Source organism: Rhizobium sp. KNZ14-9A, assembly GCF_056755015.1.
In genome coordinates this window covers 453773-508850 of the sequence record NZ_JBPGXB010000002.1, presented here as the reverse complement: position 1 = coordinate 508850, position 55078 = coordinate 453773, and the positions used below count along the sequence as shown (strand labels likewise).

Below are 55078 nucleotides of genomic sequence, written 5' to 3'. Positions count from 1 at the left end.
CTTCATCTCGATCTTCATTTTCGCGGTGCTGGCCGTTTTCGCCACCGCACTCATCGGCAACCGCATCTTCGTCATCCAGCCTCTGATGCGCCTGACGGCTGCAATCGAGGCGACACGCCAGCTCGGCTCCCGCCACCATGTCGACTGGCAATCGAACGACGAAATGGGCCGGCTCGCCCAAAGCTTCAACGAAATGCAGACAAAGCTTGAAAACGAAGAAACCGAGCTGAAGCTCGCGCATCGCCGCGCCACCGACATCTACAACCTGACGCCCGCCATGCTCTTCTCCCTCGACGAGGAAGACCGCATTACCGCCGTCAGCGACTACTGGCTGCTTGCGACGGGTTATCACCGCGCCGCCGTCATCGGCCGGAGCTTCTCCGATCTCGTTACCTCCTTCACCCGTGACAAGTTCATCAAGCGCAAGAGCCAGCGTGAGAACGGCACCGGCGACGTCACCGTCAAGTTCATCTGCATGGACGGCCGCATCATGGACGTCCTGATCATGGAATCGGCGCTCACGACTCACGGAGAGGAAGGTCAGTCGCTCTCCGTCATGACCGATGTGACGGAGCTGAAGGCCTCCGAAGACCGCAACCATCGTCAGGCAATCACTGACCATCTGACCGGCCTCCTGAACCGCCAGGGCTTCGAAGCCGTGCTCGACAGCAAGATCGCAGCCGCCGATGCCGCCGATCAGGAACTCGCCTGCCTCTTCGTCGACCTCGACCGCTTCAAGTGGATCAACGACAATATGGGCCACGCCGCCGGTGATGCGGCCCTCATCGAACTCGTGGAGCGGCTGAAGACGCTGCTTGCCCCCTCCGATGAAGCTGCCCGTCTAGGCGGCGATGAATTCGCCATCCTGCTGCCGGCCAAGAATGCCGAAAAGCGCGCCCGCGCCATGTGCGACCAGATCGCTTCGATCTTCGAGACACCCTTCGGCCCGGACATGCATCTCAGCGCCTCTGTTGGTATCGCCATCTATCCTCGCCACGCTGCGACCGCCGCCGAACTGCTGCAGAAATCCGACATGGCCATGTATGCCAAGAAGCGCGACGGCAAGAACGGCGCACAGATCTTCGATAGCGGCATGCTCGATCATGCCCGCCGCCGCGCCGAGATCGAAGCCCATATCGAAGCCGGTCTCGCTGACGACTGGTTCGAGGCCTATCTCCAGCCGATCGTCAACCTGAACGGCCGCGGTATCGCCGGCTTCGAGGCGCTGATGCGCCTCAACCATCCGCAGAAGGGTCTCATGCCACCGGCCGAGATCATCAGCGTGGCCGAAGAGACTGCCAAGATCGTCCGCGTCGGCAATGTCATCATGGAAAAGGCAATCGCCAATCTGGCGACGATTTCACGCCTGCCGGGCATGCAGGACAGCTACCTCGCGATCAATTTCTCGCCGTTGCAGTTCGAGCCGGCGCTCGCTGCCCGCCTTGCCGCCATCCTCGGCCGCCACGGCATCCTGCCGGATCGTATCGTCGTCGAGATCACGGAGGCTGTGCTGATGCACGACAACCCGCAGATCCGCATGATCGTGACGGAACTGCGCCGTTTCGGCTGCCGCATCGCGCTTGACGATTTCGGCACCGGTTATTCGTCGCTGAGCTATCTCAACCGCTTCCCGGTCGACATCATCAAGATCGACCAGTCCTTCACCCGCGCCATCAATGATGCTGACGATGACGTGCGCCAGAAGAGCCGCATGCTGATCGAAGGCATCACCACGCTGTCGCACAAGATGAACTGCACCGTCATCGCCGAAGGCATCGAGACGGAGGAGGAATGCAGTACGCTGCACCAGATGGGTCTTGATTATGGTCAGGGCTATCTATTCCACCGTCCGCAGAATGCCGCCAAGCTGATCGAGGAACTAAGCAGCTCGCTGCCGAACGTGGCACGCGCTTCATGAACTGACGAAATGGGAGGTATCGCGATGAAAAAGCTGCTGCTTCTTGCACTTTTGACCCTACCCTGCTTTGCCACGTCTGCCTCAGCCCAGACGGTAGCCTTCGTGACCGAGGAATACGCGCCCTTCAACTACCGCGACGGCAAGGTCATCAAGGGCGCGACCGTCGAACAGGTCGAGAAGGTCATGGTCGATATAGGCGTCGACTATACGCTCGACGTGATGCCCTGGGCCCGTGCTTTCAGCCTCGCCCGCACTACGCCGATGACCTGCGTATTCGCAACCGCCCATAACGCCGCGCGTGACGGCCTGTTCAAATGGGTCGAGCCGCTTCTCATCGACCGCAACATCCTGATCACCCGCAAGGGATCGGGCGTCTCTGCCACCAATCTCGAAGAGGCGAAGAAATATGTGATCGGCACCCAGCGCGATGATTACACGGAAGTGACGCTGAAGGAGAAGGGCTTCACCAAGCTCGACGTCGCCAGCGATTTCAACGCGACGTTGCGCAAGCTGCTTGGCGGGCGCATCGACATGATGCCGATCTCCGAACTCTATTTCGACAAGCTGAAGGCCGACCAGCCGCTGGAAATGGTGACGGTGCTGTCCTCGCAGCCGATGGGTATTGCCTGCGAGAAGAATTTCCCGGACGATCTCCTGGCCCGCATGCAGGCCTCGCTGGACAAGCTGATCGCCAGCGGCGAACAGAAGCAGATCTTCCTGAAATATGGTCTGCATCTGCTGAAATGATCGGCCGCCTGCCGTTCACACCGGCCTTTGCCACTTGACTTTGCCGCCATTTCGCGGTGGTGAACGCCAACAGCTCTTGCAAGGAAGACAGGCCATGCTGATCATTGCGGGTCTCGGCAATCCCGGCGCGAAATATGCCGGCAACCGGCACAATATCGGCTTCATGGCGGTGGATGCCATCTACCGCCGCCACAGCTTTTCGCCCTGGTCGAAGAAGTTCAAGGCAGAGATTTCCGAAGGCGAACTGGCGGGTGAGAAGGTGCTGCTGATCAAGCCGCAGACCTTCATGAATTTGTCGGGTGAAGCAGTCGGCGAAGCCATGCGCTTCTACAAGCTGCAGCCTTCCGATCTCGTGGCGATCTATGACGAGCTCGATCTGCCGGCCGGCAAGGCGCGGCTGAAGACCGGCGGCGGCCATGGCGGCCACAACGGCATCAAGTCGCTCGACGCCCATTGCGGTAAGGAATATCGCCGGCTGCGCCTTGGCATCGGCCATCCCGGCGTCAAGGAACTGGTGCATAACCATGTGCTCGGCGATTTCGCCAAAGTCGACAGCGACTGGCTGGAGCCACTGCTCGACACGCTTGCCGACAATGCCGAGATGCTGGTCCGCAAAGAGGATTCCCAGCTCATGAACAAGATCGCGCTGGCGCTGGGCGGTAAAGCGGAAGAGGAAAAGCCGAAACCGGAGAAGAAGCCGGCGGGAAAGTCCCATATCCATCAGGCCCGCAATCAGAGCCAGCAGAAGCTTCCTGCAACCGGTCCCATGGCCGAGATGCTGAAGAAGATGTTCGGCAACAAGGGCGACTGAACGCTATGGCTGGCGGGGATTTCATCATCCGACCTGCGGTCGTCGGCGATCTGCAGAACCTGATCACCCTTTACCAGCACCTCAGCCCGACCGATCCGGTCCTCGCGCCTGATGTGGCAATGGAACGTTTCTCCGCCATTCTCGCGCAGCCCGGCATGACGGTCCTCATTGGCGTTGCCGGCGAGATTGCTGCTGCGACCGTCACGCTGATCATCGTGCCCAACCTGACGCGCAATGGCGCCCCTTACGCACTGATCGAAAACGTCGTCACCCACGCCGATCACCGCAAGCAAGGTTATGCCGGCAGGGTCATCCGGCATGCGATTGCGCAAGCCTGGAATGCCGGCTGCTACAAGGTCATGCTGCTGACCGGATCGAAAAATCCGGCGACACTGCGTTTCTATGAAAATTGCGGTTTCATGCAGGACAAGACCGGCTACCATATCCGCCGGCCGTCTTGAGACGCCTGTCCTATTTCTCAGGCCCTTATTCCTCAGGCTCCGTGGTGAACATCAGCGGAAAGTCCATCTCCTTGGCAAGGTCGATGGCTTCTTTGGCCTTTGTTTCCGCTATGTCCTTAGTGCAGACAACCACTACGCACGAGCCGAGCTTGTGCGCCGTCATCATCACGCGGTAGCCGGTATCCTCGCTCATGCGGAAGACGATCTTCAGCACCATGATGACGAACTCGCGCGGCGTATAATCGTCATTGACGAGAATGACTTTGTAAAGCTTCGGCTTGTCCAGCTTGAGCTTCGTTCTGGTTTTGGGTTTCAAGGCAATATCGTTGTCAACCATCGGAAATCCGCCCTTGATGACATGGGAAGGGGGTTCGATCTAACTAAACTATTTCGATTGCAGAATTTCGACACTCGGTGTCGGCAAAAATCCCGCCGCAATAAGAATAAGGCCACTAGACCCTGTCGGCAAGGGAGCCGCGAGAAAAGCTCTCTAAGACTTGACCGCTCCCCTCCTTTATCCCATAGGCACGGCCAAGGAATTCTAGAGAACAGCAGGTTTCAGCCATGGGCTTCAAATGCGGTATCGTCGGCCTGCCGAATGTCGGCAAATCGACCCTCTTCAATGCGCTCACCAAGACGGCGGCAGCACAGGCGGCGAACTATCCTTTCTGCACGATCGAACCGAACACCGGCGAAGTGGCCGTTCCCGACGCGCGCATGCAGAAGCTTGCCAATATCGCCAAGTCGAAGGAAATCATTCCGACCCGGATCAACTTCGTCGATATTGCCGGCCTCGTGCGCGGCGCCTCGAAGGGTGAAGGTCTCGGCAACCAGTTCCTTGCCAATATCCGCGAAGTCGATGCCATTGTGCATGTGCTGCGCTGCTTCGAAGACGGCGACATCACCCACGTGGAAGGCCGCATCGACCCGGTTGCCGACGCCGATACGATCGAGACCGAACTGATGCTCGCCGACCTCGACAGCCTCGAGCGCCGTACCGAGCAGACGCGCAAGCGCGCCACTGGCAAGGACAAGGATTCCATGGCAATGCTGCCGATCATGGAAGCCTCGCTGGCGCTGCTGCAGGACGGCAAGCCAGTCCGCACGCTGCTTTCGAAGCTCGATGCCGAAGAGACCAACATACTGAAGGGCCTCAACCTTCTGACATCGCACCCGGTTCTCTACGTCTGCAACGTCGCCGAAGGCGATGCCTCGACCGGCAACAAATATACCGAGGCCGTCGCTGCGATGGCCAAGGCTCAGGGTGCCGAAACCGTCACCATCTCGGCGGCGATCGAATCCGAAGTCGCCCAGCTTCCGGACGAGGAGGCCAAGGAATTCCTCTCGGCCCTCGGTCTTGACGAAGCGGGCCTCGACCGCCTGATCCGCGCCGGTTACAAGCTGCTCCATCTCATCACCTATTTCACGGTCGGCCCGAAGGAAACGCGGGCCTGGACGATCGAGCGTGGCACCAAGGCGCCGCAGGCGGCCGGCGTCATCCACTCGGATTTCGAACGCGGCTTCATCCGCGCCAACACCATCGCCTATGACGACTACATCCAGTTCGGCGGCGAAGTCGGCGCCAAGGAAGCCGGCAAGGCGCGCGACGAAGGCAAGGAATATGTTGTCCAGGACGGCGACGTCATCCACTTCCGCTTCAACACCTGATTGACCAAAGCATGTCGCGCAAAAGTGTGCAGCGGTTTTGCGACAACGACATGTGCAGGACAAAGACTTAAAGCATGTGGTGATCTTTCAGGTCGCCATATGCTTTAAATGCTGCTCAGCCCGGCGGCAGCCTTTCCACGACGCCTGAGGGCAAAGCGCGCAGCACGATGCGCCGAAGCGGCATCCAGCCCGTACCGATGACGAGCACGATCACGCCGACGACAACAAGCGTTCCGAAGATGTAAGTATCGACGGTCGCACTCCCCTGCTGGAATATCCCATAGATCGCCAGTCCCAGTGTCAACAGGCCGGACGTCACGAAAGCGCGCCGGTCGATGATCAGGCCAATCAGCATCAGCAGCGCGACGATCACGACGACAACAGGCGTCTTGAAGGAGCTGGCGTCCATGATATCCAGCCAGCCGCCGTCTAGTGAGAGCAATATCCGGATGCTGTAAAGCAGAGCCGGCGCGGCGACGAGATGAAGCCAGAAGGCGACATCCGATCGCGTCGTGCGGCGGAACCTGTCGCTGAGATCGAAGCCGAGTGCGGCGACGAACAGGCCAACGGCGCTGGCAAACAGGATGATCGACACGAGCGTCGGATGGTTGAGAATGAAGGCATCGTCGCCGCTCCCCCATTGCAGCAGGCGGAAGACAAGCGCGAGGACGAGGGCCAGCCCCGAGAAGATGCTAAGCGCAAGCGCAAGCGGCACACGGTAGCGCAGATAGAAAAGCCCCATGATGACAGGGAATGCGACGATGAACCTATCGATGCCATCACCGGTCAGCCACAGATCGGCATTGGAGGGATAGACCGACAGCATCATCCGGAAGGTCCAGGCAAAAACCGCCAGCGTCAGCACGACAGCCGGCAGCGCGAGGCGCTGGCGCTTCACGAGGATTTCCGCCAGCACCAGGATCGCAGGCAGCACCGCATAGAGCGAGGCAAGCCCCCAGAGGCCCGCAAGTGCGATGAGAATGCCGATGGTGATCAGTACATCGTGGAAGCCGCGCACGAAGCGCGGTGTCTCGGTATCAGACCAGGCAGGCTCTTCAGGCCCGGCCGCCTGCGCCTCGACGGTCACGCCACGCGCCGCAAGGAACGGCGCCAGCCTCTCGCCGGCCTCGGCGGTAATCAGCCCCTCCCGCGCCGCCTCATCGAGTATCGACCTTAGTTCTGCCATTCTGGTTCGCCCCCAGGGAATCATTGAGCCCGCGCGGATGCTATTGTAAGCAATGAGGCCTGCCTATGATGAGAGACCCTGATGCCTGCAGAAAAGCTCGCCTATGAGGATTTCCAGCCCGGCCGGCGCTTCCCGCTCGGCCCGAAGCCGCTAACGGCACCCGAAATCATCGAATTCGCCGCGGAGTTCGACCCGCAGCCGATGCATCTGGACGAAGCGGCAGGCCGCGCCAGCATCCTCGGCGGCCTTGCCGCCTCCGGCTGGCACACTTCGGCGATGTTCATGCGCATGATGGCCGACAGTTTCGTGCTGAACTCGCTTTGCGAAGGTGCACCAGGCGTCGATTTCATGGAATGGCGCAAACCGGTGCTGGCAGGCGACACTCTCTCCGGCCATTCGACGGTGCTGGAGGCGCGTCCGATGCGCTCGCGTCCAGGCCTCGGCATCGTCAAATTCCGCCACGAGGTGGAAAACCAGCGCGGCGAACTGGTCTGTCTGTCGGAAAATTCCGTCATCTTCGGCATGCGTGGTAGCCCGGAGGCTGGCTTATGAGAATGACCGAACTTTACGCTGCCCGCGACAAGGTTGAGATCGGCACCTACGTCTTTACAGAGGAAAATATCCTCCGCTTCGCACGTAAATACGATCCGCAGCGTTTCCATACCGATAGCCAGGCCGCGAAAGACACCATGTTCGGCGCGCTCTGCGCCTCTGGCTGGCACACGACGGCCGCCTGGATGCAATGCTTCCTCAGATACTGGATGGCGGAGATTGACCGCCTGAAGAAGGAGGGCCTGGAACCGCCGAACCTTGGCCCCTCACCCGGCTTCCAGAAGCTGCAATGGCTGAAGCCGGTTTTTGTCGATGAGACGGTCAGCTACTCCGTGACCTTTCTCTCGGGCCGGCCGCTTGCGTCGCGGCCGGGCTGGCATCTCAACACCATTCTTTGTGAAGGCGTCAATCAGGACGGTATTCCCGTCATCCGTTTCGAAAGCAGCGTGCTGGAATTCGAATGATCCGGCTGGAGCAATTTCAGCAGAGCTTGCAACGGCTCTACTGAAATTGAGATGCTCAATGACCGGCGAATTCTACGAGCGTGTGCACGTCGACACCGAGATCTTCGAGCTTCTTGCGGCCGCCGAGATCCGGCAAGTCGATGACGAAGCAGGCACCGACCACTTCCGCGCCGATCTGGCGAAGAAGCTGTGTCGCGCCCACAGCAGTGCCGCCCGTGGCAATCAGATCGTCAACGAGGATTACCTTCTCGCCCGGCTGGACGGCATCGCGGTGCATCTCCATCTCGTCCACGCCATATTCCAGGCTATAGGCGATGCGCACCGTGTCATGCGGCAGCTTGCCCTTCTTGCGGATCGGCACGAAGCCCGAGGAAAGCTGATGCGCAACCGCGCCGCCGAGGATGAAGCCCCGCGCTTCCATGCCGGCGATCTTGTCGATCTTCAGACCGGCATAGGGCTGCACGAGCTCATCGACCGCCCGGCGAAAGGCACGCGGATTGCCGAGCAGCGTGGTGATGTCGCGAAAGATGATGCCGGGCTTGGGGTAATCCGGAATGGAGCGGATGCTGGCCGCAAGCTCCGAAAGCGTATTGTTCATCGATAATCCGTATCTGCGAGGGGCACAAAGCGCCCGCACACTATCAACTGCGTCGGATCAAACCAAATAAAAAAGGCGGCTAAAAAGCCGCCTTTTCCTCGGGACTAAGGGGCCGCTTAGTGATCGGTCCGGGAATAGATCGACCGCTTGGTCAGGTAGATCAGCACGGTGAAGATCAGCAGGAAGATCATGACCATGAAGCCGGTGCGCTTGCGTTCTTCGAGGTGCGGCTCGGACGCCCACATCAGGAACGACGAGACATCCTTGGAATACTGATCGACCGTCTGCGGCGAACCATCGTCATAGGTGACCTGGTCGTCGGAGAGCGGCTTCGGCATGGCGAGCACGTCAGCGGCATGGAAATACGGATTGTAATGCGAGCCCTGCGCCACCTTGACGCCCGCCGGCGGCTCTTCGTAGCCGGTCAGCAGCGCGTGAATGTAGTCGGGGCCGCTTTCCTGATACTGCGTGAAGATGTCGAAGACGAACTGCGGGAAGCCGCGCTCGACTTCGCGCGCCTTGGCGAGCAGCGACATGTCAGGCGGAGCCGCACCGTTGTTAGCGGCAGCAGCCGCTTCCACATTCGGATAGGGCGACGGGAAGTGGTCAGACGGAACCGCTTTGCGGGTGAACATTTCACCGCTGGCATCCGGGCCGTCCTGGACTTCGTAATTGGCCGCGAAGGTCTTCACCTGCGCATCCGAATAGCCGAGCTCGCTCAGCATGCGGAAGGGTACGAGGTTCATCGAGTGGCAGGCGGAACAGACTTCCGTGTAGACCTTCAAGCCACGCTGGAGCTGGCCCTTGTCGTAGTGACCGAACGGACCTGCGAAGGTCCAGTCGATTTCCTTGGGCTCCTTCAGCGGATAATGCGGCGTAGCGCTTTCCTCGTGATGAGCGGCCGGAGCCGCCGCTTCCTGAGCAAAAGCCACACCGGCAACACCGGCTGTGACCGCGAGCGACAGAATGCTTGCAACAAGCTTTTTCATGTTTCTATTCCTTCCCGTCGCTCGCTCAGGCCTTGGCCGCAGCAATCTTGTTGCGCTTTTCGAGCACCGCTTCAGTGATCGAGTTCGGAATACGGCGCGGTGTTTCCACCAGACCGAGAACCGGCATCGCGACCAGGAAGAAGGCGAAGTAGAGGAGTGTGCAGACCTGCGAAATCGTCGTGTACAGGCCTTCTGCAGGCTGCGAACCGAGCCAGCCGAGGATTATCGCGTTGATCACGAACAGCCAGTAGAACAGCTTGAACCACGGACGATAAACCGCCGAACGCACCTTCGAAGTGTCGAGCCAAGGCAGGAAGAACAGCACGAGGATCGCGCCGAACATGACGAGGACGCCGCCGAGCTTGGAGTCGATCGGACCGACGTTGAAGGTGATCGAACGCAGCATCGCGTAGAACGGCAGGAAGTACCATTCCGGAACGATGTGGGCCGGGGTCTTCAGCGGATCGGCCGGAATGTAGTTGTCGGCATGGCCGAGATAGTTCGGCAGGTAGAAGACGAAGTAGGCATAGACGATCAGGAAGACCGAGACGCCGAGCGCATCCTTGAGCGTTGCGTAAGGCGTGAAACGAACCGTGTCCGTCTTGGTCTTGACCTCAACGCCCGTCGGGTTCGTCTGGCCGACCACATGCAGAGCCCAGATGTGCAGGACAACGACGCCGGCGATCATGAAGGGCAGCAGGTAGTGCAGCGAGAAGAAACGGTTCAGCGTCGGCTGGTCGACGGCGAAGCCGCCGAGAAGGAACTGCTGAACCCATTCGCCGACCAGCGGAAAGGCCGAGAAGAAGCCGGTGATAACAGTCGCGCCCCAGAAGGACATCTGGCCCCAGGGTAGAACGTAGCCCATGAAGCCGGTTGCCATCATCAGCAGGTAGATGACGACGCCGAGGATCCAGAGGATTTCGCGCGGCGCCTTGTAGGAGCCGTAGTAGAGGCCGCGGGCGATGTGCAGGTAGACTGCGACGAAGAAGAACGAAGCGCCGTTGGCATGCATGTAGCGCAGCAGCCAGCCGTGGTTGACGTCACGCATGATCTTTTCAACGGAGTTGAAGGCGATCGTCGTGTCGGCGGCATAGTGCATGGCGAGCGTAACACCCGTCAGGATCTGTACGATCAGCATGACGGCGAGCATGGCGCCGAAAGTGTAAGCGTAGTTCAGGTTCCGCGGAACCGGATAGGCAATGAAGCTGTCATAGACCATGCGCGGCAGCGGAAGGCGCGCATCGACCCACTTTTCCAGGCCGGTTGATGGTTCGTAGCTGGAATGGCCACTCATTAATCAGTCTCCCCTCAACCGATCTTGATCTTCGTGTCGGACAAAAACGAAAAGGTCGGAATCGCCAGGTTCTGCGGCGCCGGACCTTTGCGGATGCGGCCGGCCGTGTCGTAGACCGAGCCATGGCAGGGACAGAACCAACCATTGTATTCACCGGCCTGACCGAGCGGAACGCAGCCGAGATGGGTGCAGGTGCCGATCATGACGATCCAGTTTTCTTTATCCTTGCCGCCCGAGCGGTCGGCGCCCGTTGCCGGAGCGTCGGGAGGAAGGTTTGCGTTGCGAGCGATCGGGTCCTTGAGATCCGACAGCTGGACGTCGGCGGCGGCCTTGACTTCTTCCGGCGTGCGGTTGCGGATGAAGATCGGCTTGCCGCGCCACTTGACCGTCAGCGACATGCCGGGCGTAAGGCTTGCGACATCGACTTCGATGGAAGCCAATGCCAGCGTCGACGCATCGGGGCGCATCTGGTCGATGAACGGCCATGCAACCGCAACGGCACCGACCGCACCAGCCATGCCAGTGGTGAGATAAAGGAAATCACGGCGAGTGGGCTCTGAGGCCTCGCTTGTCGTTACGTGTTCGCTCACGGCTTAACCATCCTCTGCGCAATTGTCGCGGAATTCCGCCCTGCCCCTCCAGAGGCGGCGAATCTATCAGAACAAATTTCGGCCATAGATTCCCCACCAATCCGGCGCGTTCTATGCTTGATCGCAAATTATGTCCAGCCTTGGCAAGGGGATGGGGGCACAATGTCGCGGGAAATTTCAGTGAATTTTTTAAGGCAATCACTGGCTTGCAACTTTGCTGCGTTGCAACAAACGAGGGAGCGTGTTAGGCGCTGGTGAGTTTGCCATACGAATTTGGATTTGCGCCGATGAGGCATACTGTTTTCTGCGTATTGAGCGTCCTCATCACCATCGTTCTGGCCCTCGTTTCGCTCCGTTATTTCACCGACTTCTGGCTGCTTTCGCTCATTTACAGCTTCCAGATTCATCTCAGCATCATTTGCGCCGTCGGCGCCGTCATTGCCCTCTTTTTCAAACGGCACTGGTACGGCTTCGTGATGCTGGCAGTGGCAACCTTCCTGAATATCCACGGCGTCATCATGCTGCGCGAATTCGCCGGCAGGACACCTTCGGAGGATGCCCCTCGCCTTTTCCGGCTAATGTCCTTCAATATCGAGAATGACAATTTTGAAAACGGCGAGCGGATTGCCGACGCCATACTGGCTTCAGGCGCCGATGTAGTCGACATCATGGAGGCCGAGCCGGTCTTTGCGCAGTTGCCACGGCTTCAGCAGATCTATCCCCACCGTATCGGCTGCGCTGCGAGCGAGACATGCGATACGCTCGTGCTGTCAAAACGTCCCTTCGCTCGGCAGGAGATCCATGACATAGGCGAGCTTTGGAAGCAGCGGCTCGTGTCGGTTTCGATCGACTTCGATGGAACGCCTGTCGATTTCCTGTTCCCTCACCTGTCCAAGCCATATTTTGATGATTTCCAGTCTGACGAACTCCAGGATCTCCCGACTTTCATGCAATCTCACACGGGGGCTCTGGTGGTCGCCGGAGACTTCAATTCCTCGATCCTCGCGCCGACAATTCAGCACTTTCTGCGCGGAACCGGCCTGACCACAGATTTCCCGGAACCAACCACTTGGCCGGTCAGCGCCGGCTCGTTCGGCATCAGCATCGACCATATCTTCGCAAGACCGCCGCTGCTCATCCGCTCGACGAGCCGGCTGGAGGACAGCTTCGGCTCGAACCATTACGGCCTAGTCAGCGATTTCGTTCGCGAATACTGAGCGCGTATCGTCATCGGAGGCGAGGAAGCCGCCGGACTGACGTGCCCAGAGCTCGGCGTAAAGCCCGCCCTGCTTGAGAAGCGCATCATGCGTGCCTTCCTCGATGATCTTGCCGCGGTCGATCACGACAAGCCTGTCGAGTGCGGCGATGGTCGAAAGCCGGTGGGCGATCGCAAGCACCGTCTTGCCTTCCATCACGCGGTTGAGGTTCGATTGTATCGCCTCCTCCACTTCCGAATCGAGCGCCGACGTCGCCTCGTCGAGAACAAGGATTGGCGCATCCTTGAGCATCACACGCGCAATGGCGATACGCTGGCGCTGGCCGCCCGAGAGCTTGACCCCGCGCTCGCCGACATGCGCGTCAAAACCCTTGCGCCCCTGCTGGTCCCGCAGCCGCTCGATGAAATCGAGCGCTTCGGCGCGTCCTGCAGCCTCGACAAGACGTTCCTCTCCGGCATCGGGCCGGCCGAAGAGGATATTATCACGCACGGAGCGATGCAGCAGCGACGTATCCTGGCTGACCATGCCGATCTGCATACGCAATGATTCCTGGGTGACGGCGGCGATATCCTGCCCATCGATCAGAATGCGTCCACCTTCGAGATCGTAAAGACGCAGGAGAATATTCACCAGCGTCGACTTGCCCGCACCGGAGCGGCCGATGATGCCGACCTTTTCGCCAGGACGGATCGTCAGCGAAAAATTGTCGATGACCGCATTCTCCTTGCCGTAGTGGAAGGAAACATTTTCGAAACGGATACCGGGCTGCTTGATGACGAGTTCTTTCGCATCGGGGCGGTTGACGAGATGCAGCGGTTGGGAAATCAGCTCGGCCGCATTCTGAATGGTGCCGAGATTGCGCATGATGCCGTTAAACTGGGTCATCAATCGGCCGAGAAGGAAGTTCAACCGCAGAACCAGCGTCAGCGAAAAGGCGACCCCACCCGAGCTGATCAGCCCGCGCAGCCACAGATCGATGCTGAGGCCGGCCATGGTGACGATCATCAGGCCCGAGAGCAGCGCCATAGACGCACGAACCCCGGTGATGAAACGCGTGAACTTCAGCACCGTTTCCTGATAGGCGTTGAAGCCGTCAAGCATGTAGCGGTCGCTCTCCTCGTCGCGTGCGAAGAGCTTCAGCGTTTGGATATTGCTGTAGGCATCGACGATGCGGCCATTGAGCAGCGAGGCTGCCTCTGCGGTTTCACGCGAGTGATAGCGGATGCGCGGCACGAAATAGCGGGCAAGCACGCTGAAAGCCGCCAGCCAGAAGAGAACCACCGCCGCCAGCGAGAAATCGAGCTGCCCGACCAGAACCAGCGTAGTGACGGCATAAATGCCGACGAACCAGACGCTCTCCATCAGCGACGTCACCAGATCGCCCGTCGCCTGCCCCGCCGACCAGACCTTGGTAACGATGCGGCCGGAAAAATCGCTCTGGAAGAAAGCAAGCGACTGGCGCGACACATGCAGATAGGACTGCCAGCGCGCCAGATTATAAAAACCCGGCGTGATCACCTGCTGGTCGATCAGCGCAATCAGGAAGGCAACGACGAAACGGACAATGCCGATCAGCGCCAGCATGCCGAAAATCTCGCCGCCATGGGCGGCCAGAAGCGTGCCCCAGCCGGCTCCGGGCTTGATCGTGCTGAGGATGTCGACGAGGCGCCCGACGAACCAGAAGAGGGCTGCTTCGATTGCCGCCGACATGCCGCCGAGCACCAGCATGGCGATAAAGGGCCACCTGGCCTGACCGATGTAGAACCAGATGAATCCGAAAGTATTGCGCGGCGGCTGAAGATTGTCGCTGGCGCGGAAAGGATCTATCCAAGTTTCGAACAGGCGAAGGATCGGAGTGAGCAGCATCACCGCGATATAGGCCCGTTCAGAATTGCGGCAAAGAGAATATAAGGCGGACGCAACCTTATATTTTCGTAATGATCGGTAATATCGGCGTCATCTCCATTGATACGGGTGGAAGCAGCCACGATCTCGTGCCATGATCGCGCCTTACCGGAGACCGCAGATATGGAAACGAAAACGCTCAATGCGCATCTTCCGCTTTCCCTTGCGGAAAAGCTCGACGCCCTGGCGGACGCGCTGGATGTGCCGCGCGACAGCATCGTGACGGAAGCCATCGCAAGCTGGATCGAACGGGAGGAACGGCTGCGGATTTTCACGCTTCAGTCGCTTGCTTCGAACTCGATCATCGTCGTGGAGCATCATCGCGTCATCGACTGGGCCGACAGCCTCTGCGCCGACCGAGTCCGCACGCTCTAATCGGAAAATTGATTTCTTCGGCAGGACAAAAGAAAAGCCCTCCCCGCAGAAACGGGAAGGGCTTATTTTATTGGGCTGCGACTTCGGCCTCTTCCTCGTGATCGGCAAGGAAGCCGCCGGACTGGCGATTCCATAGATCGGCATAGATACCGCCATGGCTGACCAGTTCGCCATGCGTGCCGCTTTCGATAATGCGGCCCTTGTCCAGCACGATCAGCCGGTCCATCTCGGTTAGCGTCGACAGGCGGTGAGCGATCGCGATGACAGTCTTGCCTTCCATCAGCGCGAAGAGGTTTTCCTGGATCGCCGCTTCCACTTCGGAATCGAGCGCCGAGGTCGCCTCGTCGAGCACCAGGATCGGCGCATCCTTCAGGAAGACGCGGGCGATCGCGATACGCTGGCGCTGGCCGCCGGAAAGTTTCACACCGCGCTCGCCGACCTGCGCATCAAGCGCCTTGCGGCCGTGCATGTCGACAAGCCCTTCGATGAACTCCCAGGCATTCGCCCGTCTTGCCGCCTCGATGACGTCCTCATCGGTTGCGTCAGGACGCCCATAGGCAATGTTGTCGCGGATCGAGCGATGCAGCAATGACGTATCCTGCGTCACAACACCAATCAACGAGCGCAGGCTATCCTGCGACACATCTGAGATATCCTGGCCGTCGATGGTGATGCGCCCGGCTTCCAGATCGTAGAAACGCAGGAGCAGGTTCATCAGCGTCGTCTTGCCTGCGCCGGAGCGACCGACCAGACCGACCTTCTCGCCGGCCTTGATATCGAGCGACAGGTTGTCGATGATGCCCTTGCCCTTGCCATAGTGGAAGCCGATGCGTTCGTAATGGATCGCACCCTTCTTCGCCGTCAGCGCAGGCGCACCCGGCTTGTCGACGATATCGTGCTGCTTCGACATCATCTCCATGCCGTCATAGACGGTGCCGATGTTTTCGAAGAGCGCCGAGACTTCCCACATGATCCACTGCGACATGCCGTTGACGCGCATCGCAAGGCCGATGGCGATGGAAATCGCGCCGACCGAGATCGTGCCGTTCAGCCACAGCCAGATGGACAGGCTGGAAATGATGAACAGCGAAATGCAGTTGTTCATGTAGACGCTCATATGGAAGAGCGTCACCTTGCGCATTTGCCTGTGCACCGTGTCCAGAAAGCCGTCCATGCTCTCCTTGGCATAGACCTCTTCACGGCCTGCATGGGAGAACAGCTTCACGGTGGCAATGTTCGTATAGCTGTCCACTACGCGGCCAGTCATCAGCGAGCGAGCATCCGCCTGCTGCGCCGCAATCTTGCGAAGCCGCGGCACGAAATAGGCGACGATGCCGACATAGATGCCGAGCCAGGCGAGGATCGGCAGCATCAGCCGCCAGTCGGCAGCCGCGATGATGACGATCATCGACAGAAAGTAGGTCACGACATAGACGAAGACGTCGAGGATCTTCATGACCGTTTCGCGCACGGCAAGCGACGTCTGCATGACCTTTGTGGCAACGCGTCCGGCGAACTCGTTGGCAAAGAAGGTCATGCTATGGCGCAGCAGGAAGCGGTGCATCTGCCAGCGCGCGATCATCGGATAATTGCCGAGCATCATCTGGTGCATGATCAGCGAATCGAGACCGGCAATGAGCGGCAGTCCGATCAGCACCAGCGCGCCCATCCAGATCAGCTTGTGACCCTCATTCTGCAGGAAGGTCGCCTTATCGGCATTCGTCAACCAGTCGACGATATCGCCAAGGAACTGGAAGAGCGCCACTTCACCGACTGCGATCAGCGCCGTCAAGAAGGCCATAAGCGCAAGCCATCCCGCCGCCGGCTTGCTGTAGTGCCAGCAGAAGGCAAAAAGACCCTTCGGGGGAGCGACCGGCTCCTCGCTCGGATAGGGATTAAGTCGCCGTTCGAACCAGTCAAACATGAAATCGCTCCAGAACTTCCGCGTTCCGGCCCCGGCTTTGCGCTCTTAGGGCGCACGAAAGCACATATGGGAACCGGAGGCTCAAGGGGCGAGGCCGTGATGGCCGCGCAATTATTCAAAATGGGCAATTGGGGAAAGAAAAGCGCCTTATATGCGCCAGATCGCCAAGCGTGGCATCACGGGCGGGAGACGCATCAGCACAAATATATCCATGTCGGCGCTCCCTGTTGGCGATTGAAGATATGCACCGATAACGCGAAAATGCCTAAATTTCCAGCCCCGACCGCTCGGAAAGTGGCCATCGACAGGTCAAAAAGCGTTCTGTTGCCTCAAAATCACAGTTCGGATAGGCAAGTTGCTTATCATCTCAACGGACAATTTCCCATGGCAGACCTCAGACTGGCGCTCTATCAACCCGATATCCCAGGCAATACCGGAACGATCCTGCGCCTTGCCGCCTGCCTGGGTTTTGCGGTCGACATCATCGAGCCCGCCGGTTTCGACATTTCCGATCGAAATCTGAAGCGCGCGGGCATGGACTATCTGGCCGCCGCCGCCCTCACCCGCCATGTCAATTGGGAACGCTTCGAGGAATGGCGCGCAGCCACCGGCCGCCGCCTGATCCTCGCCACCACGAAGGCATCGCAGCGCTACACGGATTTCGTCTTCCGTCCCGACGATATCTTGCTCTTCGGCCGTGAAAGCGCCGGCGTGCCCGATCATGTGCATGAACGCGCCGATGGGCGCATTCTGATTCCGATGGTGGAAGGCCAGCGTTCGATCAACCTTGCCGTCTCCGCCGCGATGATAACAGGCGAGGCAATGCGGCAGACCGTCTGGTCGTGAACCGGCCCATGCCGATCCTTGGCGGCCTTGATGTCGCAAACAACGCTTTGAATCGACGCAAAAGCGCCTATATTAATTAGCCAGGCAATCAATAATTCTGCACAAGCAGTGAGATTCCAATGATTTACTCGACTACGGAAACGTAGAACCGAGAAAACCTTCTCAAGAAGAAGAAAAAGACCAAGGCCATGGAATCCACGATCGTCATGATCAATCTGTTCGGCGCGATTGCGCTGCTGCTCTTCGGCCTTGCGCAGGTCAAGGACGGCGTTACGCGTGCCTTCGGCGCACGCCTGAGGACCGGGCTTGCGACAGGCACGGCGAACGGGCCGCGCTCGATCCTGTCAGGTTTCCTGGCAACCATCGCCCTGCAGAGTTCGACCGCGACGGCCCTGATGACGGCCTCTTTCGTGGAGCGCGACCTCATCAAGCCGCGCATGGCCCAGATCGTGCTGCTCGGCGCCAATGTCGGGACTGCCGTGACCGCCTGGATAGTCGCTACCGGCATCGAATGGCTTTCGCCGCTGCTTATTCTTGGCGGCATCGTGCTCTATCGCGGAAAGTCCAGCGCCCGCCACGGCGGCGGCGCGGCCATGATCGGCATCGGCCTGATGCTGCTCTCCCTGCATCTACTGAGCAATGCGACGGAGCCCATGCGGACATCGCCGGCACTGGCTGCCTTCATCGGCCTGCTCGGCGATGCCTGGCCGGTCGCTCTGTTTTTTTCCGCAGCGCTTGCCTTCATCTCGTCGTCGAGCCTTGCGGTCGTCGTCCTGATCCTGTCGCTCGCGTCAACGGGCATCGTGTCCCCGGAACTGATCATCGTTCTCGTCCTCGGCGCCAATCTCGGCGGCGCGATTCCGCCCGTTGTCGCCACCCTCTCCGGCCCTGCCTCGGCGAGACGCGTCACGCTCGGCAATCTCATCGTCCGCACCGCGGGCTGCCTGATTGCGCTGCCGCTTGCCGGCTATGCAGCGCCGCTGCTCCAAATGCTGCCCTTCGGCCCCGCCAAGCTGCCAGTCGATACGCATCTGATTTTCAACATCCTTCTTGCCGCCGTTGCCTGGCCCTTTTCGCGGATGTTGGCTATCTTTACCGCCCGCCTCGTGCCCGATGACGTGCAGCCGGATCAGGGTCCCAAGTTTCTCGATATGCAGGAGCTGTCGACGCCCGTCGTGGCCCTTGCCAGCGCGACGCGCGAAGTGCTCGGCGTCGGCGATCTGATCGAACGCATGCTCCTGCGCGCTTCCGATGCTTTCGAACATAATGACATGTCCAAGCTCGCCGAGATCCCTGCGCTCGAAAAGCGCGTGGATCTGCTGCAGCAGGAGGTGAAGGTCTATCTCTCCAAGCTCGGCCGCGGCGGGCTCAGCGACGAGAATGCTCGCCGGTCTATCGTTATCATCGACTACGCGATCAATCTCGAGCATATGGGCGACATCATCGAGAAAGGCTTGCTGGAGCAGGTCGGCAAGAAGGTCTCGCTCGGCCTGAAATTCTCCGAAGACGGCTACAGGGAATTGCGCAAACTGTTTGATCTGACGATCGACAACCTGCGCGTCGCCCAGACGATCTTCGTCACCCGCGACTTCAATCTCGCCCGGCAGATGATGGAAGTGAAGGTCGAGGTCCGCCGCATGGAAAAGCAATCGGCCGAGCGGCACCTGGAGCGGCTGCGCGACGGGCGTACCGACAGCCTCCAGACGAGCTCACTTCATCTCGATATGCTGCGTGACCTGAAGCGTATCAATGCGCACATCGTCTCAGTGGCACATCCGATCCTCGACGAAAGCGGCCTTCTGATCGAAAGCCGCCTGCGTGATGCAGCCGAATAAGTTCAATCGGCGGATGGCAAGCGACGCATGGTGAATTCGATCTGGTCGCCTTCCAGCTGGCGCCAGCTTTCCACTTCGGTCCAATAGGCGGCTTTCGGATATTCGTCGAACCATTCGCGCGCCTTGGCGCGGGCTTCCAAAAGCCCCATCCGGTATGTTTCGCGGACAAAATGATCCCGCTGGCGGGCGGACGCCTCTGCCCGATGCTTTGCTATTCTACGCTTCAGGCCTTCGAAGGGCGGAGGCCCCGGAATTTTTGCCATAAAACCTACCTCTGAATGAAAAGTAGTATCGAAATCCGCCCTTTGCGAGTTGAATCTTGCAGGCGCTTTCCACTGCTGGCAGGCTTCTGCTGCACCTGCTAAACCGGGATTGTAATCAACAAAGAGCGAATCGCATGGAAAGACCGGAACTGCCGATCGGCCTGCCCGAAGACATCGAGGATAAAAAGACTGCCGCCCGTACATGGTTCGAGGGGCTGCGGGACACGATCTGCGCTTCCTTCGAAGCGCTGGAGGATGAACTAGAAGGTCCCCTCTCCGATCAGGAGCCCGGCCGCTTTGTCGCCAAGGACTGGTCGCGCGAAAACGGTGCCGGCGGCGGTGGCCGCATGTCGATGATGGAAGGCCGCGTCTTCGAAAAGGTCGGCGTTCATACATCCACCGTCTATGGCGAATTCGCGCCCGACTTCCGGGCACAGATACCGGGCGCCGCCGAAGATCCGCGCTTCTGGGCATCGGGGATTTCGCTGATCGCCCATCCGGTCAATCCCAACGTGCCGGCCGTTCACATGAACACCCGCATGGTCGTCACCACCAGCCGCTGGTTCGGCGGCGGCGCCGACCTGACCCCGGTTCTCGGTCGCCGCCGCACGCAGGAAGATGAAGACACACAGCTCTTCCACAAGGCCATGGAAATCACCTGCCGTAACCATGCGGTCGCCGATTACGAGGCCTACAAGAAATGGTGCGACGACTATTTCTTCCTCAAGCACCGCAACGAGGCGCGCGGTGTTGGCGGCATCTTCTACGACTGGCTGCATTCCGACGAGGAAGCCGGCGGCTGGAAAGCCGATTTCGCCTTCACACGGGACGTCGGCCGGGCCTTTGCCATGGTTTACCCCAAGATCGTCCGCTCAAACTTCAACAAAGACTGGACGGAGGCCGACCGTGACGAACAATTGATTCGCCGTGGCCGCTATGTCGAGTTTAATCTGCTCTACGACCGAGGGACGATCTTCGGCCTGAAAACCGGCGGCAATGTCGAATCCATTCTTTCTTCCCTGCCGCCCGTCGTGCGCTGGCCATAAGCCGGCGCCAAGCATGCTGGCAAAGACCGGCATGCTGACAAAGGCAAACCTGCTGGTAAATTTGAAATACTATTCCGGTAAAATCGCGTTGAACGGCCTTCATCAGAACTGAGTGCGTCCTAAATTAGTCTCTGTGCGTTACAATCGGAGGAGGATTGTCATGACGGTACAAAGCAGCTCGCCTGCTTCTGCAGATATCCAGGAAACGTCCCGCGCAATCGAAGCGCCCGAGTTTCTAACGCGCATCGCCGAAGACTTGAGAGCGAAAAGCGGTTCCGACCTGCCGCTCTCCTGCTTTGTCGAGCAGGTGAAATTGCAGCTAGCAGGCGGCAAGACTCCGGAAGAACTTCAACAGCAGGCAACAGGTGCTGCCAACAGCAACAAGCCTGCGCACCTTTCGGAGACTTACATGGCCTGGGCAATGCCCCATCAATAAACAGAGCCTTTCGGCCGGCGTCCAAGTCGGCCGAAGCTTTCTCCCCCGGAACCTTCTCCGTTGCCGCACATTCCTCAAACGCGCGAAAGCGCGATGGTTTTGTATTTCAGAGACAGGAGAAGACCATGCGACTTTTCGAATGCGGTACACTCGTTCCCGGATGCGATTGGCACACCAGGGCCGACAATGACGCTGAAGTCGTTCGCCGCGCCGTCGAACATATGAGAACAGCCCACGGCGAAACGACCATTCGCGAAAACATGGTGGACAATATCAAGGCCCGCATCCGCGACGAAGCGAACGCGGCCTGATCTCAACCTGCAATCTCCGAGAGCCGGGCGAGCAATGCCGCCCGGTCGGAGACAAAATTCTCTTCAACCCACTGGTTTTCCAAGGTCGACAGGATTTCACCGACCTTCGGGCCGGCCTGTATGCCCGTGGCCATCACATCTGCGCCGTTCAGCGGAAACTGCGGCTTCTTCCAGATGCGCGCATGGTCCAGAAGCTTCGAAAGCCGCGCCGAACGGCTCATCTCATCAAAACTACCATTCTCTGCCTTGCCCCGAGCAACGCCAAGCGCCAGTTTCAGCCGCACGATGATGCCGTCCACGCCGTTTCTGTAGAGCAGCTTCTCGAAGGCGGCAGCGGAAATCTCGTCATTGACCGGGGCGGCTTTTGCCCAGGCCCTGAAATAGGCGGCTTCCGCATTCGAAAATTTCAGCCGTGCTGCCAATTCCTCCAGCCGCACCGGATCGGGCGGAATGATCGAGGCCAGCCGCAGCAGCGGATCAGGCTCCCAGCCGAGCGCCTTCTCGGTCGCAACAAGCGCCGGAATGGCATCGATGCCCCATTTTTCCGTTTCCGGCAGGATTTCCGAGAGAACTGCAACCTGCCGCATCCAGAGAAGCGCCCGGCCTGGATCTTCCGCCGACAGGAGCTTTCTGAGCTCCGACCAGACCCGTTCGGCCGACAGCGTTTTCAACTTCGAACGCGCGGCGGATGACGCTCTCAGCCCCTCCGCATCGGGCCGTCCGGAACCGTACCAGGCGAAGAAACGGAAGAAGCGCAGGATGCGCAGATAGTCCTCGGCGATCCGCGTCGCTGCATTACCAATGAAGCGGATATTGCGCTTCTCGATATCATCGAGCCCGCCGACGAGATCGATCACCTCGCCCGCAGCATTTGCGTAAAGTGCATTCATGGTGAGGTCGCGCCGTTCCGCATCCGATTGCCAGTCCGCGCTGAAGGCCACCTTGGCGCGACGGCCATCCGTTTCCACATCGGTACGCAACGTCGTCACTTCGAAGGGGCAGCCATCGATGACGAGCGTCACCGTTCCGTGGTCAATGCCGGTCGGCACCGCCTTGATGCCGGCAGCAGCGGCCCGCTCCATGACGGCTTCCGGCAACAGCGTGGTGGCGACATCGATATCGGCGACGGCTAGCCCCATCAGGCTGTTGCGCACCGCGCCACCGACCACACGCCCTTCCCCGCCATCGGCGTTCAGGAGCGCAAAAACCCGACCGAGCGCCGGATCCTGAAACCATGCCTGGTCGGCAACAGAGGTCATGCATAAAGCCTTTCATAAAGCGTGCGGACGATGCCGGCGGTGATGCCCCAGATCATCCGCGTTTCATAGGGCATGCGGTAGAAATGCCGGTCGATACCATCAACTACCCGCTTGTCCCGTGTGTGATTGGCAGGATTCATCAGGAAGGAAAGCGGCACCTCGAAAACGTCGTCCACTTCGATCGGATTGAGCTGCAGCGAAAAACCGCGTTGCACAACGCCGAGAACGGGCGTGATGCGGAACCCGGTAGACGACAGATAGTTCGGCAGCCGGCCGACCGTCTCGACGAAGCCGCCGCCAAGACCAATCTCCTCCTCGGTTTCGCGGATCGCGGCCATCTCGGGCGAGACATCCCCGGGATCGATCGAACCACCGGGAAAGGCGATCTGGCCAGAATGCTTGCGCAGTGTCGACGTCCGCTTGGTGAAGATCACCTTCGCCTCTTCGCCATCATCGACGACGGGCACCAGCACGGCCGCATCACGGAGTTTCAAAGTCTCGGCCAGCGCAACGATATCGGGATTGAGCACATGGTCGCCATGGTCGCGCCAGGCGTGATCGATGGGTGCACCGATCTGATTGAGCGCACGACGACGGAACTCGGCAGCCGAAAACGGGGGATAGGTCTTGCTGATCGCTTCACTCATCGGGAGGCTGCTTCCAGTTCGTCGGCCGGCATGATCGGAAAAATCTCACCACCGGAGCGAACGACGAACATCTCCCGGCCGGCAACCTCGGCCACCTCTCCGAGTTCGACCAGCTCATACATCACGGCGCGTGACACCAATGCTTCAAGCCGGCCCCGCACATGCAGATAGGGCTTTAGTTCACTGTCTTTCCCATACTCTGGCCCATGATCCGGAAAGCGCAGAGGGTGATCCTTGCCGGCCTCGATGACATCGCCGACATTGGTGCGGAAGGTCAGAACCTGCTGGCCATCTCGCTCACTTGCATTCATCTCGACGGCCACAAAGGGTGCGTCAATGACCCTGATGCCGACCTTTTCCACAGGAGTTACGAGATAGGTTTTTCCGTCTTCGTCCTTCCTCAAAACGGTCGAAAAGAGCTGGACCAGCGGAGCCCGGCCGATCGGCGTGCCCATGTAGAACCATGTGCCATCCGCCCGAATTTCCATGTCGATATCGCCGCAAAAGGGCGGATTCCATTTCTCGACAGGCGGCAAGCCGCGCTTTTTGCCGGATTTCGCCTCGGAAGCGCGCGAAATCAGCGCGGCAAGTCCCGCTGCATCTGCCGTATGCCTCATTTCCTCGGCTGCCATTCTTCTGTCCCGGTTTGCTCTTAACAAAATAAAGTCACGAGATAGTCATTTGAAACAAACTTGTCAGCCCGCAACATCTTCATAACTGTATCGGGTATGAGGCACGCCTATTAAAGTCAGACGATTCGCAGCCGAATGATTTCAGCCGTTGGAGATGCCCGTGGGTATGATCAAGACCGAAGCCAGCCTCGATGAACAGGCGATTGTCGCCGCCGCAGAAAGAGCGCTATCCGATATCGCCGCCATCCGCACGGAAGTTTCCAAGGTCATCTTCGGTCAGGAAAGCGTGGTTGAAAACACGCTTCTCGCCGTTCTCTCCGGTGGTCATGCCCTCCTCGTCGGTGTTCCCGGCCTTGCCAAGACGAGGCTCGTGACGACGCTCGGCGAAGTCCTCGGCCTTGCCGCAAACCGTATCCAGTTCACGCCCGACCTGATGCCTTCGGATATCCTCGGTTCCGAAGTGATGGACCAGGACGAGAGCGGCCGCCGCTCCTTCCGTTTCGTCAAGGGGCCGGTTTTCGCCCAGCTTCTGATGGCCGACGAAATCAACCGCGCTTCGCCGCGCACCCAGTCGGCACTGCTGCAGGCGATGCAGGAATATCATATCACCATTGCCGGCCAGCGTTATGACCTGCCCTCACCCTTCCACGTTCTCGCAACGCAGAACCCGCTGGAGCAGGAAGGCACCTATCCGCTTCCCGAAGCCCAGCTCGACCGCTTCCTTCTGCAGGTCGATGTTCACTATCCCGAACTTGCCGCCGAGCGCCAGATCCTTCTGGAAACGACGGGTCTCACCGAAGCCAAACCCGAACCGGTCATCAATGCGGCACGTCTGTCCGAAATCCAGACGCTCGTACGTCAGATGCCGGTCAGTGATACCGTCGTCGATGCCATCCTCTCGCTCGTGCGCTCCGCCCGTCCGGGCCAGGGCAATGCCTCCACCGACAAGCATGTGGCCTGGGGGCCTGGCCCGCGCGCCGGCCAGGCGATGATGCTCTGCGCCCGCGCCCGCGCGCTCTATGAGGGCCGTCTGGCGCCCTCGCTCGACGATATCTACGCTCTGGCCGAGCCCGTTCTCGAGCACCGCATGGCGCTGACCTTCGCCGCCCGCGCCGAAGGCATGTCGGTGCGCGACGTGATCGCCGGGCTGGTCAAGCAGGCAAAGGGATAAGGAAGCGCTGCGCGTGGCATCCATCGGACAGATCGTCAATCCGACACCCGGCAATGATGCCCTTTCCCGCGCAAGGCAGCGGGCTGCCCTCGTGCCGGATTGCCTGGTCGAAGCCAAGCGCATCGCCAACACCGTGATTGCCGGCTGGCACGGCCGCCGCAAACGCGGTATCGGCGAGAATTTCTGGCAGTTCCGCCCCTATAGCGAAGGTGAAAGCCTGTCGCGCATCGATTGGCGCCGCTCCGCCCGCGACGACCATACCTATGTGCGTGACCGCGAATGGGAGGCTGCCCACACAATCTGGCTCTGGGCCGACATGTCGCCCTCCATGATGTACAAGTCGACCTATGGCAGCGTTTCCAAGGAAAGCCGGGCGCTGGTCATCATGCTGGCGCTTGCCGAGATCCTCGCCCGCTCCGGCGAGCGCATCGGCTGCCCCGGCGTGATGGAACCTGTCTCCGCCCGCAATGCAGCCGAAAGGCTGGCAGCCGCCCTGATGCACACCCCGCTGACTGGCGGCCTGCCCGAAACCGCGATGGTGCGCGGTTGGAGCGATCTCATCCTCATCGGCGATTTCCTCGATGACGCGCCTTCCATCATGGCTCGTCTCGGTCCGCTTGCCCGCCGGGGCCTGCGTGGCCACGTGGTCGAGATCGCCGATCCGGCCGAGGAAATCTTTCCCTATAACGGCCGCACCGAATTCACCGATCCGGAAACCGGCGAAAGGCTGACCTCGGGGCGGGCGGAGGGCCTGCGGGAAGCCTATCGCAACGCCTATCTCGCGCGACGCGAAGATCTCGGCCAATCGCTGCGCCATCTCGGCTGGACCTTCGTCAGCCACCGCACCGATCATCTGGCGTCCGAAGCGCTGGTTGCCGTCCATATGTATCTTTCCGGCATGCCGGCAAAGGCAACGCATGGAGGACAGTTTTGAGCGCGCTTCCCTTCGCCTTCGCCTATCCCGCTATCCTCGGCGCGCTGATTGCCCTGCCCGTCATCTGGTGGCTGCTGCGGCTCACCCCGCCGCGCCCGCAGGCGGAAGTCTTTCCGCCGCTGAAAATCCTCGCGACTGTGCTGAAGCGCGAGGAAACGCCGGCGAAAAGCCCTTGGTGGCTGACGCTGCTGCGCATGCTTCTGGCAGCCGCCATCATCTTCGCGATCGCCGATCCGGTCTTCAATCCGCGCACCAGCTCGCTCGCATCGGGTGGTCCGCTCGTCCTTTTCGTCGACAATAGCTGGGCTTCGGCACCCGATTGGGAGCGCCGCGTCCAGACGGCCGACGCGCTGATCGACGATGCCGAGACTGCCGGCGCTGTCGTCTCCATCGCCTTCACCGCCGACCCGACCAATAACGCGACACCCGGCACTGCGGCTGCCGCCCGCGAAAAGCTCCGCGCCGCGGAACCGAAGCCGCTTGTGCCGGATCGCCAGCGGGCTTTCGAAGCGCTGCGCGCCGCCCTGAACGGCACGCATCCCGGCACGCTTGCCTTCCTCACCGACGGTGCAGCAAGCAGCGACAACGATGCTATCGTCCGTCAACTCTCCGACCTTCGGCCCGCCGAACTGCGCGTGATCGAAGGCGATGCTGCCCAGACGGTAGCAATCTCGGGCGCCACCAATACGGCCGATGCGATGACGGTCAAACTGACCCGCCTCAGTGCCAGTGGCGCGGCCTCCGTCCCGCTCAATGCACAGGACGCGCAGGGCCGCGTGATCGCCACCGGCAGGGCTGACTTCGCCCCCGGCCAGACGGCCGTCAATGCCGGCATTTCCGCCCCCTTCGAGATGCGCAACGATTTTGCCCGCGTCAGCATCAATACCGGCGCCACCGCAGGCGCGGTGCATCTGCTCGACGATGCCTTCAAGCGCCGCAGGGTCGTGCTTCTCTCGGGCGAAAGCGGCGATGAATTCCAGCCGCTGCTCTCCCCGCTCTACTACATCCAGCGGGCGCTCGAACCCTACGCGGACCTCGTGCGGCCGACCGATGCCAATCTTTCGGTCGCGATCCCGAAGCTGCTCGCCAATAATCCTTCGATCATCATCATGGCCGATATCGGCCGCCTGCCGGAGGATACCTACGCGCCCCTGCAGCGCTGGATATCGAACGGTGGCATGCTGCTGCGCTTTGCCGGCCCGCGCCTTGCCGCGGCACCTGCCGAAGATCCGCTGATCCCTGTCACCCTGCGCCAGGGGGAACGTGCGCTTGGCGGCAGCCTGTCCTGGAGCGAGCCGCAAGCGCTCGCCGAATTCCCTGGATTCAGCCCGTTTGCCGGCATACCGCGTCCGACCGACGTGACGGTCAACCGCCAGGTGCTGGCAGAGCCGACACCCGATCTCGCCGAACGCACATGGGCAAGCCTTGCCGATGGTACGCCGCTCGTGACCATGAACAAGATGAATGCCGGCCAGATCGTGCTCTTCCATGTGAGTGCCGAAGCGACCTGGTCGAACCTGCCGATTTCTGGCACCTTCGTCGAAATGCTGCGCCACCTCATCCAGATCTCCCGTTCCGGCGGAGTAACCTCGGAATCATCGGGCAGTGCGCGCGTTGCCGAAACCCTGCCGCCCTTCCGCATGCTGACCGCCAAGGGCATCCTGGTCACCGAAACCGGCAATGCCCGTCCACTGATCCCGAATGCGAAGGCAGCACCCGTTGCCAATTTCGACAATCCACCCGGCCTCTATGGCTCCGAAGATGGCTTCACGGCACTGAACGTTCTGCCCGACAATGCCGAGCTGAAACCGCTCGACATCGATGGCGTCAATGTCGTGCGCGCCGGCCTTATCGGTGGCGAAAGCTGGTCGGCCAAACCCTTGCTCTTCTTCATCGCCTTCCTGCTGCTTCTGGCCGATAGCCTGATCGTGCTCTTCATGAACGGCGCCTTCTCCCGCCTGCGGCCGCGCGCCCGGGCTGCGGCGACGATCGCCGTGGCACTTGCGGCCGGCCTGATGCTGCAGCCGGACATTTCGCATGCCAATGACACCCAGCCGGGCGACGACATCATCATGCAGCGGCTCGACAATACCCATCTCGCCTATGTCGTGACCGGCGAACAGGATGTGGACAATATTTCTGAAGAGGGGCTCAATGGCCTCACGAGATTCCTGACCTACCGCACCACGCTGGAGCCGTCCCCACCCGTTGGCATTGACCTAAATAAGGACGAGTTATCCTTCTACCCGATCATCTACTGGCCGATTTCGGCAACCGCACCGATGCCGTCCAACGCCGCCATCAGCCGTATCGACGCCTATATGCGCAATGGCGGAACGGTGCTTTTCGACACACGCGACCAGTTCAACTCCCTCGAAGGGGGCAGCGACACGACCGCCAACGGCCAGCGCCTGCAGCAGATCCTCGCCAATCTGGATATTCCGCCGCTGGAACCCGTTCCGCACGACCATGTGCTGACCAAGTCCTTTTATCTTCTGTCCAGCTTCCCCGGCCGCTACGCCGGCAGCCCGCTCTGGATCGAGGCGCGGCAGGGCGGCCAGAACCAGAACAGCGCCAATAGGCCGGCCGCTGCCGCAGACGGCGTCTCGCCGATCCTGATCACCGCAAACGATTTTGCCGGCGCGTGGGCCGTTGACGACAATGACACCCCGCTGCTGCCCACTGTGCCGCCGGATGAGACGCAGCGCGAATATGCCTTCCGCGCCGGCGTCAACATCATGATGTACATGCTGACCGGCAACTACAAGACAGACCAGGTTCACGTGCCCGACCTGCTCGAACGGCTGGGGCAGTGATATGACGCTCGATTATTCACCCTTCCTGCCCTGGCCCTTTTTGGCGGTACTGACCGGCATCGTCCTCCTGATCGCCGTATTCGCGATCTGGCGCGGCATACGCGGCGCATGGATCCGCACGCTTGCGGCGATGGCGCTACTGGCAGCACTTGCCAATCCGGTACTGCTGCAGGAGGACCGCGACCAGCTTTCGACCATCGTCCCTGTTATCGTCGATCGCAGCCAGAGCCAGCAGACGGCCGACCGCATGAGGATGACGGATGATGCGCTGGCATCCTTGAAAACCCAGCTCGCCCGCTTTCCGCAGATCGAGCCCCGCTTCGTGGACGTGAACGAGGACCGCAATTCCGACGTGCCCTCCACACGCCTCTTCGAGGCCCTGTCGGCTTCGATCGCCGATGTCCCGCCCTCGCGCGTCGGCGGCGCGATCATGCTGACGGATGGCGAGGTGCATGATGTGCCCGGCGTCAATCAAGCGCTCGGCTTCGACGCGCCGATCCACGGTCTCATCACCGGCAAGCCGAACGAGTTCGATCGCCGCATCGAGGTCATCAAGGCGCCCCGCTTCGGCATAGTCAACGAGGAGCAGCAGCTCGTGCTGCGCGTCTTCGACGACGGCCCGAGCCCCGGCGGCGCTGCGAATGTGACGGTGCGCCTCAACGGCGACGAGATCGCCACCCTGCAGGCAACACCCGGCCAGGATACACCCTTCTCCTTCAAGGTGACCCGCGGCGGCCCGAACGTGCTGGAATTCTCCGTCGCCGGTATTCCCGGCGAAGTGACGGATGCCAATAATCGTGCCGTGCACATCATCGATGGCATCCGCCAGAACCTGCGCGTCCTTCTCGTCTCGGGCGAACCGCATGCCGGCGAGCGCGCCTGGCGCAATCTCCTGAAGTCCGACGCGTCAGTCGATCTCGTGCATTTCACCATCCTGCGCCCGCCGGAAAAGCAGGACGGTACGCCGATCAACGAGCTGTCGCTGATCGCATTCCCGACCCGAGAGCTCTTCGTCGACAAGATCAAGGATTTCGACCTGATCATCTTCGACCGCTATCAGGATCGCGCCAATGTGCTGCCGATGCTCTATTACGACAACATCGCGCAATATGTGGAAAATGGCGGTGCACTGCTGATCGCCGCCGGTCCTGAGCATGCAAGCCCGGAGTCGATCGCCATGACCCCGCTTGCCTCCGTACTGCCGGCAGAGCCGACCGGCCGTATGATCGAGCAGGCCTTCTATCCTCGTCTTTCCGAACAGGGCCGCAAGCACCCCGTCACGCGCGGGCTTGACGGTTCCGGCGATGAGCCGCCGCATTGGGGCCGCTGGTTCCGAAGCGTCGATGTCGAGCGGCCGCAGGGCCAGACCGTCATGGTCGGTGCCGACAACCATCCGCTGCTGGTGCTCAACCGCGCCGGCCAGGGCCGTGTCGCCATGCTGCTTTCCGATCAGGGCTGGCTCTGGGCGCGCGGCTTCGAGGGCGGCGGCCCGCACGTCTCGCTCTATCGCCGCATCGCCCACTGGTTGATGAAGGAACCGGCACTGGAGGAAGAGGCGCTGACGGCGCGGACCTCCGGCCGAACACTGGAAATCACCCGCCAGACGATTGGCGATGCCCCCGGAGACGCGGTCGTCCGCTACCCCTCGGGCAGGACCGAGAACCTGCCGCTGACGCAGACCGAGCCCGGCCTCTACAAGGCCGAAAAGCGCATGGACGAAATTGGCCTGTTTGAAATCCGCAACGGCGATCTGACGACGCTCGCACATGTTGGCGCCGTCGATGCGCCCGAATTCAAGGCGATGATTTCGACGACCGCTGCGCTGAAGCCGATCACCGACAAGAGCCGCGGTCTCGTCACACGCGTCGTCAACAATGCCGGCGCCATTACCGTCCCGCCGATCCTGCCGGTGCGCGGCCAGGTGCGTGTGGCCGACAATGATCGCATGACGATCCGCATGACCAATGAAACCGTGCTGAAGGGCATCAATACCTTGCCGCTCTTTGCGGGCTTCGCAGGTGTCGGAATCCTGCTCCTCGCCTTTGGTGCCATGTGGTGGCGTGAAGGACGGTAGATGCCTTTCCTGGTCAGATTGAAGCATTCTGTCGGAGCAGATTTTCGTCAGGGCGGAGGTGATTGGCGAAGGGCATACCTCCTGGTACGTCCAAGCCGATCGCTTCCGATCCTGGCGGAAAGTTGCCCGGCAGAATGCTTCAATCTGACCAGGAAAGGCATCTGACATGCCGGAATTCGAGCTCACCGCCTCCCCGTCACCGGAAGAGCTCGCGATCATCACCGACGGCCTGACAGCCTTCAACACGGAAGATGTTGGCCCGTCCAAACGGCAGGCGCTTGCCGTTCTGATCCGTGATACCGATGGCAAGGTCTCCGGCGGTCTGTCGGGCTACACCGCCTGGGGCTGGCTCTTCGTGCAGATGCTCTACATTCCCGACATGCTGCGCGGCAGTGGCATGGCAGGCAAGATCCTCGCGAAGGCGGAAGAAGAAGCCGCCGCCCGGGGCTGCCGTGGCGCCTGGATCGATACGTTCAACCCGCATGCGCTCAGCGCATACAAGCGTCAGGGCTATGAAGTCTTTGGCGAACTGCCCGATTTTCCCGAGGGCAGGACGCGGACCTTCCTCAAGAAGAGGCTCTGACGAGAGCAATTCCAGCAAAAGTGCGCAGCTGTTTTGCGTCCGGAATTGCGTAAGAACAAAGAGATAGAGTGTTTCCGTGATCCGAAGAAGAACGGAAATGCTCTATCGCCGCCAGGCGATCGTGCCTTTCAGCCGCGCATGCGTATCTTCCGCGATCGGGACCACGAGCACACGGCCCGGATCGACGGGACCGGGAAAAGTCAGTGCGCCATATGCGACCTTCTCGAAGCCGAGCGGGCCGTAATACGGCGGATCACCGACGAGGATGATGGCTTCCGAACCCTTGCGTTTGGCGGCCTCGACCGCGATGCGCACCAGTTCGCGGCCAATGCCCTTGCTCTTGTGCGACGGCCGCACGGCAAGCGGTCCCAGGAGATGGCCTTTCACCGTTCCGGCCAGAACCGGCGTCATCCGCACCGAAGCGATCGTCTCGCCGTCATCGGCGCAGATGAAGGAGAGCGACAGGTCATGCGGTCCCTGCTCGCGAATACGGGCAGCGGCGCGCGTGTGCCGGCCGGGGCCGAATGCTTCTTCGTTGATGAGTTCAATAGCCGCGTCGTGAGACGCATCCTCAGTGAGGTAGACGAGATCGTGCTTGTACATGAGCATGGGAACAGAGACCGTATAGACGCAGATGTGGGTTCGCGAACACGCCGTCGGCGTTCGGGAGCATCAGCGTCGTCGCAGGCCTCTGAGAATAGACATCAAGCAGGATTCCAGAAATTTGTGAGGAAGGCGGATAGCAGGAAAAATTTCCGTCGTCCATTGCAAAATTCGGCCAAGAATTAAGCGACCGAGACGCAGTGTTCAATTTTTGCCGACCTGCAAAAAGCGGTGTGCTGCGATATCTATGCGAAACGAACAATTTCAGAGGTACAAAACATGGGCATGCTGGTGGACGGCGTCTGGCATGACGTCTGGTACGATACGAAGGAAACGAAGGGCCATTTCAAGCGTCAGCCCTCGCAGTTCCGCAACTGGATTACAGCTGACGGAGAGGCCGGTCCCAGCGGCAAAGGCGGCTTTAAAGCCGAGGCCGGCCGTTATCACCTCTATGTCTCCCTCGCCTGTCCCTGGGCGCATCGCACACTGATCTTCCGCAAGCTGAAGAAGCTCGAAGACCTGATTTCCGTTTCGGTCGTCGATCCGCTGATGGTGGAAAATGGTTGGGAGTTCAAAGTCGGCAATGGCGCCACCGGCGATCACCTTTTCGGCTCCGAGGCACTCTGGGAAATCTACGTGAAGGCCGATCCGCACTATTCCGGCCGCGTTACCGTACCGGTTCTCTGGGACATCAAGACGAGCACGATCGTCAACAACGAATTGGCTGAAATCATCCGCATGTTCAACAGCGCCTTCAATCATCTGACGGGCTCGACGGCAGATTATTACCCGGAAGACCTGCGGGCCGATATCGATGCACTGAACGACATCGTCTATGACACCGTCAACAACGGCGTCTACAAGTCGGGCTTTGCCACCACGCAAGCGGCTTACGAGGAGAATGTCGTCAAGCTCTTCGAAACGCTGGATAAGCTCGATGAGCGCCTCGGCAAGGGCCGCTACCTTTTCGGCGATCGCCAGACCGAAGCCGACTGGCGGCTCTTCACGACGCTCGTGCGTTTCGACCCTGTTTATGTCGGCCACTTCAAGTGCAACATCCGCCGCATCGATGACTACCAGAACCTGTCGGGCTATCTGCGTGACCTTTATCAAACTCCCGGTGTCGCTGAGACGGTGAACCTGCGCCACATCAAGGAGCACTATTACCGCAGTCACAAGACCATCAACCCGACCGGCATCGTGCCAGCCGGCCCGGCACTCGATCTCGATCGGCCGCACGGCCGGGACAGGCTCGCAGCCGCTGCCTGAGCCTCACCAGTAATGCGCCGGCTCCGCCTCACCGCGGAGTTCAGCCAGCCTTCTATGCGTCGCTTCAGTCGTCTCCGCCGGCAGCTTGTCGATTTCGAAAAAGCCGCTCTCGGCAATTTCCCAATCCGGCAAGCGCGGCGCGGTCTGTTCCACGATGGCTCGGTAGAAGACCACATGGTCGCGCCGGGTGATATTGGTGTTGAAATAGACGTGAAAGAGCTGTGGCTTGCCCACGATCTTGAGGTTGCCTTCCTCCCGCAACTCCTTGATGAGCGCCTCTTCTGCCGTCTCGTTTCGTTCCAGCCCGCCACCCGGCATATGCCATCCGCCGGTGTAGCCGTGACGAACGAGAAAGAGGCGCCCCTGCTCGTCGAAACAGGCTGCACGCACCCCCATCGTCATGCCGCGCGCGACGGAAAAATACACGTGCAGCAATCGCACCAACACTTTCATGTGAAGGGGCCATGTTTGTTTGTCTGCCATGGGTTCTTTCATACTCTCATCGCGGGGATGTGTTTGAATTGTAAATAAGCTGGTCTATGTGTCGTTGCATGTTCAAGCTCGCGCATATCTCCGACGTCCATCTCGGACCCCTGCCCCGCCTTTCCATTCACGAACTTTTCTCAAAACGTATTACGGGCTTTGTGAACTGGCACCGCAACCGGCGCAAGCATCTTTTCGGCAGCACGCTCGATCTGCTTCTGGACGATATCCGCTCACACAAGGCCGACCATCTGGCGGTGACCGGCGACCTCGTCAACCTCGCAAGCGGCATCGAGATTCGGAGCGCGGCAGCCTGGCTGCGCGAACTCGGCGATCCCGCCGCAACATCGGTCGTCCCTGGCAACCACGATGCCTATGTGCCGGGCTCCTATGAGAAGTCGATGCGCGCGTGGTATGACTATGTGCGCGGCGACCTTGCACCACCGGAATGGGAAGAAAACCGGCACATCTTTCCCTATCTTCGCATCCGCGACAAGGTCGCAATCGTCGGCTGCTCGACTGCCGTTGCAACTCCGCCCTTCGCGGCCTCCGGCTTCTTCGGCGCGCGCCAGGCGCGCGATACGGTCAACATGCTGCGTGCTGCCGGCGAGGCCGGTATGTTCCGTGTCGTCATGATCCACCATCCGCCGATCCGCGGCGCGACCCGTTTCTATAAACGCATGATCGGCATCCGCCGCTTTGCCGCCGTTGTCTCCACCGGCGGAGCCGAGCTCGTGCTGCACGGCCATACCCATCTCAACACACTCCACTGGCTGCGCGGACAGACAGGCCCCGTACCCGTCGTCGGCATCGCTTCGGCATCGCAAGGACCGGGCGGCATCAAGCCGCGCGCCGCCTACAATCTCTTCTCCATTTCCGGTTCTCCCGGCGCTTGGGAAGTGAAAGGCGAGCGCTTCAGCATAAATGATACGGGCGACGGAATGATGCCGGAAAGTGCAGATATTTTCGCGCTTTAGAGGCGATTGCGGAATCAATTTCGGCAGTTGTTGAATCAACATGTGAAGAGCGATCGCCAATGTCGCAACATAGGCAATAAAGGCCGTCGGGGCTCTTGGTATTTTTAAGCGTCGGCGTACAATTCAACAACCGCAGCGCTTCAAAACGGAGTACGCCCGATGACTGCTTCTCTTCATCGCCTGTGCAGACTTTCGCTTGTTTCCGTCTTTGCTTTCGGCCTCGCTACGTCCGCTTTCGCGGTCGGTGGCGGAAACGATGACACCTCCCCGCCGCAGAAGACCCAAACGACCAAGACCTGCACCAAGGGCAAGGTCTGGGATGCCAAGAAGAAGGAATGCGTCGATCCGAAGAAGCAGAGCTTCAACGATGACGATCTCTATAAGTTCGCCCGCGAGTTTGCCTATACCGGCCAGTATGAGAACGCCATTACGGTGCTCAATCTTGCCAAGAACCAGAACGATCCGCGCATCCTGAACTATCTCGGCTATGCCAACCGCAAGGCTGGCCGCATGGAGCTCGGCATGTCCTACTACAAGAAGGCGCTGCAGCAGGATGAGAATTACATTCTTGCTCGCTCCTATATGGGCATGGCGCTTGTCGAGCAGGGAGACATTCAGGGCGCCCGCGTCCAGCTCGTCGAGATTCGTGATCGCGGCGGCGAAAATACTTGGGCCTATCGCGCTCTGTTGCAGAGCCTGAACGGCTACAGGACATATTGAGGCAAGCTCCGCGGGGTATGGTGCGGAAATCCCTTGGGATGGGATGGATGAATTGAACCCCGCGCTTGCGAAATACTGGCGACTTGTTCCATAAAAGCCGCCTGCATGGCCGGGATGAATACGATGGCTTCGCACCCGCCGGGTAAGACCCGCATGCGAAGCTGGCCCATATTTGAAGCTGGTATGAGTTTCGGCCAATGTGAATGCTTCTTGGAAAAACCATGCGCCAACCCGCCACCACCACCGATATCCGGCGTGATCTCGTCGGTCTCCTGCCCCGCCTCCGCCGCTTTGCCATCACGCTCGCGGGAGAGACGGCTGCGGCCGATGAACTGGTCCAGGCGGTCTGTCTGCGCGCAATTTCCAAAGGACATCAGTGGAATGGCGAAGGCCGGCTGGAAAGCTGGATCTATACACTTGCCCGCCAGCAATGGGCCGATGACAGCCGCAAGCGCAAGCCGCGTCCGGTCGCACGGGGCAATGTAACCGATATCCGCGATGCCATTCGCGACCGTACAGCGTTCGTCGATACCGACGCCCTGCACCGCATGCTCGCGGAAATGCCCGAGGGCGTGGCCAGCATCTTCGTGCTGATCGACGTGGAAGGTCATACCTATCAGCAGGCAGCCGAAATCATGGGCATTGCGATTGGCGGCATTGCCGGTCAGCTTGCGACCGCACGACTCCATTTCGCCGCATTGTCCGGTCACAATCCGCCCGTCCACAGGTACTGACTGATTTGCTCGATTTCAAAAAACAGCCGCTTGAAGCCCAGCTTGCCGCCCTCCTTGACGGCGAAACCACACCGGAACAGAAGCTGGAACTGGAAAGCAGGCTGGCAACGGATGAAAACGCCCGTAAAATCTACGACAAGCTCCGCCACGGCGTCGATTTCGGCCGTCGCAAGTTGGACGACATGCTGAAGGAACCTGTTCCGCTGGCGCTTGTTCGCTCGATCAAGAGCACGCAGCCACCGAAGACGCCGATCGCCCAGCGCAACGCGCGCCCGCAGCTGAAGCTCGCGCCAAATGGCCGCCAGGCGCTTGCCGCAGCCCTTATTCTCTTTGTCGTCGGCGGTGGCATCGGCTATTTCATCGGCAATGCGCCGGATACGGATGACACCACATCGGCCGCAATCCCCCAGATCAACACCAATGACTGGCTGGGTGACGTCACCGCCTTCCAGCGGCTTCTCGTGCGCCAGCCGCGTCACCTTGTCGAAGTGCCGGCCTCACAGTCAGAGGAAATCTCCTCCTGGCTGACGACCGCGATTGGCGTGCCGTTCCGCGTACCGGATCTTTCCACAGAATCCTGGACCTTCCAGGGCGCGCGCGTGATCCTTGGTGACAGCCGCCCTGTCGGCCAACTCGTCTATTCCAATGCCGATGGCGATATCATCTCGATCTGCTTCCGAAAGGATGCGCAGCCACCGGAAACGGAAGACTTCAAGGAAACGATCCGCGACGAGATCGGCCTTGTAACCTGGCACAATGCCGGCACGTCCTATGTGCTGGCAGGCCCCTCTGCCGAAGCCACGCTCAGCCAGCTCGCCATGGAAATCGCCGCCGCCATTTGACGGTTATGGCACCAGCACGACCTTTCCGCTGACCCGACGCTCCTCAAGCGCACGATGCGCCTCAGCGGCTTCATCAAGCGAAAACCGACCGCCGTGCACGATCTTCAGCGCTCCGGATGCGGCAAGATCAAAGAGAGCAGCGAGATCGCCCTTCCATTTGCCCGCCGCAATCAGCGGCAAGAGTGAAAAGCCCTTCAGCGACTGGTTCATATCGAGCATGGAGCCGATCTCGGAAAGCTCCAGCGAGAACCGCCCCATGGCTGCAAACAGCATTTCTCCGGCGGGAGCAAGAGCAGTCAGAGACGCCCTCGCGATATCGCCGCCGACCGTCTCGTAAATGACATCGGCCCCCTGCCCTCCGGTCGCTGTCCTGACCGAACCGGTCCACTCTTCGGCGGTGTAATCGACCGCCACATCGGCGCCGAGGGAGAGTGCAAGCTGCCTCTTCGCCTCACTGCCGGCTGCAGCAATTACCATGCTCGCACCTTCGAGCCTGGCAAGCTGCAGCAACAGAGACCCGACCCCACCGCCAGCAGCGTTGACGAGCACCACCTTTCCCTTCGGCGGACTACGACGCACCATGTGCAGAGTTGTCAGACCCTGCACCATCAATGCCGTCGCATCCGCAAAGGAAAGGTCGTCCGGCAAACGCACCGCCGCTCCAACATCTATAGCCACATATTCGGCATAACCGCCGAAGCCACGAGCGATTGCAAAGAGCGGCACGGCGACACGCGCGCCAAGCAGCGACGGATCGGCATCCGCCCCAAGTTCTTCGACGACGCCTGCCACTTCCACACCGGGAAAGACAGGCAGCGGTGGCGTCACGGCATAGCGATCCGCCCGCATCAGAACTTCGAAGAAATTGACGCCGGCGGCATGGACGCGCACCAGCACTTCGCCGCCTTTGGGTTTCGGGATCGGCACCTCTACAGTTTCGAGAACTTCAGGCGGACCGAAGCGGGTGTATTGAACGGCTTTCATGGCAGACCTCACATTCTGATGGCGTAAGGCTGCCTGTAGCACTCGATTTACGGTTCAAAATACACACATATCAGTGCCATACCCACCAGGAGGTGACCATGGCCGAGCCCATGAAAAGACTGCCGAAACTCCCCGTGGAACGAGCCTTGAAGGTTATTTCCGGGCGATGGAAACCCGTCATCCTCTATCATGTCTTCTCAGGACCGAAACGGCTTTCAGAGCTCAAGCGCATGATGCCCGAGATTACCCAGAAGGTGCTGATCCAGCAGTTGCGGGAGATGGAGGAGCACGGCCTTGTACGCCGAGAAGTCTTTGCAGAGGTGCCCGCACGCGTGGAATATACCGCGACTGAACTCGGCCTCGGGCTGGAGCCGATCCTTCTCGCCCTCTGCCAATGGGGACAAAACCACGCGCAAGCGCAGGGCGAGCTCGATGAGCTCGCCGATTGCATCGTCAGGCCGCGCCACTCCGAGGCGATCGCGGCCTGATCAGAATGGTCAGGCCTTGCCGGCCTTCACGTCGAGCACGCGGTTGGCAGCCGAGACGATCGCTTCGAGCGATGCCGCCACGATATTGGTGTTGATGCCGGCACCAAAGAGCTTGCCGCCCGGATAGGACGTCTCGACATAGGAGATGGCGGCGGCATTCGAGCCGTGCTGCAGCGAATGCTCCGAATAATCCTCGACAGACATCTCGATACCGAGATAGTGCGACAGCGCATTGATGAAGCCATCAATCGGGCCGTTGCCGCGGCCTTCGATACGCTTGATCTCACCATTGTCGGTAATCTCGGCCGCCACGATCCGCTGTCCCTTGTGCTCTGTATCGGGATAGGTGTGGTGGTCGACGAACCGGAGACGAGCACCCGGCTGGGTCACGTAGCGCTCGATGAAGCGGTCGTGGATGCGCTTCGAAGGAAGCTCCTTGCCCTCTTCATCGGTGATGCGCTGGATGTCTTCGCGGAATTCGACCTGCAGATTGCGCGGCAGATTGAGCCCGTAATCCTGCTGCAGGATATAGGCGATGCCACCCTTCCCCGACTGCGAATTGATGCGGATGATCGCTTCGTAGGAGCGGCCGACGTCACGCGGGTCGATCGGCAGGTAAGGCACTTCCCAGACTGGATGGTTGGCAACCTGCGCCGCCTTCATGCCCTTGTTGATCGCATCCTGATGCGAACCGGAAAAGGCCGTGTAGACCAGTTCGCCGACATAAGGGTGACGATCGGCAATCGCCATCTGGTTCGAATATTCGAACACTTCCTTGATGCGTTCGATGTTCGAGCAGTCGATTTCCGGATCCACGCCCTGCGTGAACATGTTGAGCGCCATGGTGACGACGTCGACATTGCCGGTGCGCTCGCCATTGCCGAAGAGCGTGCCTTCAACGCGATCGGCGCCTGCCAGCAGCGCCAATTCGGCAGCGGCAATCCCGGTGCCGCGGTCATTATGCGGATGCAGCGAGATGATCAGGTTTTCTCTGTTATCGAGATTGCGGCACATCCATTCGATCTGGTCGGCATAGACGTTCGGCGTCGCCATTTCGACGGTTGAGGGCAGATTGATGATGAGCTTGTTGTCAGGCGTAGGCTTCATGACCTCGATGACGGCGTTGCAGATTTCCAGCGCCACGTCCAGCTCGGTGCCGGTGAAGCTCTCGGGTGAATATTCGAAACGGTAGCCGCCGCCGGCCTTGGCAGCCATGTCTGTGATCATCTTGGCGGCATCGACGGCGATCTGCTTGATGCCCTGCACATCCTTGGCGAACACAACGCGGCGCTGCAATTCGCTGGTCGAATTGTAGAAATGCACGATCGGTCGGTTGGCGCCTTCCAGCGCTTCGAAGGTACGCGTGATCAGCTCAGGCCGGCACTGCACCAGCACCTGCAGCGAGACATCATCGGGCACACTGCCCTCTTCAATGCACCAGCGGGCAAAATCGAAATCGGTCTGCGAGGCAGAGGGGAAACCGATCTCAATTTCCTTGAAACCCATTTCCAGCAGCAGCTGAAACATGCGGGCCTTGCGATCATGGCCCATCGGATCGACGAGCGCCTGATTGCCGTCGCGCAGGTCCACGGAGCACCAGATCGGCGCCTTGGTGATGGTCTTGGTCGGCCAGGTGCGGTCGGGAATGTTTACCTGCGGATAAGGCCGGTACTTCACGGCGGCGTCGGGCATGCCCTTGGCGGAAGCAGCGCTTGCGGAGGATCGGCTGGTGTTCGTATCCATTGTCTTGTCTCCTCGTCCCGGCATTTGCCCCGCGTCTTAGCCGATCATATCTGGCTTGGCGACACAAATGCGGACCTTTACTCGGTCGTTTGGTCAATTTTGAGAGTGAGTCGCGAGGAGCGATGGCCGGGCGGGCTTTCGGCCGCCGGGCGCTCCTCAAAGGACCCGGCAACCGCGCGTAAGGCCGAGGAGAAGAAGCGAGGTCAGGGCGCGCGTATTGTCACGCAATGCCGTGCGGCTGCGTGCAATCGTCTCGGAAATCCGTGCGCTCGTGCTCTTCATGACCGCGCTTATAGCCTTCGCCGCAAACTCCGGCAACCCCTCGCTTATTTTTTCCGCGCCTGCACTATCCGGGACAGCGCAAGCATCAGACCGCCGGCAATCAGGCCCCAGAAGGCGCCGGAGATACCACCGAAGGAAACGCCGGAAGCCGTGACGAGAAAGGTGATAGCCGCCGCCTCACGTGACTCCGGCGCCTGGAAGGCAGCCATGGCAGAACCGGAGAAGGCGCCGACCAGTGCAAGACCGGCAACGGCCTCAATCAGAATCGGCGGCGCCAGCGCGACAAAGGCGGTCACCGCCCCAGCAAGCAGGCCGAAAATGACGTAACCGACACCCGAAATCAGCGCTGCCCAATAACGCCGCGAAGGATCGGCATGCGCATCCTGCCCGGCGCACATCGCTGCCGTGATCGCCGCCAGGTTGACCGCATGCCCGCCGAATGGCGCCGCCAGAAGCGAGAAGACGCCGGTCACGGCAAAGAGCGGGCCTGGCATCGGATCATAGTGATTGACCTTCAGCACCGCGATGCCGGGAATATTCTGCGACGCCATCGTCACAATGAAGAGCGGCAGAGCAATCGACACGAAACCGGCGAGATTGAAGACCGGGTGAACGATGTCGATAGCGGGCACCAGCGACTGTCCGAGTGATGCAAACGCCCCCTCGGGAATATCGACGCCGAACGCCAGCACCAGCGCGAAGGCCACCAGCGCTGCCGGCACCGCCCACAGTCGCTTGAAGGCGCCGACCACGATCCAGGTCAGAATGATCGGCAGGCCTAGCAGCGGATTGAAGGCAATGGCCTTGACCGGGGCAAAACAGAGACCGAGCAGCACGCCGGACAGCATGGCATTGGCAAGCGGCGCCGGAATGGCGGCAACCGCCCGTCCGAGCGGCTTGAACAGCCCGGCAATGACGATGAGCAAACCGCAAAGAATGAAAGCCCCAACCGCCGCATTGAAGCCGCCGTCGATCGTGCCGATGCTGGCAAGCAGCGCTGCCCCTGGGGTCGACCAGGCGATGCTGACCGGCAGACGCGTGACGGCGCTGAGCACGATGGCGCAAAGCCCCATCGAGATTGACAACGCCATCAGCCCGGAGGCCGCCTGCGCATCCGTCGCGCCGACCGCCTGCAACCCATGCAACACGACCGCAAAGGAGCTGGTAAACCCGACGAAAGCCGTCAGTAGACCCATGAACAGGCTCTGGACGGAAAAATCTTTGAGCATGGCGCGACTCCGGCTGCGAAGATTGCGCATGGAGCCGCATAAGCGGGAGGCGCGCAAGCCGGATTGCCGCCGGAAATGTTCTCTTGGGCGGCAATCCCCCATATTACACGGCGCTATCTCGGGAGATATGGAAACGCCCCGCCTGCGACTGGCAGACGGGGCGTATATTCAAAAAGCTAGATGGCGAAAGATCAGATTTCGCTCTGCGAGGTCACGACGCGAGAGACGAGACCGTAGGCGACGGCATCTTCAGCCGAGAGCCAGTAATCACGGTCGATGTCCTTGGCGATCTTTTCTTCCGACTGGCCGGTTGCCTTCGAGAAGATCTTGATGAGGCGTTCGTTCATCTTGATGATTTCGCGTGCCTGGATCTCGATGTCCGAAGCCATGCCGCGTGTGCCGCCGGACGGCTGGTGCAGCAGGAAGCGGGTGTTCGGCAGGCAGATACGACGTTCCTTCGGAGCCGCGGCATAGATGAGCGCACCAGCCGAGGCAACCCAGCCCGTGCCGATCATCCAGACCTTCGGCTTGATGAACTTGATCATGTCGTGGATGGAATCGCCGGATTCGACGTGACCGCCGGGCGAATTCACATAGATACGAATATCTTCGTCATTGGCGGCTGAAAGCGCCACGAGCTGGGTGCTAACCTTCTGCGCCAGTTCCTGCGTGATCGGCCCATAGATGAAGATCGAACGCGACTTGAAAAGGTTCGCCTCCGTTTCCTTGCCGAGCGGCAGTTCCTTCGTCTTGTCGTCCTGTTCTTCTTCGTCGTTCATTCGAACCTCTCTCACGTCTAATGCGGTTCCTCGCACATAGTGCGACTCAATGCGTAAAACAATGCGGGAAAAAGAGGAAGCAGGAAGCGGTGAAGATATTCTTATGACAAACGGACGATATCATCGCATCCTCTGAAAAGACCGGGAGAACCGCAAAATGACCTCCTCCTTTCTGCGTGCTGCCATCAGCAACAATGCATTCTGGTGCGATGCCGTCTGCAAGGCGCTGGGCTCGCCCGGTGAGTTTACGGCCACACTCTGGTTTCATCGTCGAGGCACGCCGCCCTTCTATCCCGATGCCGTAACGCTGACGGAGGCCGACGGCGAACAAACAGAGACGATCGCGACGCTGATCAATAGCGAGAAACGGGACTGGGCGATCAAGGACAGCTATGCGGCCCTCGATCTTGCGCCGCTTGGCTTCAAGCTGCTGTTCGAAGCTGAATGGATCGGCATGCGCATGCCAGTCTCAACGGCGTCCCCAATCACCTGGCAGCGAGTGGAAAGCGCTGCTGACCTTGCGCGATGGGAGGCGGAATGGGGCAAGGCGAACGGCCCGGTAACGCAGAAGATCTTTACCGAACCACTACTCCACGATCCCGAAATCGCTTTTCTGCTCGGCTTCGAACACGGCCAACCGGTCGGGGGCGGCATCCTCAATCACCACGCCGGCGTCGTCGGCCATTCGAACCTGTTTGCCGAGGGCCGGCACGGTGAAACCATCCGCCGCGGGCTGATTGCGCAGGCGGCCGAACTCTATCCGCGAGAACCGCTTGTCGGCTACGAACGCGGCGACGAGCTGGACGAAGCGCTGCGCGTGGGCTTCGAACTTCTGGGGCCGCTGCGCATCTGGCTGAAGGAGGCCTGAGCTTACTGAAATGTAAGTTGCCAAGGCTTTGAAATGCCCCAATCGCTTCCTAACTCAGCCTTAGCGGCCCATCCGCCGAATGTTAAAGCCGCAGAACTTTAGAGGAGACAGGACATGTCACCGGAAGAACGCCAATTGCTGACCGCCCTCTTCGATCGCGTGCGTACCGCCGACGCCACGCCGCGCGATCCGGAAGCCGAAACGCTGATATCAGAAGCGACCCGTGCGCAACCCTCCGCCACTTACTATCTGGCGCAGGCCGTCATCGTGCAGGAAAAGGGCCTGGAAGCTGCCGCCAATCACATCAAGGAGCTTGAAGAGCGTGTCCGGCAGTTCGAAGCGGGCGAAACCGATCACCGCCGGGCCGAACAAGGCGGCTTTCTGAGCTCCATCTTCGGCAACACGCAGACGCAACAACCGGCGCCGGCTCCCGGCCCATGGGGTGGCGCTCCGAGAGACAGTTACGAGCAGCCACGCGGCTACGACAACACCCGCCAGGTGCCGCAGCAACCGTCAGGCCCCTGGGGCCAGCAGGCCTATGCACCGTCCGCCGGCGGCAGTTTCTTGCGCGGCGCCCTCGGTACGGCAGCCGGCGTTGCCGGCGGCATGCTGCTTGCCAATTCGCTCAGTGGCATTTTCGGCAACCACATGTCGTCACTCGGCTTGGGTTCACCTTTCGGCGGCGCCAATCCCTTCGGCAATGCGAGCGCGCCCACCGAGGAAACCGTTATCAACAATTACTACGGCGACAACAATAAGGCTGACGACAACCAAGCCGACAATAACGACAATATCCAGCAGGCCGATTACGAGGACAACGACGATTTTACAGATGACTCCGGCGACGACACGACGGATGTCTAGGATTTAGCTGTAAGGAAAGAGCGGCAGTTGGTTTCAATTGCCGCACCGTTTCCCGGCCCTTCGCCTTAAGCTCAGGGCGTTCGCCGTTGCAATCGATTCAGAGCAATTCCAGAAAAAGTGCCAAGCGGTATTTCGTCCGGAATTGCGAAGAACAAAGCAGTGCATCAATTCCTCGGGCTGCGCCAGACCACGGCTCACCCACGCCCGCGATAGGTCGCAACGCCCTGATCCGGCAGCCATACACTTTCCGGCGGCTTGCCTGTCTGCCAGAAGACGTCGATCGGAATGCCGCCGCGCGGATACCAGTACGCGCCGATGCGCAACCATTTCGGATCGAGAAGCTCGACGATCCGCTTGGCGATATAGATCGAGCAATCCTCGTGAAAGGCGCCGTGATTGCGGAAGGAATGCAGGAAAAGCTTCAGCGACTTCGATTCCACCAGGAATTCGTTCGGAATGTAATCGATGACGATATGGGCAAAATCCGGCTGTCCGGTCATTGGGCAGAGCGACGTGAATTCCGGCGCGGTGAAGCGCACGACATAGTCGGTTCCGGCATGATTGGACGGCACTTTTTCCAGAACCGCCTCTTCGGGACTCCTGGCGGTTTCCGTCTGCTGGCCCAGCATCGAAAGGCTGGAAACGTCTGTATTGGGCATTACGCCTCCTTGATCACTTTGACGCGGATGCCATGGGCCTTTTCGCCCTCCGGCTCCACGTGAATGGCAATTGTCGAGCCCGAATGCGCGGCCCGAATGGCATCTTCAAGGCGATCGCAAATATCATGCGCTTCCCGCACAGTCATCTTGGCGGGCACGACGAGATGGAAATCGACGAAGGTCACCGACCCGGCGCGCCGCGTCTTCAGGTCATGCACGCCGATCGAGCCTGTCGCATGGGTGGCAATCGCCTGCTTGATCGCCTCTTCCTTCTGCGGTTCGACCGCCTGATCCATCAGCCCACCGATCGACTGCGAGATCACCTTCCAGCCCTGATAGAGGATGTTGAGCGCAACGAGAATCGCGAGAATGGGATCGAAGATCGCATAGCCGGTTGCAAGCGCCAGAAGCAGGCCGACGAGAACGCCGACGGAAGTGACCACATCCGACATGATGTGCTGCCCGTCCGCCGTCAGTGCTGCAGAGCGATGCTTGCGCCCCGTGCGGATCAAAAGCCGTGCCCAGACGGCATTGATGACACCGGCCGCGAAGTTGATCGAAAGACCGAGCACCGGTGCCTCGAGCATGCGCGGATCTGCGAGATGGTTCACGGCCTCCTGCACGATCAGCAGCGCGGCGACGACGATCATCACCCCTTCGGTGACGGCGGAAAGATATTCCGCCTTATGGTGGCCGAAGGGATGGTCGTGGTCGGCGGGCTTCTGCGCGTAGCGGATGACGAAAAAGGCGATGAAGGCCGCCACGACATTGACGAAGGATTCCAGCCCGTCCGAGAGCAGCGCCACGGAGCCCGTCACCCACCAGGCGACCATCTTGAGCCCTAGAACGCCGAGCGACAGGGGAATGCCCCAGAACGCCAGTTTCCGAACCGTGAGATTGCCTTCTTCGTTCATATCATCCCCCTGCGGATGCGAATGAATTGCAGCATTTAAGCCATTGAAACGCAAAACCGCCCGCGCGGGAATCGCGCAGGCGGCCAATGCGGGTGATATGGGCAATCAGGCCCAAAATGTCAAAGGTTTTGACAGGACAAAGGCGAGGTCATCTCCATGTGAACGGCCCCAACCCGCTTGTGCAATTGACGATAAATACATAAGCAGTTATATAATTTGTTATGCAACAAGAATAGAGAACATGCCTTGGTCGAAGATGTCGTGAAATCGCTGGGCTACCTTTGCCTCGGCAGCCGCTTCCGCCGGATCGGCGAACGTCTGCAGGCCGACACGCAACAGGTGATCGAGGAACTGGGCGTCTCGATCCAGGCCGCGCAATATCCCTTCCTCGGCGCCATCGACAGGCTCGGCCCGCTGACCATCGGGGAATTGGCACAGGCAGTGGGCATCACCCAGCCCGGCGCAACGCGCACCGCTTCCCAGCTGATGGGGCTGGGATTCCTTGATATGCAACCATCTGCCGAAGATCAGCGGCGCAGAGTCGTTTCGCTGACACCAAAAGGACAGGAACTCGTTGACTATTCGAAGCAACAGGTCTGGCCGCTCATCGCAGCCGCCGTTGCCGATCTCTGCCGGGATCTTGACGGCCCGCTGCTCGAGCAGCTTGCCGCGATGGAGGACGGGCTCGCCGAATCACCGCTGATCCGCCGCGTTAGATCGCCGTGCGTCCATTCGGACGCACAAAGGACGCTCTAATTTTTTGAATCTACACATCAGGCTTTCCGAAAATCGGTCCCGATTTTCGGGCCGATGCTGTAGCGCCGTACAGGAGAAGACACCATGAGCCATATTCTCGACCGACCGATCTGGAACGCGCTGCAAACAGCGCATGCCGAGCTTGCCGAAGGCGGCGAATACGCGATGCGCTACCCGCCCTCGATCGTCCCCTTCGCAGCGACCGCCGATGATAGCCGCGAAAGCCTCGAAGCACTCGAAAACCTCCCCGCCGCTGATGAGGTCATGGCGATTGTCGAAGCCGGACCCGTCACCATCCCGCAGGGACTGACGGTCGTCTCCGAGGGAAAGCTGGTACAGATGATCGCCGAGCGGCCTTACGAGCGTATTTCCGACAGCCGGCTGCAGCCGCTGACCCCCGACGATGCGGATGAGATGCTGGCACTCGCCATGCTGACCAAACCCGGGCCCTTCACACTTGGTGCTCAAAAACTTGGCACCTTCTGGGGCGTCAAGATCGACGGCCGGCTTGTCGCCATGGCCGGGCAGCGCCTGCGACATCCCCGATTTGGCGAGCTCAGCGGCCTTTGCACCCATCCTGATTTTCAGGGGCAAGGCCTCGGCACCCTGCTCTTCCGCTTCGTCGCCGGCGAAATTTCCGCCAGGGGGGACACCGTCTTCCTTCATGCCTATTACACCAACACTTCAGCCATAACGCTCTACAAGGCACTCGGCTTCAAGCTGCGGTCGGAAATGAACCTGCGCGTCGTCAAGCGCAACGCATAAGCTGACCAAAACGCCGCAGGCTCACGCTTTTGCCCATTTGCGCCATGATAGCGTCCCAATTGCATGGTGTTGACGGCCCTGCAGTCAATTGGGGACCGCGCAGACATGCATTGGATCAATCGTTACATCGACCAACCGTTGCTCGACGGTGCGGCCAGTTCCTTGCGGGCCTGGCATATCCGAACCGGCCTTTCGCCGGAACGGCTGGAGCCGCTCTGGAACATTGCCGTGACAGGCTTTCTGTTCTTTGCCGCCGGACACTTCCTCTCCGGACCGGCCCTGCTTCTGTGTTACGGCGGTCTCGTGATGCTGACCCTCCCCTCGGTCTGGATGCTCTTCACATCCAGTCGCAAGACAGACAGCTATAACGTCGCCGCCTACAAGAAGCTGAGAACCAGGGCTTTCATGAAACGCGAGGCGGAATGGGCCGTGCGGCTCGCCATCCTCTTCACCGCCATCGGCCTTCCCTTCGTCTCACGCTCGGATGATCCGACGGCCGCCTATTTCATGATCGGCGCCAGCCTCTGGTTCGTGCTGACCGGCCCGGCGAGATCCTATCTGGCAGCCGCAGAACCGCCCATGCCGCGCGATGGAGACCGCTCCTTCAATACCGATCTGCAATTCGGCTGAGCAGATTTAAATCAGCACACAATTCAATTGTCGCAGCGACAATGGAACGAACGGCTCACGCTTCCGTTATATTGCCAGCAACCGACAAAGGAGATCGCGATGCTGTACTATGCTCTGGTATTTCTCGTCGTAGCCCTGATTGCAGGCGTCCTTGGATTTGGCGGCATTGCCGGCGCATCCGCTTCGATCGCCCAGGTCCTGTTCTTCATCTTCCTGGTGCTGTTCGTCGTATCCATCGTCGCCCGGCTCATGCGGCGCGTATAGACGAACAAACCAACGCACATAAAAAACCCGCCATTCAGGCGGGTTTTTTATTGCTTATACCTTTGGCATCAGGCCGCCTTGGTCTTGGCCCGGCGGGCAAGGTGCGCCACCACATTCTCGATCATCCGCATGCCGGCATCGCCGCCGAGCGTCATGATCGATTCCGGATGGAACTGTACCGCTGCGATCGGCTCCTTGGCATGCTCGATACCCATGATGGTGCCATCCTCGCTCTCCGCGGTAATGATGAACTCCCGCGGCAGCGTCGAAGGGTCGGCAAAGATCGAGTGATAACGACCGACCGTCACTTCCTTGGCAAGGCCGGAGAAGACGATGCCCGGCTCCAGCACGCGGATGCGCGACGGCTTGCCATGCATCGGCAGCGCCAGATGACGAAGCTCCCCGCCATAGGCTTCCGCCAGCGCCTGCAGGCCAAGGCAGACACCGAAGATCGGCAGATTGCGCGCGCGCGCCTTCTTGATCGTCGCCTTGCAGTCGAAATCCTTGGGATTGCCGGGACCAGGCGACAGCACGACGAGATCCGGGTTCAGCCGATCGAAGACTTCCTCGGGCACCGGCGTACGGACGGTCGAAACCGTGGCGCCCGTCTGGCGGAAGTAGTTTGCCAGCGTGTGCACGAAGCTGTCTTCATGGTCGATCAGCAGAATGTTGACGCCCTTGCCGACTGAGGCGACATCGCGCTGGGTCTTGCCGGAATTGCCCGTCTTGGCGTCACGGATTGCGGAAAGCATGGCGGAGGCCTTCAATTCGGTTTCGGCTTCTTCTTCCTCGGGAATGGAGTCGTTCAGCAGCGTCGCGCCGGCGCGCACTTCGGCAATGCCGTCCTTGATGCGTACTGTGCGCAACGTCAGGCCGGTATTCATGTCGCCATTGAAGCCGACCATGCCGATTGCCCCACCATACCACGCGCGCGGGCTCTTCTCATGGGATTCGATGAAACGCATGGCCCAGAGCTTCGGCGCGCCTGTGACGGTGACAGCCCATGCATGGCTGAGGAAGCCGTCGAAGGCATCCATGTCATCCCGCAGGCGACCTTCGATATGGTCGACCGTGTGGATGAGACGCGAATACATCTCGATCTGGCGGCGGCCGATGACCTTGACCGACCCCGGCTCGCAGACGCGGCTCTTGTCGTTGCGATCAACGTCCGAGCACATGGTGAGTTCGGATTCGTCCTTCTTGGAATTCAGGAGCTTCAAGATCTGCTCGCTGTCGGCAATCGGATCGTCGCCACGCTTGATCGTACCGGAGATCGGGCAGGTCTCGATGCGGCGACCGGAAACACGCACGAACATTTCCGGCGAGGCGCCGACCAGATATTCCTGGTTTCCGAGATTGATGAAGAAGGAATAGGGCGACGGATTGATCGCCTTCAGTCGCTTGGAAATGTCCGAAGGCTTGCTTTCGCAGCGCTCCATGAACTTCTGGCCGGGAACCACTTCGAAAAGATCGCCCTTGCGAAAGCTCTCCTTCGCCTTGACGACGAGCTCGGCATATTCGCCCGGGCGGTGATCGCTCTTCGGCGGGATAGCATCCGTGCGGATAAACGGCTCGGCAGCAATATCGCCCGCCTTGCCCTCCGTCGTCTTGCCGTCCTTGGCGAAGTCGTAACGATCGACCCACGCCTTGGCGGCGTAGTTGTCGACGACGAGAATTTCGTCCGGCAGGTAGAGCACCATATCGCGCTGATCGGAAGGACGCTCCAGCTTCAGGTTGATCGCATCGAACTGGAAAGCGAGATCGTAGCCGAAGGCACCATAGAAGCCGATGCTGGCATCGGCCTGCGAATAGAAGAGATCGGTGATGGCGCGAAGGACGGTAAAGACCGTCGGCATCTTCGAGCGTTCTTCCTCGGTGAAGACGCGGTCGGGCAACTTGACCGTCAGGTCGAGTCTGCGCGCGGTAAATGCACCGAGTTCAAGCTCGTGGACAGTCTTCAACCGCTCGACAATAAAGCCGAGGATGATCTCGCCACGCGCGTTACAGGCTTCGATCCAGACATTACGGCCGAAGGAGGAAACACCGAGCGGCGGATCGACAACAGCCGTATCCCAGCGCGTATAACGGCCCGGATATTCGTAATTCGAGGAGAAGACGGCGCCGCGCCGCTCATCGAGCTTGTCGACATAGGACGAAACAGCATCGGCATAAGGGATGGCCCGCCTTTGCCGCGTGACGGTGATGCCGCCCTTGGTCTCGTAGATTTCCGCACCATCATCCCGCAGGATCGTTACCATAGTTCCACTCCGTTATCGGGCCCGGACGAAAGGCGGCCTTTGAAACAAAAAAGCCGCCTCGAAGTTTCGGGCGGCTCGTTCGTCGTCTTTGGACACGATTGGTCGAGGCCGCCTCAGCGAGCCCACCACCAAACTGCAATGTTCAAGGACTTCTTCATGGGCGAAATTGTTAGCCTGAGATGAAGCCAAGCGCAAGAGGCGATCGGCTCACGAAAAAGGGCGGCCCGAAAGCCGCCCCTACCCCAGCCTTGAAAGGCTGATTTTGAGTTAGAAGGTCTTGGTGACCGAGATCTTGAAGGTACGTCCCGGCTCTGTATACCACTCCTTCGGCTGCGACGCGGTGATTGACCCCAGATTGACGTCCCGAACGGCAAGCGCGCTGTAATACTCCTGATCGAAGATGTTATAGACGCCACCCTGGATGCGTAGGCCCTTGACTTGCTCCGGCGTCCACCATGCAGTCAGGTCGACGATGCCATAACCAGGTGCGTCGAAAGACGTCTCCGCATTATCATTGCCGGTCATCTGCGACGAGAGTGTCGAGGAAAGGTCGAAACCATATTCGTCGTTGCTCCAGCCACCGCCGATAATGGCCTTGAATGGTGCAACAGAGCGCAGCCGCTCCTGCGTATCGTCATTCCGACCATAGGTATAGGCAAGCGAGGTATGAAGGTTGATGCCGTTGTCGAAGGTTTTGATCACATTCGCTTCGAGACCGGAAATGGAGGCCGACGATACGTTCAGGTAATTGAATTCCGTAAAGTTGGTTACGGGGTTGTAGTTCTGCTGCGTCTCAATGAAGTTCTGATAACGGGTGTGGAAAGCCGCCACTCTTCCCTGCAGACCGCCAGTGTCGAAATTGGCACCGATCTCGATGCCACGGCCGATTTCCGGCTCAAGATCGGGATTGCCAAGCTGCGCGTAGCGGCCGTTGGGATTGTAGAAGCGGCTATAGAGTTCGTCCACCGTGGGAGCTCGGAAGCCAACTGCCAACTGCGCATAAAGTTGGACATCGGGCGTCAGATCGTAGGTCGCTAGCAGCTTCGGCGACATGCCCGCTTCCGTCCGATCGCGGAGATCGCCGAAACGAGCGAGTCCGGTATTGGTCGCAAAACCACCACCGGTCGAAGGGTTGTAATTAAACCAGTCGAAACGGAAGCCGGGCGTCAAAGCGAAACCGGTATTGCCGATCTCGATCTTGTCTTCGAAAGTCAAGGCAAGGTTTTGGCTGTCAACATTGGGCACTTCCGCCTGATTGTTCAGGGAAGGGCATGTCGTCGGTGTCGGGCAAAGCGCCCAGCTGAACTGGGTCCACTTGGACACGCCGACATCGAGGCCGACGCGAACCGAGTGGTTGAGACCGGAATATTCAAAGTCCTTCGTTGCGGTGCCGCTGAAGCCCCAAGTCTCATTTTCGACTTCGTTGTTACGGCCATAAGCAACGTTGGCAGCTGTACGGCCTCCGCTGCCGGCTTCCTTCTTCAAATCCAGCCAATAGAGCGTCGCCCGAGCACTGCTGAAGAATGCGTCGGAAGACTGCGCTTCGTAATCATAATCGAGCGAGACACGATCGCGGTCGCGCAATTCACGGCCATCGAAATTGTTGATCATGTAGGTGCGGCCAAAGCCTTGCTGTTCCCGAAGATCGGTCTTCAGGTCGCGCCGGAAACGTTCAGCCGTCAAGCCAATGCGATGGCCGCCTTCGAGGTCCTGGCGCAGTTTGAAGAGCAGGTTGTTTTGGTCGAAATCCGCCGGATCCGCCTCAGTGCGCAAGCGGCCATAGCTGTCGTTATCACCCGTGTTGTCGCGCTCGTGGCCCTTGCGATAGGCACCCTGGAAAAGGATCGACGTGTTGCCGACCCTTTTGGCGGCAGCAGCGGAGCCGGCAATGCTGCGGTCTTCACTGTCATAGGTCGACTTGACAATCGCACCCCAGTCTCGATCCTCGGGGATCAGGTCTTCAGGCTCGAGCGTGTTGAGGACGAAGGCGCCGCCGAGCATGCCCGAACCGCCTTTGCTCGAATCCGCACCGCGCACGATATCAAGAGAGGACAGTGAATCGAAATCGAAGGTATCGCCGCCGCCATTGGCGTTGCTGGTCGCAAAGGCGCCCTGACGCGAACTGTTGGAAACATACGGGATCGGGATGCCGTCGATCGTCGTCAGGATACGCGGGCCGGAGAGGCCACGCAGATTGAAACCGGCATCGGCGCGCGAATAATTCACGGTTGCATCGACGCTGCGGCCGATATCGTCGTAATTCGTGACCTGCTTCTTTTCCAGTTCCTTCTTGTCGATCTGGGTCGCAAGCGGTGTGTCGGCAACACTGCCGGGGGCGGCACGGTTTCCCTTGACGACGATTTTCTGAAGGACGGTTGCGCCTTCGGCATTCGTGGCCGGCGTGGTCGCCGGAGCGCTCTGAGCGAAAGACTGTGAAACGGGAAGAACAAGTGCGGCTGCTGTGCAGACCATTAGAACCGAGCGCCAATGCCGGACGATCATAACCTACCCTCAAATGAAAATTACCGGGCTGGCTGTCGTGGCGTTTCAGACGCTCGAGGGGCTGGCTAGGCTTGCGGACGACTGCGGAGATTTCCGCCTTCTTTTTGCCGCATAAAAAACATGAGTATTATTGTCAATATATTCCGCCGATTTATGTTGAATAATAACGTCAAGTTTTAAGGATCTCAGGAAACGTTGCGCAATTGCAACGAATTCGCCGTTCTTGCGTTTCCCCTCCGCTCGATCAACGGGAAACGACGTGTGAGAGAATTTCGGAAGATGGCGGTCATTCTGGCCGCACTCGCCCTGCTCCCCGGCGCAAGACTGCCGCGAACCGGCCCGGTGCCTCAGGCAAAGCCAGAAGCAGCAATCGAAGCGCCTGCGGCCCCTCAGCCAGAAAAGAAACAGGAAGAAGAGCAGGTTCCCAAGCCTCAGCCCGAACCTGCGCCTGCGCAAAACCCCGAAACACCGCCGGCCGCCTCCGAGGTTCCGACACCGCAGCCCAAACCGAGCGAGACCCCGGCCGCGCCAGCCGGCGAAAAATTTGGTCCACCCTCTCCCACACCGGAAGACCGGGCGAAGCCCCCGACTGAACAGACGCTCGAAGAGCAGCATCTGACCATCGAACCGGAAAGCGACGCGGACCATGCCGAATGCACTAGAGAATTGCAGAGCCTCGGCGTCGTCTTCCGCGAGACACCCCGCATCGACGACGGCAACGGCTGCGGCATCGACAAGCCGATCATCGTCTCCCAAGCGCTGCCCGGCATCACGCTGAAGCCTGAAGCCACACTACGCTGCCCGACGGCACTGGCGCTCGCACGATGGATGAAGGGAAGCGTCATTCCCACAGCCTCGGTCGCCTTGCCGGAAAGCGGCGATATCACCACCATCAATCAGGCTTCCGCCTACATTTGCCGCCTGCGCAACGGCGCCGACACCGGCAAGATCTCCGAACATGCCCGCGGCAACGCCATCGATATCGCAAGCTTCAGCTTCAAGAAGGGCGAGGATGTTGCCGTCCGCTCGCGCCGCGAGGATTCGACGCTGACAGGGGCATTCCAGCGCACCGTCAGCGCCGCAGGCTGCCTCTATTTCACCACCGTGCTCGATCCCGAGAGCGATGCTGCCCACGAAACCCACTTCCATCTGGACGTATTGCAGAGAAATGGCGACTATCGCTATTGCCATTAATCATTTCAGGCGCTTGAGACAGCGGCTTAAATCAGTTCCTCACATCCCCAAATCAAAGTCTGAGAATAACGAAGGCGAAGTTAGGAAAGTGAATGAAGGCTATCGCAGCCTGTATCATCCTCGGCCTGCTTTTAGCTGCCATAGCCTTGCTGTTTACAGGCCATATTCTCTGGCTCATCCCCATAGGGATATTGCTGAGCGGCAGCCTTGAGAGGCTCTTCATTTGGCTATTCATCGACCCTGAATTTGGGAACCGCCAACGTCATCGCCTAGTCCGAGGCGTGAAAGCTGCTCCGGATCAGAACAACCCTTCGATATAACCCTGGTCATTGAGGTAAATCCGCTCTGCCGACGGCGACTTCGGCAGACCGGGCATCGTCATGATCTCGCCGGTGATGACCACGACGAAACCGGCGCCGGCTGACAAGCGCACCTCGCGCACCGTTACGATATGCCCCTCGGGCGCACCGCGCAGGTTCGGATCGGTGGAGAAGGAATATTGCGTCTTCGCCATGCAGACCGGCAGGTTGCCGTAGCCCTGTTCCTCCCAGGCTGCTAGCTGGTCTCGTACAGCCTTGTCAGCCGTCACCTCGCCGGCGTGATAGATCTTCGAGGCGACGATCTCGATCTTTTCGAGCAGCGGCAGGTCGTCGCCATAGAGCGGCTCGAACTTCGCCTGTCCGGATTCGGCAAGCTCCACAACCTTATAGGCGAGGTCC

At 59.9% G+C, this 55078-nt stretch carries 55 protein-coding genes and 1 pseudogene (2 of these 56 cut by a window edge); 33 read left to right on the top strand and 23 right to left on the bottom strand.

Annotated elements, in window-relative coordinates:
* The 4 genes from ACR9ZQ_RS08585 to ACR9ZQ_RS08570 form a co-directional block, all read left to right on the top strand.
* Positions 1–1918: the 3' portion of an EAL domain-containing protein gene (locus ACR9ZQ_RS08585; protein WP_113324367.1), read on the top strand. 440 nt of this gene lie to the left of the window's left edge; 1918 of the gene's 2358 nt are visible here — the last part of the coding sequence; its start codon lies beyond the left edge, outside the window; it ends in the stop codon at positions 1916–1918.
* Positions 1919–1942: 24 nt separating this feature from the next.
* Positions 1943–2665, top strand: coding sequence for a substrate-binding periplasmic protein (locus tag ACR9ZQ_RS08580; protein ID WP_310386965.1), 723 nt, complete (start codon positions 1943–1945; stop codon positions 2663–2665).
* A gap of 94 nt (positions 2666–2759) precedes the next feature.
* Entirely contained in the window at positions 2760–3476 is a 717-nt protein-coding gene (pth, locus tag ACR9ZQ_RS08575) for an aminoacyl-tRNA hydrolase (RefSeq protein WP_037100023.1), read from the top strand.
* A 5-nt stretch (positions 3477–3481) separates the two neighbouring features.
* Positions 3482–3937, top strand: a complete 456-nt coding sequence (locus tag ACR9ZQ_RS08570) for a GNAT family N-acetyltransferase (protein WP_310386962.1) — start codon at positions 3482–3484, stop codon at positions 3935–3937.
* Between the two features lie 25 nt (positions 3938–3962).
* Here ACR9ZQ_RS08570 and clpS read toward each other — a convergent pair whose 3' ends face one another.
* Positions 3963–4274, bottom strand: a complete 312-nt coding sequence (gene clpS / locus ACR9ZQ_RS08565) for an ATP-dependent Clp protease adapter ClpS (RefSeq protein WP_037100028.1) — start codon at positions 4272–4274, stop codon at positions 3963–3965.
* Between the two features lie 227 nt (positions 4275–4501).
* Here clpS and ychF point away from each other — a divergent pair, with 227 nt between their 5' ends.
* Complete coding sequence (gene ychF / locus ACR9ZQ_RS08560) at positions 4502–5605, top strand: redox-regulated ATPase YchF (RefSeq protein ID WP_310386959.1); 1104 nt, start codon at positions 4502–4504, stop codon at positions 5603–5605.
* A 115-nt stretch (positions 5606–5720) separates the two neighbouring features.
* On the opposite strand, the gene ACR9ZQ_RS08555 is transcribed toward ychF, so the two are convergent.
* The gene (locus ACR9ZQ_RS08555; RefSeq protein ID WP_310386957.1) at positions 5721–6791 is read right to left on the bottom strand and encodes a hypothetical protein; all 1071 of its coding nucleotides are present in this window, start codon (positions 6789–6791) and stop codon (positions 5721–5723) included.
* An 81-nt stretch (positions 6792–6872) separates the two neighbouring features.
* On the opposite strand from ACR9ZQ_RS08555, the gene ACR9ZQ_RS08550 reads away from it, so the two are divergent.
* Positions 6873–7343: a MaoC family dehydratase gene (locus tag ACR9ZQ_RS08550; RefSeq protein WP_310386955.1), complete on the top strand. Its 471-nt coding sequence runs from the start codon at positions 6873–6875 to the stop codon at positions 7341–7343.
* Entirely contained in the window at positions 7340–7807 is a 468-nt protein-coding gene (locus ACR9ZQ_RS08545) for a MaoC/PaaZ C-terminal domain-containing protein (RefSeq protein WP_310386953.1), read from the top strand. The genes ACR9ZQ_RS08550 and ACR9ZQ_RS08545 overlap by 4 nt, the downstream gene beginning before the upstream one ends.
* Before the next feature lie 55 nt (positions 7808–7862).
* Here ACR9ZQ_RS08545 and ACR9ZQ_RS08540 read toward each other — a convergent pair whose 3' ends face one another.
* From ACR9ZQ_RS08540 to petA, 4 genes are all read right to left on the bottom strand, one after another.
* Positions 7863–8405, bottom strand: a complete 543-nt coding sequence (locus ACR9ZQ_RS08540) for an adenine phosphoribosyltransferase (protein WP_310386951.1) — start codon at positions 8403–8405, stop codon at positions 7863–7865.
* Between the two features lie 116 nt (positions 8406–8521).
* Positions 8522–9394 carry a cytochrome c1 gene (locus tag ACR9ZQ_RS08535; RefSeq protein WP_113322015.1) on the bottom strand — a complete coding sequence of 291 codons (873 nt, stop codon included), beginning with the start codon at positions 9392–9394 and terminating at the stop codon, positions 8522–8524.
* A gap of 25 nt (positions 9395–9419) precedes the next feature.
* Positions 9420–10688, bottom strand: coding sequence for a cytochrome b (locus tag ACR9ZQ_RS08530; protein WP_310386948.1), 1269 nt, complete (start codon positions 10686–10688; stop codon positions 9420–9422).
* A 14-nt stretch (positions 10689–10702) separates the two neighbouring features.
* The gene (gene petA, locus ACR9ZQ_RS08525) at positions 10703–11278 is read right to left on the bottom strand and encodes a ubiquinol-cytochrome c reductase iron-sulfur subunit (protein ID WP_310386946.1); all 576 of its coding nucleotides are present in this window, start codon (positions 11276–11278) and stop codon (positions 10703–10705) included.
* 287 nt (positions 11279–11565) lie between these two features.
* Here petA and ACR9ZQ_RS08520 point away from each other — a divergent pair, with 287 nt between their 5' ends.
* Positions 11566–12495 (top strand): endonuclease/exonuclease/phosphatase family protein, encoded by a 930-nt coding sequence (locus tag ACR9ZQ_RS08520; RefSeq protein WP_481427544.1) that lies wholly within the window; start codon positions 11566–11568, stop codon positions 12493–12495.
* Here ACR9ZQ_RS08520 and ACR9ZQ_RS08515 read toward each other — a convergent pair.
* Positions 12466–14361: an ABC transporter ATP-binding protein gene (locus ACR9ZQ_RS08515; protein WP_439017260.1), complete on the bottom strand. Its 1896-nt coding sequence runs from the start codon at positions 14359–14361 to the stop codon at positions 12466–12468. The genes ACR9ZQ_RS08520 and ACR9ZQ_RS08515 overlap by 30 nt on opposite strands.
* 162 nt (positions 14362–14523) lie before the next feature.
* Here ACR9ZQ_RS08515 and ACR9ZQ_RS08510 point away from each other — a divergent pair, with 162 nt between their 5' ends.
* On the top strand, positions 14524–14775 hold the full coding sequence (locus ACR9ZQ_RS08510; RefSeq protein ID WP_007824443.1) for a CopG family ribbon-helix-helix protein: 252 nt from the start codon (positions 14524–14526) through the stop codon (positions 14773–14775).
* Positions 14776–14842: 67 nt separating this feature from the next.
* Here ACR9ZQ_RS08510 and ACR9ZQ_RS08505 read toward each other — a convergent pair whose 3' ends face one another.
* Positions 14843–16699 carry an ABC transporter ATP-binding protein gene (locus tag ACR9ZQ_RS08505; RefSeq protein WP_481427543.1) on the bottom strand — a complete coding sequence of 619 codons (1857 nt, stop codon included), beginning with the start codon at positions 16697–16699 and terminating at the stop codon, positions 14843–14845.
* Positions 16700–17083: 384 nt separating this feature from the next.
* On the opposite strand from ACR9ZQ_RS08505, the gene ACR9ZQ_RS08500 reads away from it, so the two are divergent.
* On the top strand, positions 17084–17545 hold the full coding sequence (locus ACR9ZQ_RS08500; protein WP_029868585.1) for a tRNA (cytidine(34)-2'-O)-methyltransferase: 462 nt from the start codon (positions 17084–17086) through the stop codon (positions 17543–17545).
* 188 nt (positions 17546–17733) lie between these two features.
* On the top strand, positions 17734–19380 hold the full coding sequence (locus ACR9ZQ_RS08495) for a Na/Pi cotransporter family protein (protein ID WP_481427542.1): 1647 nt from the start codon (positions 17734–17736) through the stop codon (positions 19378–19380).
* A gap of 2 nt (positions 19381–19382) precedes the next feature.
* Here the strand turns inward: ACR9ZQ_RS08495 and ACR9ZQ_RS08490 are convergent, their stop codons facing one another.
* Positions 19383–19643: a hypothetical protein gene (locus ACR9ZQ_RS08490; protein WP_029868583.1), complete on the bottom strand. Its 261-nt coding sequence runs from the start codon at positions 19641–19643 to the stop codon at positions 19383–19385.
* A gap of 134 nt (positions 19644–19777) precedes the next feature.
* Between ACR9ZQ_RS08490 and hemF the strand changes: the two genes are divergently transcribed.
* The 3 genes from hemF to ACR9ZQ_RS08475 all read left to right on the top strand — a co-directional run bounded on the left by hemF (position 19778) and on the right by ACR9ZQ_RS08475 (position 21436).
* Positions 19778–20689 carry an oxygen-dependent coproporphyrinogen oxidase gene (gene hemF, locus ACR9ZQ_RS08485; RefSeq protein ID WP_029868581.1) on the top strand — a complete coding sequence of 304 codons (912 nt, stop codon included), beginning with the start codon at positions 19778–19780 and terminating at the stop codon, positions 20687–20689.
* Positions 20690–20849: 160 nt separating this feature from the next.
* Positions 20850–21125, top strand: coding sequence for a hypothetical protein (locus ACR9ZQ_RS08480; RefSeq protein ID WP_310386932.1), 276 nt, complete (start codon positions 20850–20852; stop codon positions 21123–21125).
* Between the two features lie 125 nt (positions 21126–21250).
* Positions 21251–21436, top strand: coding sequence for a DUF1059 domain-containing protein (locus ACR9ZQ_RS08475; protein WP_007824454.1), 186 nt, complete (start codon positions 21251–21253; stop codon positions 21434–21436).
* Between the two features lie 2 nt (positions 21437–21438).
* On the opposite strand, the gene ACR9ZQ_RS08470 is transcribed toward ACR9ZQ_RS08475, so the two are convergent.
* The 3 genes from ACR9ZQ_RS08470 to ACR9ZQ_RS08460 are packed head-to-tail and all read right to left on the bottom strand — an operon-like array spanning position 21439 to position 23974.
* Complete coding sequence (locus ACR9ZQ_RS08470; protein ID WP_481427541.1) at positions 21439–22695, bottom strand: CCA tRNA nucleotidyltransferase; 1257 nt, start codon at positions 22693–22695, stop codon at positions 21439–21441.
* Positions 22692–23342: a CoA pyrophosphatase gene (locus ACR9ZQ_RS08465; protein ID WP_481427540.1), complete on the bottom strand. Its 651-nt coding sequence runs from the start codon at positions 23340–23342 to the stop codon at positions 22692–22694. Before ACR9ZQ_RS08465 ends, ACR9ZQ_RS08470 begins: the two co-directional genes overlap by 4 nt.
* Positions 23339–23974 (bottom strand): DUF1285 domain-containing protein, encoded by a 636-nt coding sequence (locus ACR9ZQ_RS08460; protein ID WP_310386927.1) that lies wholly within the window; start codon positions 23972–23974, stop codon positions 23339–23341. Before ACR9ZQ_RS08460 ends, ACR9ZQ_RS08465 begins: the two co-directional genes overlap by 4 nt.
* A 160-nt stretch (positions 23975–24134) precedes the next feature.
* On the opposite strand from ACR9ZQ_RS08460, the gene ACR9ZQ_RS08455 reads away from it, so the two are divergent.
* The 5 genes from ACR9ZQ_RS08455 to ACR9ZQ_RS08435 all read left to right on the top strand — a co-directional run bounded on the left by ACR9ZQ_RS08455 (position 24135) and on the right by ACR9ZQ_RS08435 (position 31552).
* Positions 24135–25145 carry an AAA family ATPase gene (locus tag ACR9ZQ_RS08455; protein ID WP_037100272.1) on the top strand — a complete coding sequence of 337 codons (1011 nt, stop codon included), beginning with the start codon at positions 24135–24137 and terminating at the stop codon, positions 25143–25145.
* Between the two features lie 13 nt (positions 25146–25158).
* Entirely contained in the window at positions 25159–26079 is a 921-nt protein-coding gene (locus tag ACR9ZQ_RS08450) for a DUF58 domain-containing protein (protein WP_310386924.1), read from the top strand.
* Positions 26076–28895 (top strand): DUF4159 domain-containing protein, encoded by a 2820-nt coding sequence (locus ACR9ZQ_RS08445; RefSeq protein WP_481427539.1) that lies wholly within the window; start codon positions 26076–26078, stop codon positions 28893–28895. The genes ACR9ZQ_RS08450 and ACR9ZQ_RS08445 overlap by 4 nt, the downstream gene beginning before the upstream one ends.
* Before the next feature lies 1 nt (position 28896).
* A complete protein-coding gene (locus tag ACR9ZQ_RS08440; protein WP_481427538.1) occupies positions 28897–30969 on the top strand; it encodes a hypothetical protein in 2073 nt (690 codons plus the stop codon).
* A 166-nt stretch (positions 30970–31135) separates the two neighbouring features.
* Positions 31136–31552 carry a GNAT family N-acetyltransferase gene (locus ACR9ZQ_RS08435; RefSeq protein ID WP_310386918.1) on the top strand — a complete coding sequence of 139 codons (417 nt, stop codon included), beginning with the start codon at positions 31136–31138 and terminating at the stop codon, positions 31550–31552.
* A gap of 102 nt (positions 31553–31654) precedes the next feature.
* Here the strand turns inward: ACR9ZQ_RS08435 and ACR9ZQ_RS08430 are convergent.
* Positions 31655–32225, bottom strand: a pseudogene (locus ACR9ZQ_RS08430) (GNAT family N-acetyltransferase).
* Positions 32226–32434: 209 nt separating this feature from the next.
* On the opposite strand from ACR9ZQ_RS08430, the gene ACR9ZQ_RS08425 reads away from it, so the two are divergent.
* Positions 32435–33424 (top strand): glutathione S-transferase family protein, encoded by a 990-nt coding sequence (locus ACR9ZQ_RS08425; RefSeq protein ID WP_481427537.1) that lies wholly within the window; start codon positions 32435–32437, stop codon positions 33422–33424.
* Positions 33425–33427: 3 nt separating this feature from the next.
* On the opposite strand, the gene ACR9ZQ_RS08420 is transcribed toward ACR9ZQ_RS08425, so the two are convergent.
* Positions 33428–33907, bottom strand: coding sequence for an NUDIX domain-containing protein (locus ACR9ZQ_RS08420; protein WP_113322001.1), 480 nt, complete (start codon positions 33905–33907; stop codon positions 33428–33430).
* A 68-nt stretch (positions 33908–33975) separates the two neighbouring features.
* Between ACR9ZQ_RS08420 and ACR9ZQ_RS08415 the strand changes: the two genes are divergently transcribed.
* The 4 genes from ACR9ZQ_RS08415 (at position 33976) to ACR9ZQ_RS08400 (ending at position 37180) form a co-directional block, all read left to right on the top strand.
* Positions 33976–34884 carry a metallophosphoesterase family protein gene (locus tag ACR9ZQ_RS08415; protein WP_481427536.1) on the top strand — a complete coding sequence of 303 codons (909 nt, stop codon included), beginning with the start codon at positions 33976–33978 and terminating at the stop codon, positions 34882–34884.
* Positions 34885–35043: 159 nt separating this feature from the next.
* Positions 35044–35604, top strand: coding sequence for a tetratricopeptide repeat protein (locus ACR9ZQ_RS08410; RefSeq protein WP_310386913.1), 561 nt, complete (start codon positions 35044–35046; stop codon positions 35602–35604).
* 221 nt (positions 35605–35825) lie between these two features.
* Entirely contained in the window at positions 35826–36338 is a 513-nt protein-coding gene (locus ACR9ZQ_RS08405) for an RNA polymerase sigma factor (RefSeq protein ID WP_310386912.1), read from the top strand.
* A gap of 5 nt (positions 36339–36343) precedes the next feature.
* Positions 36344–37180: an anti-sigma factor family protein gene (locus ACR9ZQ_RS08400; RefSeq protein WP_310386910.1), complete on the top strand. Its 837-nt coding sequence runs from the start codon at positions 36344–36346 to the stop codon at positions 37178–37180.
* A gap of 3 nt (positions 37181–37183) precedes the next feature.
* Here the strand turns inward: ACR9ZQ_RS08400 and ACR9ZQ_RS08395 are convergent, their stop codons facing one another.
* On the bottom strand, positions 37184–38164 hold the full coding sequence (locus ACR9ZQ_RS08395) for a quinone oxidoreductase family protein (protein ID WP_481427535.1): 981 nt from the start codon (positions 38162–38164) through the stop codon (positions 37184–37186).
* Positions 38165–38262: 98 nt separating this feature from the next.
* On the opposite strand from ACR9ZQ_RS08395, the gene ACR9ZQ_RS08390 reads away from it, so the two are divergent.
* Positions 38263–38652 carry a winged helix-turn-helix transcriptional regulator gene (locus ACR9ZQ_RS08390; RefSeq protein ID WP_113321996.1) on the top strand — a complete coding sequence of 130 codons (390 nt, stop codon included), beginning with the start codon at positions 38263–38265 and terminating at the stop codon, positions 38650–38652.
* A 9-nt stretch (positions 38653–38661) separates the two neighbouring features.
* Here the strand turns inward: ACR9ZQ_RS08390 and leuA are convergent, their stop codons facing one another.
* The 3 genes from leuA to ACR9ZQ_RS08375 form a co-directional block, all read right to left on the bottom strand.
* Positions 38662–40395, bottom strand: a complete 1734-nt coding sequence (gene leuA / locus ACR9ZQ_RS08385; RefSeq protein ID WP_310386906.1) for a 2-isopropylmalate synthase — start codon at positions 40393–40395, stop codon at positions 38662–38664.
* A gap of 326 nt (positions 40396–40721) precedes the next feature.
* Entirely contained in the window at positions 40722–41936 is a 1215-nt protein-coding gene (locus ACR9ZQ_RS08380; protein ID WP_481427534.1) for a benzoate/H(+) symporter BenE family transporter, read from the bottom strand.
* 161 nt (positions 41937–42097) lie between these two features.
* Positions 42098–42685: an ATP-dependent Clp protease proteolytic subunit gene (locus tag ACR9ZQ_RS08375; protein ID WP_113321993.1), complete on the bottom strand. Its 588-nt coding sequence runs from the start codon at positions 42683–42685 to the stop codon at positions 42098–42100.
* Positions 42686–42842: 157 nt separating this feature from the next.
* On the opposite strand from ACR9ZQ_RS08375, the gene ACR9ZQ_RS08370 reads away from it, so the two are divergent.
* Positions 42843–43553 carry a hypothetical protein gene (locus ACR9ZQ_RS08370; RefSeq protein WP_310386898.1) on the top strand — a complete coding sequence of 237 codons (711 nt, stop codon included), beginning with the start codon at positions 42843–42845 and terminating at the stop codon, positions 43551–43553.
* Between the two features lie 114 nt (positions 43554–43667).
* Positions 43668–44417, top strand: coding sequence for a DUF2076 domain-containing protein (locus tag ACR9ZQ_RS08365; protein ID WP_310386896.1), 750 nt, complete (start codon positions 43668–43670; stop codon positions 44415–44417).
* Positions 44418–44611: 194 nt separating this feature from the next.
* Here ACR9ZQ_RS08365 and queF read toward each other — a convergent pair whose 3' ends face one another.
* Positions 44612–45076 (bottom strand): preQ(1) synthase, encoded by a 465-nt coding sequence (gene queF / locus ACR9ZQ_RS08360; protein ID WP_481427533.1) that lies wholly within the window; start codon positions 45074–45076, stop codon positions 44612–44614.
* Positions 45076–45990, bottom strand: a complete 915-nt coding sequence (emfA, locus tag ACR9ZQ_RS08355) for a CDF family cation efflux transporter EmfA (RefSeq protein ID WP_481427532.1) — start codon at positions 45988–45990, stop codon at positions 45076–45078. Before emfA ends, queF begins: the two co-directional genes overlap by 1 nt.
* Before the next feature lie 246 nt (positions 45991–46236).
* On the opposite strand from emfA, the gene ACR9ZQ_RS08350 reads away from it, so the two are divergent.
* The 4 genes from ACR9ZQ_RS08350 (at position 46237) to ACR9ZQ_RS08335 (ending at position 48405) form a co-directional block, all read left to right on the top strand.
* Positions 46237–46746 carry a MarR family winged helix-turn-helix transcriptional regulator gene (locus tag ACR9ZQ_RS08350; protein ID WP_310386889.1) on the top strand — a complete coding sequence of 170 codons (510 nt, stop codon included), beginning with the start codon at positions 46237–46239 and terminating at the stop codon, positions 46744–46746.
* Between the two features lie 84 nt (positions 46747–46830).
* On the top strand, positions 46831–47511 hold the full coding sequence (locus ACR9ZQ_RS08345) for a GNAT family N-acetyltransferase (RefSeq protein ID WP_310386887.1): 681 nt from the start codon (positions 46831–46833) through the stop codon (positions 47509–47511).
* Between the two features lie 105 nt (positions 47512–47616).
* Entirely contained in the window at positions 47617–48141 is a 525-nt protein-coding gene (locus ACR9ZQ_RS08340) for a hypothetical protein (protein ID WP_481427531.1), read from the top strand.
* A gap of 99 nt (positions 48142–48240) precedes the next feature.
* Positions 48241–48405 carry a DUF1328 domain-containing protein gene (locus tag ACR9ZQ_RS08335; protein ID WP_007824505.1) on the top strand — a complete coding sequence of 55 codons (165 nt, stop codon included), beginning with the start codon at positions 48241–48243 and terminating at the stop codon, positions 48403–48405.
* Positions 48406–48473: 68 nt separating this feature from the next.
* Here the strand turns inward: ACR9ZQ_RS08335 and ACR9ZQ_RS08330 are convergent, their stop codons facing one another.
* Both ACR9ZQ_RS08330 and ACR9ZQ_RS08325 read right to left on the bottom strand, forming a co-directional pair.
* Positions 48474–50663 carry an anthranilate synthase gene (locus tag ACR9ZQ_RS08330; protein ID WP_481427530.1) on the bottom strand — a complete coding sequence of 730 codons (2190 nt, stop codon included), beginning with the start codon at positions 50661–50663 and terminating at the stop codon, positions 48474–48476.
* Positions 50664–50930: 267 nt separating this feature from the next.
* Positions 50931–53165 carry a TonB-dependent hemoglobin/transferrin/lactoferrin family receptor gene (locus tag ACR9ZQ_RS08325; protein ID WP_481427529.1) on the bottom strand — a complete coding sequence of 745 codons (2235 nt, stop codon included), beginning with the start codon at positions 53163–53165 and terminating at the stop codon, positions 50931–50933.
* A 279-nt stretch (positions 53166–53444) separates the two neighbouring features.
* Here ACR9ZQ_RS08325 and ACR9ZQ_RS08320 point away from each other — a divergent pair, with 279 nt between their 5' ends.
* Entirely contained in the window at positions 53445–54359 is a 915-nt protein-coding gene (locus ACR9ZQ_RS08320) for an extensin-like domain-containing protein (RefSeq protein ID WP_481429286.1), read from the top strand.
* A gap of 92 nt (positions 54360–54451) precedes the next feature.
* Positions 54452–54679 carry a hypothetical protein gene (locus ACR9ZQ_RS08315; RefSeq protein WP_481427528.1) on the top strand — a complete coding sequence of 76 codons (228 nt, stop codon included), beginning with the start codon at positions 54452–54454 and terminating at the stop codon, positions 54677–54679.
* Here the strand turns inward: ACR9ZQ_RS08315 and ACR9ZQ_RS08310 are convergent.
* Positions 54658–55078, bottom strand: the final stretch of a protein-coding gene (locus ACR9ZQ_RS08310; RefSeq protein ID WP_481427527.1) for a formate--tetrahydrofolate ligase. The gene runs 1259 nt beyond the window's last position; 421 of the gene's 1680 nt are visible here — the last part of the coding sequence; its start codon lies off the right edge, out of view; its stop codon occupies positions 54658–54660. The two genes, ACR9ZQ_RS08315 and ACR9ZQ_RS08310, sit on opposite strands and share 22 nt — an antisense overlap.

Excerpts from the sequence above, each read along its gene's own strand:
- ACR9ZQ_RS08440 (WP_481427538.1), top strand. The coding sequence starts at position 28,897 with ATGACGCTCGATTATTCACCCTTCCTGCCCTGGCCCTTTTTGGCGGTA.
- ACR9ZQ_RS08505 (WP_481427543.1), bottom strand. The coding sequence starts at position 16,699 with ATGTTTGACTGGTTCGAACGGCGACTTAATCCCTATCCGAGCGAGGAG.
- ACR9ZQ_RS08555 (WP_310386957.1), bottom strand. The coding sequence starts at position 6,791 with ATGGCAGAACTAAGGTCGATACTCGATGAGGCGGCGCGGGAGGGGCTG.
- ACR9ZQ_RS08500 (WP_029868585.1), top strand. The coding sequence starts at position 17,084 with ATGGCAGACCTCAGACTGGCGCTCTATCAACCCGATATCCCAGGCAAT.
- ACR9ZQ_RS08550 (WP_310386955.1), top strand. The coding sequence starts at position 6,873 with ATGCCTGCAGAAAAGCTCGCCTATGAGGATTTCCAGCCCGGCCGGCGC.
- ACR9ZQ_RS08540 (WP_310386951.1), bottom strand. The coding sequence starts at position 8,405 with ATGAACAATACGCTTTCGGAGCTTGCGGCCAGCATCCGCTCCATTCCG.
- ACR9ZQ_RS08545 (WP_310386953.1), top strand. The coding sequence starts at position 7,340 with ATGAGAATGACCGAACTTTACGCTGCCCGCGACAAGGTTGAGATCGGC.
- ACR9ZQ_RS08370 (WP_310386898.1), top strand. The coding sequence starts at position 42,843 with ATGACCTCCTCCTTTCTGCGTGCTGCCATCAGCAACAATGCATTCTGG.
- ACR9ZQ_RS08365 (WP_310386896.1), top strand. The coding sequence starts at position 43,668 with ATGTCACCGGAAGAACGCCAATTGCTGACCGCCCTCTTCGATCGCGTG.
- ACR9ZQ_RS08410 (WP_310386913.1), top strand. The coding sequence starts at position 35,044 with ATGACTGCTTCTCTTCATCGCCTGTGCAGACTTTCGCTTGTTTCCGTC.
- ACR9ZQ_RS08470 (WP_481427541.1), bottom strand. The coding sequence starts at position 22,695 with ATGACCTCTGTTGCCGACCAGGCATGGTTTCAGGATCCGGCGCTCGGT.
- ACR9ZQ_RS08580 (WP_310386965.1), top strand. The coding sequence starts at position 1,943 with ATGAAAAAGCTGCTGCTTCTTGCACTTTTGACCCTACCCTGCTTTGCC.
- ACR9ZQ_RS08420 (WP_113322001.1), bottom strand. The coding sequence starts at position 33,907 with ATGGCAGACAAACAAACATGGCCCCTTCACATGAAAGTGTTGGTGCGA.
- ACR9ZQ_RS08465 (WP_481427540.1), bottom strand. The coding sequence starts at position 23,342 with ATGAGTGAAGCGATCAGCAAGACCTATCCCCCGTTTTCGGCTGCCGAG.
- ACR9ZQ_RS08480 (WP_310386932.1), top strand. The coding sequence starts at position 20,850 with ATGACGGTACAAAGCAGCTCGCCTGCTTCTGCAGATATCCAGGAAACG.
- ACR9ZQ_RS08520 (WP_481427544.1), top strand. The coding sequence starts at position 11,566 with ATGAGGCATACTGTTTTCTGCGTATTGAGCGTCCTCATCACCATCGTT.
- ACR9ZQ_RS08570 (WP_310386962.1), top strand. The coding sequence starts at position 3,482 with ATGGCTGGCGGGGATTTCATCATCCGACCTGCGGTCGTCGGCGATCTG.
- ACR9ZQ_RS08510 (WP_007824443.1), top strand. The coding sequence starts at position 14,524 with ATGGAAACGAAAACGCTCAATGCGCATCTTCCGCTTTCCCTTGCGGAA.
- clpS (WP_037100028.1), bottom strand. The coding sequence starts at position 4,274 with ATGGTTGACAACGATATTGCCTTGAAACCCAAAACCAGAACGAAGCTC.
- ACR9ZQ_RS08435 (WP_310386918.1), top strand. The coding sequence starts at position 31,136 with ATGCCGGAATTCGAGCTCACCGCCTCCCCGTCACCGGAAGAGCTCGCG.
- ACR9ZQ_RS08375 (WP_113321993.1), bottom strand. The coding sequence starts at position 42,685 with ATGAACGACGAAGAAGAACAGGACGACAAGACGAAGGAACTGCCGCTC.
- ychF (WP_310386959.1), top strand. The coding sequence starts at position 4,502 with ATGGGCTTCAAATGCGGTATCGTCGGCCTGCCGAATGTCGGCAAATCG.
- ACR9ZQ_RS08335 (WP_007824505.1), top strand. The coding sequence starts at position 48,241 with ATGCTGTACTATGCTCTGGTATTTCTCGTCGTAGCCCTGATTGCAGGC.
- ACR9ZQ_RS08340 (WP_481427531.1), top strand. The coding sequence starts at position 47,617 with ATGCATTGGATCAATCGTTACATCGACCAACCGTTGCTCGACGGTGCG.
- ACR9ZQ_RS08325 (WP_481427529.1), bottom strand. The coding sequence starts at position 53,165 with ATGATCGTCCGGCATTGGCGCTCGGTTCTAATGGTCTGCACAGCAGCC.
- ACR9ZQ_RS08425 (WP_481427537.1), top strand. The coding sequence starts at position 32,435 with ATGGGCATGCTGGTGGACGGCGTCTGGCATGACGTCTGGTACGATACG.
- ACR9ZQ_RS08345 (WP_310386887.1), top strand. The coding sequence starts at position 46,831 with ATGAGCCATATTCTCGACCGACCGATCTGGAACGCGCTGCAAACAGCG.
- ACR9ZQ_RS08330 (WP_481427530.1), bottom strand. The coding sequence starts at position 50,663 with ATGGTAACGATCCTGCGGGATGATGGTGCGGAAATCTACGAGACCAAG.
- leuA (WP_310386906.1), bottom strand. The coding sequence starts at position 40,395 with ATGGATACGAACACCAGCCGATCCTCCGCAAGCGCTGCTTCCGCCAAG.
- ACR9ZQ_RS08380 (WP_481427534.1), bottom strand. The coding sequence starts at position 41,936 with ATGCGCAATCTTCGCAGCCGGAGTCGCGCCATGCTCAAAGATTTTTCC.
- ACR9ZQ_RS08320 (WP_481429286.1), top strand. The coding sequence starts at position 53,445 with ATGGCGGTCATTCTGGCCGCACTCGCCCTGCTCCCCGGCGCAAGACTG.
- ACR9ZQ_RS08315 (WP_481427528.1), top strand. The coding sequence starts at position 54,452 with ATGAAGGCTATCGCAGCCTGTATCATCCTCGGCCTGCTTTTAGCTGCC.
- ACR9ZQ_RS08515 (WP_439017260.1), bottom strand. The coding sequence starts at position 14,361 with ATGCTGCTCACTCCGATCCTTCGCCTGTTCGAAACTTGGATAGATCCT.
- ACR9ZQ_RS08475 (WP_007824454.1), top strand. The coding sequence starts at position 21,251 with ATGCGACTTTTCGAATGCGGTACACTCGTTCCCGGATGCGATTGGCAC.
- ACR9ZQ_RS08415 (WP_481427536.1), top strand. The coding sequence starts at position 33,976 with ATGTTCAAGCTCGCGCATATCTCCGACGTCCATCTCGGACCCCTGCCC.
- pth (WP_037100023.1), top strand. The coding sequence starts at position 2,760 with ATGCTGATCATTGCGGGTCTCGGCAATCCCGGCGCGAAATATGCCGGC.
- hemF (WP_029868581.1), top strand. The coding sequence starts at position 19,778 with ATGGAAAGACCGGAACTGCCGATCGGCCTGCCCGAAGACATCGAGGAT.
- emfA (WP_481427532.1), bottom strand. The coding sequence starts at position 45,990 with ATGAACGAAGAAGGCAATCTCACGGTTCGGAAACTGGCGTTCTGGGGC.
- ACR9ZQ_RS08395 (WP_481427535.1), bottom strand. The coding sequence starts at position 38,164 with ATGAAAGCCGTTCAATACACCCGCTTCGGTCCGCCTGAAGTTCTCGAA.
- ACR9ZQ_RS08490 (WP_029868583.1), bottom strand. The coding sequence starts at position 19,643 with ATGGCAAAAATTCCGGGGCCTCCGCCCTTCGAAGGCCTGAAGCGTAGA.
- ACR9ZQ_RS08495 (WP_481427542.1), top strand. The coding sequence starts at position 17,734 with ATGGAATCCACGATCGTCATGATCAATCTGTTCGGCGCGATTGCGCTG.
- ACR9ZQ_RS08535 (WP_113322015.1), bottom strand. The coding sequence starts at position 9,394 with ATGAAAAAGCTTGTTGCAAGCATTCTGTCGCTCGCGGTCACAGCCGGT.
- queF (WP_481427533.1), bottom strand. The coding sequence starts at position 45,076 with ATGCCCAATACAGACGTTTCCAGCCTTTCGATGCTGGGCCAGCAGACG.
- ACR9ZQ_RS08460 (WP_310386927.1), bottom strand. The coding sequence starts at position 23,974 with ATGGCAGCCGAGGAAATGAGGCATACGGCAGATGCAGCGGGACTTGCC.
- ACR9ZQ_RS08390 (WP_113321996.1), top strand. The coding sequence starts at position 38,263 with ATGGCCGAGCCCATGAAAAGACTGCCGAAACTCCCCGTGGAACGAGCC.
- ACR9ZQ_RS08405 (WP_310386912.1), top strand. The coding sequence starts at position 35,826 with ATGCGCCAACCCGCCACCACCACCGATATCCGGCGTGATCTCGTCGGT.
- ACR9ZQ_RS08530 (WP_310386948.1), bottom strand. The coding sequence starts at position 10,688 with ATGAGTGGCCATTCCAGCTACGAACCATCAACCGGCCTGGAAAAGTGG.